Here is a 57,269-nt window from a genome sequence, read left to right as displayed (position 1 = left end):
GTTCTCCATGGGGAGGAGCGATGGGCGGCGTCCTCGCCGGGGACATTGCGCGGAAACCCTGAACGAAACTGTTTCGTTCACCTCGATGTCCAGAGTAACTCCCGCCTCTATCGAAACGTCACCGTTTTCGTTGTGGTCTGGCTCACTTCTTGTCCTCAGGCCTCTGCCGGCCTGTTCGAGCGGCACTTCATCAGCGGCTGGACGCGCGTACCGAAGGTCTCGATGCCTTCCAGGAAGTCGTCGAAGACCAGCATGATCCCCTTGGTGCCGTCGACCCCGGCGACCTCGTCGAGCATCCTCGCGACGGTCTCGTACGAGCCGACGAGCGTGCCCATGTTGAAGTTCACCGCCCCCTCGGGCAGCGAGATGGTCCGGGCGGTCGAGGAGTCGTCGGCGACCGTGTCCGTGGCCGATTCACCCGCCATGTACGCCAGCGCGGCGAGGTCGGCGTTGTCGTGGTAGTCCTGCCACTTCGCCCGGGCCGCCTCGTCGGTCTCGTCCGCGATGACCATGAAGAGGGAGAGCGCCCCGACGTCACGGGCGGTCGTGCGTGCCATGTCCACGAGCGCGGCCGTGGTGTCCGAGAGTGCGAGGGGAGTGTTCACGCCGCTGCCCAGGATGAAGTTGTACTCGGCGTGCTCGGCGGCGAACCTCATTCCCGTGCTGCTCTGGCCCGCGGCGACGATGTCGATGTGCCCGTCCGCCGGCCGCGGTGACAGCACGCAGTCGTCCATCTCGTAGAACTCGCCCTTGAAGTTGCTGACTCCCTCGCTCCACAGCTCCTTCATCACGGTGACGTACTCGACGGCGCGGGCGTAGCGGTTGCCGAAGTGCTCGTCGCCGGGCCACAGGCCCATCTGCGCGTACTCTCCGGGCGCCCAGCCCGTGACGATGTTGACGCCGAAGCGGCCGGGGGCGATCGAGTCGACCGTCACGGCCATGCGCGCGACGATTGCCGGGGGCAGTGCGAGGATCGGGGTGGAGGCGTACAGCTTGATCCGGTCGGTGACGGCGGCCAGGCCGGCCATCAGGGTGAACGACTCCAGGTTGTGGTCCCAGAACCCGGTCTCGCCGCCGAACCCCTTGAGCTTGATCATCGACAGGGCGAAGTCGAACCCGTGCTCCTCGGCCTTCTGCACCACCGCCTTGTTCAGCTCGAAGCTCGGCAGGTACTGCGGTGAGCTCTTCGATATGAGCCAGCCGTTGTTGCCGATCGGGATGAAGACGCCGATGTCCATGCCGCTCCTCGTGTGTCGCCGTGACCGGAGGACTGCCCGGGACGAAGGGGCGTTACACGGGGTGCGGGAGTGTCGAACCGGCCATCGTCACGACAGGCAACTCGGCCTGGAGCGGCAGGTGTTGAAGACCAGGTAAGGGAGGACGGCGGCGAAGGTGTGATTCCTGCGAAGGCCCGCATCCGGTGAGGCCAGAACGGTAAAATTTATCGTATGAATGCACGGCTGGCTCTGCTCAGCATGGTGGAACCAGGTGTCGCGGAGAGCGAGATCTTCCGGTTGGCACTCCAGCACGCGGTGGGCGAGCTCGGTGCCCTGGGAGGGATGATCCACCTTCGCGGCCCCATGTCCGCCCTGCGGCTGGTGTCCGCCGCCGGTCTCCCGCCGGGCCTCACCCGGGCCTGGGAGATCATCGACCAGGAGGGCCCGCTGGCCCCCGCCCGCGCCCTGCACCAGGGCAGCGGCGTCTGGGCACCGCGGGAACTCACGGCACACTCCGTGTCCGGCGAGGCCGCATGGCCGGGCAGCGGACTGGCGGCCGCCCCGCTGTCCAGCGGGGACCGCAGCATCGGGGCCCTCTCCGTCGTCACGGGCGAGGCGGGCGAGCCGACCTCGGAGCAGTGGGAGTTCCTGCGGGCCGTGATCGCCTGGACCGAGGAACGCATGGCCCAGGCGCCCCCGCCGGCCGGGCCCGCGCAGACCGAGTTCAGCGGCGAGCGCCTGCGGCAGGCCCTCAAGGAGGTCAGCGTCGGCTCCTGGGACTGGGACATCCGGACCGGCGACCTGATCTGGGACGAGGCCGCCCTGGAGCTCTACGGCACCAGACCGGCCGACTTCACCGGCAAGATCGAGAACTGGATGAGGACCGTCCACCCCGACGACCTCGCCCCGACGCTGGGTGCCGCGCAGCGGGCGATCCGCGACCACACGGTGTACGAGGCGGAGTACCGCGTACGCGGCCTGGACGGCACGTACGGCTGGACCCAGGCCCGTGGCAGGGCGACGTACGACGAACACGGCGAACCCCTCCGGATGATCGGTGTGGGCTGGGAGAGCAACGAGTCCCGGTCCGCCCGTGACGCCCTCAGCCGCGCTCTGCGCCATATGAGCGACGGCTTCCTGGCGTTCGACGACGAGTGGCGGATCACCTTCGCCAACCTTGAGGCGGAACGCACGCTGGGCCTCTCCGAGGAGGAGCTGTTCGGGCGTGTCCTGTGGGACCTGCCCTCCGCACAGCAGGTGCCCGGCATGGAGAGCCGCTTCCGCAAGGCCGCGGCCGAGGACAAGCCCGCCAGCTTCGACATGCGTATGCCGGACGGCGACCGCCGCTACCACCTGCGGCTGGTGCCCGGTCCCGACGGCCACACCCTCTACTTCAGCGACGTCACCGAGCGGCGGCGGCACGAGGAGGAACGCCAGGCCACCGAGCGGGTCGCCTCCGAACGCGCGGCCCAGATGGCGGAGTTGACGGCCGCCCTCGCGAAGGCGACGACGTCACGGGACGTGGTGGACGCGCTCGCCCCGCGGGTGCTGCCGCCGTTCGCCGCCGCCGGACTCCTGGTGCAGACGGTCGAGGGCGAGTTGCTGCACACCGTGGGAGCGGTCGGCTACCCCGACGACTTCCTCGCCGCCGTCGACCGCCGCTCGCGGCTGTCCGGCGACCCGGGCTGGGACGCGATCACGTCCGACACCCCGCTCTTCCTGTCCTCCGCGCAGGAACTCGCCGCGCGCTCACCGGGACAGGCCGAGCTGCCCGGGCGCGCGGGCAAACAGGCATGGGCGTTCCTGCCGCTGACGGCGTCCGGCGTCACCTTCGGCGTCTGCGTCGTGGCCTTCGACCGCCCGCGCCGCCTCACCGACGACGAACGCACCCTGCTGACCACGATCAGCGCCCTGGTCGCCCAGGCCCTGGAACGGGCGAGGCTCTACGACGCCGAACACATCCGATCCCGCGAACTCCAGCGCAGCCTGCTCCCCCGGGACCTGCCCACCCCGTCGGCATGCACGGCGGCGGCCCGCTACCTCCCCGCAGGACAGGGCATGGACGTGGGGGGCGACTGGTACGACATCATCCCGCTCTCCGGCGGTCAGGTGGCCCTGGTGGTCGGGGACGTGATGGGCCACGGCCTGCCGGAGGCGGCGACGATGGGCCGCCTGCGCACGGCGGTCCACACCCTCGCCGACCTCGAACTGCCGCCCGACGAGATCATGAGCCATCTCAACGACATCGTCGGCGGCATGGGCGAGGAGTCGTACGTCACCTGCCTGTACGCGCTGTACGACTCGACCACGCAGATCTGCTCCATCACCCGGGCGGGCCATCCCCCGCCGGCCGTGGTCCACCCCGACGGCAGGGTCCACTTTCCGGAACTGGCCCCCGACCCCCCGCTGGGCGCGGCCGAACCACCCTTCGAGACGGTCGAGTTGGCGGTGCCGGAGGGCAGCCTGCTGGTGCTCTACACCGACGGACTGGTGGAGTCGTCCACGCGTGAGATCGACGAGGGCATGGCGGACCTGGCCGGGCTGCTGCGCGCGGCGCACATCACGGACGTGGAGCCGGACGGGGAGCGCGATCGTCTGGAACGTCTCTGCGACACCCTCACGGCCGGTCTTCTCCCCGCGGAGCACCAGGCGGCCGACGACGCGGCGCTCCTCGTCGCCCGGCTGCACGCCCTGCCCGTCGAGAGGATGGCCTCCTGGTCGCTCCCCGAGGACCCCAGGGCGGCGGGGCAGGCCCGCCGCCACGTCCGTGAACAGCTCGCCGTCTGGGGCCTCGAAAGCCTGACCCCCACCACGGAACTCCTGGCCAGCGAACTGGTCGGCAACGTCGTACGCCACGCCAAGGGCCCCGTCAGCCTGCGCCTCCTGCACGACGACGAGCTGATCTGTGAGGTCTTCGACGGCAGCCTGACCATGCCCCGCATCCGCCGGGCGACGGAGACCGACGAGGGAGGCCGCGGCCTGCAGCTGATCACAGCACTCTCCCGACGCTGGGGCACGCGCTACACCGCGACCGGAAAGTGCATCTGGACCGAGCAGGCGCTCCTCGGCCCGGACAGCCGCAAGGACGAGCCGTCCGACGCCCTGGAGCTGATGCTCCCGAGCGTCGGGGAGTTCGACGGGGACCTGGACGCGCTCCCTTTCGGGGACCAGGAGCTGTAGGGGCCGGCAACTGTCAGGACGGGGCAGGAGCTTCAGGCCCTAGGCGGCGTCGCGCCACACCTTCACGTCCAGGGTGGCGTACGTCGTCCCGGACGAACCCCGGTACGTCACGAGCCCCACGTGTCCCGTCCCGCTGATGACGCACATCTGCTGACCGGCGGTCAGGTCCTTGATCCAGATGTAGCTCTTGTAGCCGGTCGCGGCCTGGCACGCCTCCACGCTTCCCGCCCGTCCAGTCGGCAGCAGGGCAAGGGAACTGCCGGAGGTCGTGCCGGGCGCGAGGACAGCGCCCGAGGAGTAGACGGCGTACGTCAGATCCTCGTCGGAGCTCCCGGTGTCCGCCTTGGGACGCACCGGGGTGTCCGCCAGATACAGGTCGTGGCTCGCGGTCATCCGGATCCCGGAGTACGTCACCGGGGCGGGGGCCGTGGGCGCCGTCGGTTCGCTGGACGCGGCCGGGGGAGCCGGGTTCGGAGCCTGTGTGGGTGTCGCGGGCCCCGAAGGGCCGGACGGCAGCGCGGACTTGGCGGGCTTCGGCTTCTTCGACGCCTTGGCCGACGGGGAGCCGGACGTCGACGAGGACTTCTCGGCCTTCGGAGGCGACTGTGACGCGGCCACCTCCGCGGCCCCGGTGTCGTCCTTGTCGTCGTCCCCCGGGGCGAGCAGCAACGCGGCGGCCGCCCCACCGGCGACGAGCACGACCGCGGCGGCCGACAGCATCCAGGGCCGGGCCCGGCGTGCCGCGCCGTTCGTGGTGACCGTGGAGGTCTGGGCGGCGGCCGGCTCCTGCGATTGGGGCCATGGAGGCGGTGTGTACGCACCCTGTGCGGCCGGACTCCCCATCACGAACGGTCCGGGCAGCGCGGCGTGGGACTGGGCGGCGTGAGGCTGTGCGGAATGGGGCTGTGCGGCATGGGACTGAGCCGGGTGGGACGGCGATGTGGGGGAGTAGGCCGCCGCGGGGCCGAAACTGCCGAAACCGCCGGAGCCGACGGGGCCGAAGCCGCCGCCGGAGCCCGGGGCCCCGAACCCGCCGGAACCCGCCGCCCCGAATTCGCCGGAGCCGTGAGCGCTCGGGGCCGCCTCCGCCCGGTCCTCCGCCTTGGCCTGGGCCTGGGCCTGATGGGCTCCTTCGGCCCGAGCCGCTATCCCCGCCGCCAGTTCGCCCGGCAGCCATGCCCCCGATGCGTACCGGGCCTCGTCACCGCGGTGCGCCTGGATCGTCTGAACGGAGCGGATGACCTCCTCGACGGAAGGCCGCTCGGCGGCGGGCTTGCGCAGACACCGCTCCACCAACTCCCTTATTTCTTCGGGAACTTGGCCGAGGTCGGGCTGCTCGTGCACCACCCGGTAGAGCACCGCGTGCGCGTCCCCGTCCCCGAAGGCGCCGCGGCCCGTCGAGGCGAACACGGCGGTCTGCCCCAGCGCGAACACGTCGGCCGAGGGGGCGGCCTCGCCGCCGAGCGCCTGCTCCGGTGCCATGTAGGCGACCGTGCCGAGGGCCATGCCGCTCTGCGTCACCGAGGTGGCGTCCGCCGCCCGTGCGACACCGAAGTCGATGACGCGCGGTCCGTCGTCGGCGAGCAGCACGTTCGACGGCTTGAGGTCCCGGTGCACGATGCCCTCGCGGTGCACCGCCTGCAGTGCCTCCGCGACACCGGCGATCAGCCGCAGCACGGTGTCGACGGGCAGCGGCCCGTGGTCGCGTATCGCGTCGGCGAGGGACGGACCCGGCACATAGGCGGTCGCACACCACGGGATCGAGCCCTCGGTGTCGCTGTCCACGACCGGGGCCGTGTAGAGCCCGTGCACTCGGCTCGCGGCTGCCACCTCGGCCTGGAACCGCTTGCGGAACTCGGCGTTCTCGGCCAGCTCCGGCCGGATCACCTTGACCGCGACGGCCCGCCCGCCCGGCGTGTGCGAGAGATAGACCCGCCCCATGCCGCCGGACCCGAGCCGGGCCACCAGCCGGTACCCGCCCACGACCCGCGGATCGCCGTCCTCCAGCGGCTGGAAACCTGCCGCGCCGGGCCCACCGTTGCTCAACACGCCCACTCCGCCCCAAGATCCGATCAGTGGCCCCATTGCATCACGGGTCCGGTCCCGGGATTTTCAGAGTCGCGGTATCGGGAGGGCGTACACCTTGTTGAAGTGCTGGGCGATCAGCGGGCCGTCGCTGTCGCAGGCGAGTTGCCAGTCGTTGATGCCGGCGTCCTGGCCGTCGGTGAAGTTCCAGAGCAGCTCGCCCCGCTGGGCGTCGATCGCGTAGAACCCGTCCCTGTTGCGGGCGGCCGTGACGAACACCGTGCCGCCGCCCGCGACGAGGGCGTTGGCCAGATCGAGCCGAGGGGTGCGGCGGAACCAGCGCCGGGTGCCGTCGACGGCGTCGAACGCCTGGACGCCGTGCGGGTTCCTGGTGGTGCAGTACACCGTGCCGGCCGCCGCGGCCACGGAGGCGAATCCGCCCTTCTCCTCCTTCACCCGCCAGCGCACCGCGCCGGACTCCACGTCCACGGCGATGAGTTCGCTGTCGACGGCGAAGACGGTTCGGCCCAGCACCACCGGGGCCGACCGGGCGTCGGAGTCGGAGTTCATGGGGCGGCGCCAGAGCACGCCTCCGGTACTCGCGGTGCCACGGGCCGTGAGGCGGTGCAGCCCGTCCATGTAGATGAAGCGGCGGGATGCCATGACGGGCTTCAGATCGAGGCCGATGTCCTCCTCGCTGATGGGGATGACATCGGCCCGGCGCGCCCGCAGATCCGTGTTGAGGACGACATTCGTGGAGGTGGCCGACCCCTGCGACCCGTCCGGGCTGCTGAACCGCAGACCCGAGATGGTGACCCGCTGGTCGTTGAACCCGCCCAGCAGCGTGTCGAAGCGGAAGTCCTCTCCGAAGTCCAGGGAGAACCGCTCGACGCCCGTGACCGGGTCGACGCCCAGCACGGTCGCGCCGGTGCCGAGGGCGACGACATCGCCCGAGACGAGGAGGGGCGGGGTGGGGGACTGGCTGATGCCCCGGTAGATCCAGCGGGGACGGGTGCCGTCGGCGAGGCCGAGGCAGAACAACGCGCCCGACTGCGACTTCAGCAGGGCCGTGTCCTTGTAGAAGACCGCCGGGGCCTCGACGAGCGGGTCGCCCCGGTAGACCCACAGCGGCTTCGGCGCCGGACCGGCCGGTTTCGGGGCGGACTCGGTCCGCTCCTTCGGCTCACCGAGCAGTGCGGCGACGCCGGAACCAACGGTGACGAGGCCGAGCGCAGCGGCCGCGAGGACCGTACGGCGGGAGGGGCGCGGCCGGGCCCGTCGCCGGGAGCGGTGGGCGACGGAGTCGGGCGGGTTCTCGGGCGGCGGGCCGGCCGTCGGCGCTTCGGGGAGGACGACACGGCTGGGGCTCGGGCGATCGGTGACCAGCTGCTGAGCGGCCACGCGCGGGTCGGTGCGGACACCGGCGGCGGCCGTGCGGCCGGTGGTGGCGCGGGCGGGCTCCCGCTCGACGACGTCCGCACTCGGACCTGGCCCGAGGTCCAGGTCCATGAGGTCGGCGGCCTGCCGGCTGATCGAGCCGGCCACGGGTTCCGGCAGCCAGCCCTCCCAGTCCAATGTGTCGGCGCCACCGGGTGCGCACGCCGCCGACACCCGGTCCGGAGTGGGCCGGGCCGTCGGGGACTTGTCGAGGCAGAGCTCGATGATCGTGTCCAGCGGATCCGGAACGCCCGTCAGATCCGGCGTACCGTGCACCACTTGGTACAGCAGGGTGGCTGTGGACGAGCCGTCGAAGGGCGCGTTCCCGGTGGCGGCGAAGGCGAGGACCGAACCGAGACAGAACACGTCCCCCTCCGGGCCCATCGGGTCACCCGTGGCGTGCTCGGGGCACATGTACCGCGGGGAGCCGAGCAGCACACCGGACAGGGTGAGTTCGTAGCCGTCGGTGGCCCGGACGATGCCGAAGTCGATGACCCGTGGGCCCTCGGCGGACAGCAGCACGTTGGACGGTTTGAGGTCGCGGTGCACCAGCCCCGCGGAGTGGACGGCGATCAGCGCCTCGGAGAGCCCGGCCCCGAGGGCAAGCACCGACCTTGGCGGCAGCGGTCCGTGCTCCTCGACCGCGTCGGCCAGCGTCGGGCCGAGGATGTGCGCGGTGGCGAACCAGGGGACGGGGCCGTCCGGATCGGCGTCCACGACGGTGGCCGTGTATCTGCCGCTCACCGCCCGGGCCGCGTCCACCTCGCGCCGGAAACGGATCCGGAAGTCCCTGTTCGCGGCCAGCTCCGGCCGGATGACCTTGACGGCCACGGTTCGCTGCTGATCGTCCCGGGCGAGGAAGACCTCCCCCATCCCTCCGGCGCCGAGTCGCGCGACAGGACGGTACGGTCCCAAGTGCTCCGGATCCGTGGGACGAAGTGGCTCCATTGCCCTCAGCTCGCCTGTTCATCGTCGAATGGACTTGGGGCGAGAGTAGGTGCTGGAGGGACAGTTGGTGTACGCAACCGAGTAACCTATGGCCATTACTTGACGTTTCAGATAGATACCGCCCGGACGGTCTTCCGGGCGGTCGGGACGGATGCGTACGGGACCGTCAAGCCCGTCCGCGGGCCTGCTGGGAGCGTCGCGCCAGCGAGTCGATGAGCACCGCGGCGAAGAGCACCCCGCCCGTGATGATGAACTGGACGGCCGTGGGGGTGTCCGTGAGCGCCATGCCCGAGGCGATCGACTGGATGATCAGCATGCCGAGCACCGCGGACCAGGTGGTGCCGCGTCCGCCGAACAGGCTGGTGCCGCCGATGACGGCCGCCGCGATGGCGTTGACCAGCAGGACGCCCGAGCCCGAACCCTGGCTCACCGACGTGATGCGCGAGGCCAGGAACAGTCCGCCGACCGCGGCCATGGTGCCCGAGACCGCGAGCACCGCGGTCTGCACCCGCATCACACTGAGGCTGGCGCGCCGGGCCGCCTCGACACTGCCGCCCAGTGCGTAGACCTGTCGCCCGTAGTGCGTACGGCGGAGAAGAAGGTCAAGGCCGGCCACGATCACGAGGAAGATCAGGAGCGCGAGCGGCAGCCCCTGGAAACGGTTGAGCAGATACGCGGCGGCGAACGCGACCACCGCGAGCACTCCCGTGCGCACCGCGATCCCCCGGAGTGAGCGGTGCGGAATCCCGACGGCCTTGCGCCGCCGCATGTCCCGGTAGGAGACCAGGAAGACCACGCCCGCGGCGACCGCCGCCAGACCGTAGGCCGCCGCGTCGTTGGTGAAGTAGTAGCTGGTCAGCTTGGCGACCAGCCCGTTCTCGTCGAGGTTGACGGTGCCGCTGGTGCCGAGGACGTAGAGCATCAGGCCGTTCCAGGTGAGCAGCCCGGCGAGGGTGACGACGAACGCCGGCACCCGGGTTCTGGCCACGGAGAAGCCCTGGACGGTTCCCGCCAGGGTTCCCGCGAGCACCGCGATGATGACGGCCAGCCACTCCGGCACGCCGTGGTTGACGTTCAGCACGGCGAAGGCCGCCGCCGCGAGACCGCTGATCGAGCCGACCGACAGATCGAGTTCGCCGAGCAGCAGTACGAAGACGATGCCGACCGCGATCAGACCCGTACCCACGATGTCCACGCTGAGGTTCGACAGGTTGCGGGGGGACAGGAAGTTCGAGTTGAGCGACTGAAAGGTGATCCAGACCGCGGCGAGGACGAGGACGACGGGGAGCGAGCCCAGTTCGCCGGCCCGCAGCCTGCGCCGGAGGAAGGCGATCCCCCTCTCCGCGGCACGGGCGACGGCCCGTCCGCGCCCGGCCCCCGCGCCGGGTGAGGTGGGTTCGGACCGTGTGGTGTCCGCGGTGTCGCGCATCCCTTTCACCACCCCGCCTCCTGGGAGGCCGTCCGGCGGGGCACGTTCTCCGTGGCGCCGGTGATGGAGGAGATGATCTGTTCCTGGGACGAGGTGTTCACGTCGAAGAAGCCGTTGTTGCGGCCCAGCCGCAGGACGGCCGCCCGGTCCGCGAGAGCCTTGATGTCGCCCATGTTGTGGCTGATCAGCAGGACCCCCAGACCACGGTCACGCAGCTGGTCGACGAGGTCCAGGACCTCGCCGGTCTGCTCGAATCCCAGCGCGGCGGTCGGTTCGTCCAGGAGGAGGACCCGCGGGTCGCCGAGCAGCGAACGAGCGATGGCGACCGTCTGCCGCTGACCGCTGGACAGTGAGAAGACGGGGGCGCGCAGATCGGGGATGCCCCGGGTCAGGCGGTCCAGCAGGCTTCTGGTGCGGCGCTCCATCTCCACCTCGTCGAGGAAGCCGAGCCTGCGGATCTCCTGCCCGAGGAACAGATTGCCCACGACGTCGAGGTTTCCGCACAGCGCGAGGTCCTGGTAGACGGCTGCGATGCCGAGGTCCCGGGCGTCGTGGGGACGCCTGATGTGGACCGCCCGGCCCTCCCACTCGATGGAGCCCTTGTCCGCGGGGGAGACCCCGGAGATCACCTTGACCAGGGTGGACTTGCCCGCCCCGTTGTCGCCCAGCAGGGCGACGACCTGTCCGGCGTGGATCTCCAGCTCGATGTCGTCGAGGACCTCGATGACGCCGAAGCGTTTGCAGACGCCGCGCAGTGCCAGCAAGGGGGGACCCGTCACGGAAACCATCTCCTTCCCGGGGGCGGGCCGGACCTGGTCGGAACCTGCTTGTCAGGTGAGTCCGGCCCTCTCGCAGGCGGCGCCGAGCTGGGGGGTGCAGATCTGCTCGACCGTGTACACGCCGTCCCTGACCAAGGTGTCCTTGATCGAGTCGACCGTCACGGATACCGGGGTGAGCAGGACGGCCGGAACCGTGTGCCCGCCGCGGGGCGTCACCTCGCCCTTGGCGACCTTGTCGAGGCTCTCGTGGCGGGCCGCGGCCACGGCCATGTCGGCCCCGGCGGAGGCCTCGGGTTCGAAGGGCTTGTAGACGGTCATGTACTGATCGCCGCCGACGATGCGCCGTACGGCTCCGAGCTCGGCGTCCTGCCCGGTGACCGGGGGCAGCGGGGCGACCTTGTTCGCCTTGAGGGAGGAGATGCAGCCGGCGGCGAGGCCGTCGTTGGCGGCATACACCCCGTCGATGTTCTCGACACCGAGGGCCGCGATCGCGGCGGACATGTTCATGTGCGCGGTCTCCGTCCTCCACTGGAGGGTGTCGTACGCCTCGCCGATCCTCACCCGCCCCTGGAGCACGGACAGGGCGCCCTTCTTGAACGACACCGCGTTGGGGTCGCTGGGATCGCCGTTCATCATGACGATCTGGTCGTCGGGCGCCCTGTTGCCCAGCGCCGTCAGCAGGGCCCTGCCCTGGAGTCGGCCGACCTCCTCGCCGTCGAAGGAGACATAGCCCGCGATCGGGCCCTCGGCGAGGCGGTCGTAGGCGATGACCGGGACGCCCGCCTCGTCGGCCTTCCTGACCGCGGGGCGCAGCGATCTGGCGTCCACGGCCACGAGGACGATGGCGTCGACGCCCTTGGTGAGCATCGAGTCCATCTGTTCCTGCTGGATGGCCACATCGCCCTTGGCATTGGCGTTCTCGACCGTGCAGTCGTCGCACAGCTCCGTGATCCTCTTCTGGAGCAGGGGCCGGTCCTGGGTTTCCCAGCGGGCCGTGGTGGAGTCCGGCAGCAGCACGCCGATGCTCGGCGCGTTCCCGGTGTCGGAGTTGTCCCCGGCGTCCTGCCCGCAGGCCTCAAGGGCAGCAACCGTCGAGACCACGGTCATGGCGATGGCCGCGCCCCGGATGCAGGCCTTCATGTGAAAGACCTCCCTTGTCCTTCACCTCGTGTGACGAGGGGCGCTCACGGTTGCCCGCGCCCGGCCCCGAGACGGTCAGGGGAACCGGGTGCGTCGCGGCGTCAAGGGCTGGCGTGTGACCGGCGTGGCAAGACGAACACGTCTTAACTGTGGCACCGGCCGTGGTGATCTGCGAACGCAGCGGCCCGGCTCCGCGGTCGGCCGCAGCGGTCCGGCTCCGGCGTCGGCCGCAGTGCTTCGGCTCTGGCGTCGGCGGCAGAGCTTCGGCTCCGGCCTCTGGATCTGTCGGGTTGGTCCTGATATGCGACTCTGGTAGGTGGGCGCCCGATCTCAAACCGGCGGCACCTGCCGCATGGACCGGAGGTAGGTCGCGGACATGCATCATGACGGCCGCGCCCTGGCCGGAGTCTCGGAGCCGCGGGAGTCCCGGGCCGGCGCCGACGACAACGGTTCACGGCCACCTCTGCCGAAGGCCGCCGCGAGCGACAGGTCCCTGACGTTCGCCGGAGTGGCGTTGGCAGCGGTCTATGTGCCCGATGCCGGGAACGGCGATCTCCGCCTGGTGGAGACGGCCGGACGCGCCACGTCCCGGTACCTGCCGCCGGAACGGCTGCCCCTGTCCGGTGACTCACCGGCGGCGCACGCCTTCCGCACCGAACGGCCGCTGTGGCTGGACCTCGCGGACCTCGCGGAACTCGCTCCCCGCCCGGGGGGCCGGGACTCCGAAGGCCAGATCTCCGGGGGCCGGCATTCCGAGGGGCGGCTTTCCGGGGGTGGGCTTTCCGAGGGTGGGCTTTCGGAGGGTGGGCTTTCCGAGGGTGTGCCGACGCCGCCGTCGGCACAGTCCGCGCGGGCGCAGCAGCCACAGGCTCCGCCGACAGAGGCACCCCTCGCCGCCCTGCCGCTCGGGGCGGAGGGCAGGCGGCTGGGCTGCCTGGTCGTCGTGGGGGCGTCCCCGGTCGGCTTCGAGGCCGAGCAGCGGCGCTTCCTGGAGCGGTACGCCGACGCGATCGCCGGAATGCTCCGGACCGACGCCGGCCGCCCCCCGCCGTCGTCGCTGCTGAGCCCCGCCCTGCGGAGTCTGGGCGTCGGCTCGTTCGTCCTGATGCCGGACACCGGTCTGATCGAGGCGGACGAGGCGCTCCTCGAACTGGTCGGCATCACGCCGGACGACTTCGACGGCAAGGTGGACACCCTGCTCGCGCACGCGCTCCCGGAGGACATGCACGCGCTGATCTCGGTACTGGAACCCTCCACGGAGGCGTTCGGCCGCCGGGAGCTGGAGTTCCGTGTCCGCCGTCCCACCGGTGGAATGCGCTGGCTGAGCCTGACCTGCCGGGTGGTGCCGAGCACCGACGACCGCCCGGAGCAGGTGCTGGGCATGGTGACGGCGACCTCGGTCCTGCGGCAGAGCGCCGACGACGTGTCCAGGATCCAGTGGCTGACCGCCGCACTGGACGACGCGACAACGGTCCATGACGTCGGCCGGGTCGTGGTCACCGCCCTGCGCGAGCCGCTCGGCGCCGACCGGGTGGCACTCGCCGAACTGCGGGACGACCGGCTCATGGTCACCGTGCTCGACCCGCCCCAGCCCGACGCCTGGCCGGAGACATGGCGTTCCGAGTGGCGTTCGGAGTGGCCCGACGCACCGGTCAGCGCCCTGCCCACCCTTCAACTGGCGCTGCGGGACGGCCGGATGAACCTGTGGTCCGCCGGTACGGCCCTCGAACCCGCACTCGCGGGCATCGGTGCCGGAGGTCTGGCCGTGCTGCCGCTTCCCGCCAAGGGCCGGGTCGCGGGCGTGTGCCTGGTCGGCTGGGACGAGCCCCACGACTTCGTCCCCGAGGAGCGGTCCCTGTTCACGGCCACCGCGGCACTGGTCGGACAGGCCCTCAACCGCGCGCACGCGCACGACGCCGAGCAGGAGCTCGCGACGATGCTGCAGCGCAGCCTGCTGCCCCGGCGCCTCCCGGAACTGCCCGGAGGGACGGCCGTCGCCCGCTATCTGCCCGCCCGGCGGGGGCTGCAGGTGGGCGGCGACTGGTACGACGTCATCGCCCTCTCCGAGGACCGGGTGGCGCTGGTCATCGGAGACGTACAGGGACACAGCGCCGGAGCCGCGACGATCATGGGCCAGATGCGTACCGCCGTCAGGGCCTACGCGGTCGAGGGCCACCCGCCCGACGTGGTCGTCTCACGCGCCAACCGGCTCCTCGTCGGCATGGAGACCGACCTCTTCGCCACCTGCTGCTACGCCGAACTGGACCTGGAGGAGGGCAACACCCTCTTCGTCCGGGCCGGGCACCTCGCACCGCTGATACGCCACCCCGACGGCAGGACCGAGGAGGTGCAGGTCGAGGGCGGGCTCCCGCTGGGCATTCTCGCGGAGGCCGAATTCCCCATGACCGCCGTCGCGTTGACCCCCGGCACGGTGCTCGCCCTGGTCACCGACGGGCTGGTCGAGGCGGCCGACCTGCCGCTGGACGAAGGCATGCGGCGCACACGCGGCGCCCTCGCCGCCGCCGATCCCGCGGATCCGGGACGGATGGCCGACGAACTGCTCGGCGGACTCGACCGCCGCGAGGACGACGTCGCGCTGTTGCTGCTGCGCTACGACGGTATGAAGTCCCGGCCGATCCGGGCCGGTTGGGCGGTGTGGCGGCTGCCCGACGCCGTCATGCACGCCCGCCGGTTCACCTCGCGCACGCTGCGCAAGTGGCGGGTCGAGGACGTGGCCGACGCGGTGCTGCTGGTCGTGTCCGAACTCGTCACCAACGCCCTGGTGCACACCCAGGGCCCGGTACGCGTCGATCTGATGCTCCGCGGGGACCGGCTCCGGGTCTGCGTGACCGACTCCTCGCCGCGCGCGCCCGCCAAGCCCGTGTCTGTGGACTGGGAGTCGACCGGCGGGCGGGGCCTGCTCCTGGTCGAGGCGATGTCGGAGTCCTTCGGTTCGATGCCGGTGGCCGACGGCAAGCAGGTGTGGAGCGAGATGGTCGTGCCGCCACACGAGCCGACTCCCGAGGATCCGGAGCCGGGTACGGACCCGGGTACGGGGACGGAACAAGGGGGTGTGCCATGAGAACCCGTACGCGGCAAGTCGTGGCGGTGCTCGTCGCCGGGCTCATGGCGATGTCCCTGGCCGCCTGCGGAGGAGACGACGTGGCCGACGCGGACGGCTTCACCGTCGGTCTGCTGCTCCCGAGCCGGGCGGTGCCCCGCTGGGAGCACTCCGACAAGCCCTTCATCGAGCAGCGCCTCAAGGAGCTGTGCCCCCGCTGCACCATGGAGTACGGCAACGCCGAGAACGACGCGGCGAGGCAGCGGCAACAGATGATGTCCATGATCACCAAAGGGGTCGAGGTCCTGATCCTCGACGCCGCCGACACCAGGGCCCTCCGCTCCTCGATCGAGGAGGCCCGCAAGGCGGACGTCCCGGTCGTCGCCTATGACCGGCTCGCCGAGGGCCCGGTCTCGGGCTATGTCACCGTCGACGGCGCCCAGGTCGGCAGGCTCCAGGGCGAGGCCCTCCTCAAGGCCATGGCGGACAGGGGGAACGGCGAGAACGTCGTCATGCTGAACGGCGATCCGACCAGCCCCAACGCGGCGTGGTACAAGCGGGGCACCCTGTCCGTCATCACGGGCAAGGTGACGATCAGCAGGTCGTACGACACCTTGGGCTGGAGCAAGGAGAACGCCCACACCAACATGTCCGCCGCCATCGCGGCCCTCGGCCCCGACCGGATCGACGGTGTCCTGGCGGCCAACGACTCCATCGCCGCCGGTGCCATCGCCGCCTTCAAGAGTGCCGGTGTCAGGAAGCTGCCTCCCATCACCGGCCAGGACGCGGACATCGAGGCCGTGCGGCGCATCCTCCGGGGCGAGCAGTACATGACGGTGTACAAGCCCTTCGCGGCCGAGGCCGACGCGGCCACCACCATGGCCGTCGCCCTGGCGCGCGGCGAGGATCTCGACGACGTCGCCAAGACGACGACCGACAGTCCGACCACCAAGGACATCCCGTCCGTCCTGCTCACTCCGAGCGCGGTGACGGTCGACACCATCGAGCAGACACTCGTCAAGGGCGGCGTGTACACCGTCGACAAGATCTGCACCGCGGAACTCCGGCGCGCGTGCGACAAGGCCGGGCTGACCGAGTAGCCGGGCCGACTGGCCCAGTAGCTGACTGACCCAGTATCGGATCAGCGAACGGGACGCCGCCTGGCACGCCTGGACCAGACGACGGCGGCAATGATCACGTCGGCCGCCAGGAGCATGATGCCGATGACCAGCAGGTAGCCCAGGCCGTCCGCCGCCACGCCGATGATCCCCAGGACGACGGCGGCGAGGACGACCAGCAGGAAGAGCACCATCGCCGGCAGACCTCCCTTCGAGTCGCTTCGAGCGGACTGATGCCTGAGCGGACTGCCGTCTCAACGGCGCGCGAGTTGCCGTTCGCCGTTGGCACCCGGCTGGTAGTCGATGCCGTAGTAGTGGAAGATCTCTTCCTCCTGCTCGGCGGGCAGAATGTCGTCCGTGCCGATCGAAGGAGCCTTCTTCACCAGGCTCTTGGCATACGAGACCTTGAGATAGCCCGGCCCGAGGGTCGTCTTGTCGAGGGGGACGAAGACCAGCCGCTGCCGGGTGGGCAGCCCGGTCCGGACGGTGGCCACGGCCGGTTCGTCGGTGGCGGTGTCCACGTAGACGGCTTCGAGCACGCCGATCCTGTGTCCCTTCGGATCGACGACGTCCTGGTTGCGCCATTCTCGGATGTCGGCTGCCTGGATCATGCCGTTTCCCCTCTGAGCGAGGCGCTTGCCGGTTGTACGTGAGCGTGCACCAGCCGCGACAATTTTACTACGGTCCGTGCTGGTCGGACATTCACAAGAGCCGTGCGCGGTTCCCCCACGCGCACCTGTTCGTCGGAGGCGGCCATCACACGGGAAGACCCCGGCCTGTTGTCCGTGGTGCGGCGGCCGGGGTCCTGGGCTGCGGGGCGCTGCGACGGTCAGGGCACGATCAGGCCCACCGGCTCACTTCCCCTGTGTGCGGGCCCATGACCAGGCACGTAGTCGTCCACGGCCCCGGCGATCACTCGTACCGCTGGTCGCGGCGCGACCGGCAACCCGCTCCGGGGCCGATGGCGCGGTTCCCCGCCCGGCCGGCAGGGAGCGGCTGAAGCGGAACGCCGCGATGCGCTCGTCGTGCTGGTTGTTGAGCCGGTGGATCAGGAACGCGCCCAGAGCCACCATCGCCAGGATCACCACTACGGTCACGAAGGTCTCCATGGCCGTCACACCTCCTTCGCCGGATGCGGCGTCGCTGTGTCCAGGCGCGCCGCCTCCGCCATCAGTTCGCTCGCTGTCGACGTGCGCAGTGGGTCGCTCGCGGCTTCCATCAGCCAGGCGGCCGAGACGGGATCCGTCTGTGGAGGGATCACCAGCAGGTCCCAGCGGCCCACCCGGTAGGAGAGCAGCAACATCTGGTGCGGGTCCTGCTGGGCCATGAACGAGCCCACCTTCACGACATGCCCCGCGACGGGCACCCTGCGTGGGACGGTCGGCCAGTGTCCGGGATTCACCGTGACCCTGGTGATCCGCCCCCACAGCGAATCGAGCGCGGTGGTCAGCGAGGGAAGTTCCGCCCCGAGGTCGCGGGAGCGGGGCCACCAGGCGCCATCCAGCAGAGCCGGTGCGGAACCGCTGGGAGCCAGCGACATGCGCAGAGACTGAGGAGAAGGCGGGTCTTCGAGTGTCGGCGCGTACGAAACGGTCGCATTCATGTTGCGAACCCTGCTCCGGAGCGGTCGGAACCGGCACCGGCGTAGTCAATCGCCGAAAACGACACGAGCATGAAGGCCGGTGCGCGAAATACTCTCGGTAACCCCAGCGTACTCCTCCGGCTACGTGTCGATGACGAGCCCCTTCGCCTCCAGTACGGCGGCGAGGTTGCTGACCTCGATGACGCTCTTTCCTGAGCGGTAGGCGGCGATGTAGGCGTCCTCGGCCTCGACCCGTTCCTGGGACTTGCGCACGACGTCCGCCACGTCGTCGCGTCGCACCACCACCACACCGTCGGCGTCGGCGCGCACGACATCGCCGGGATGGACGATCTCGCCGCCGATCAGCACCGGTTCGGCCATCGGCCCCACGGTCTCCTTGACCGTGCCCTTCATGCAGACGCTGTACGAGAAGACGGGGAAGCCGAGTTCGCGGAGTTCCCGCGTGTCCCGGACGCCGGTGTCGGTGACGAGGCCGCCCAGGCCCTTGGCGACACACGCGTTGGCCAGTACGTCGCCGAAGGAGCCCGCCTCGGCGTACTCGCCGGCCGAGACGACGATGACGTCACCGGGCCGCGCATGGGCGATGGCGACCTGCAGCATGATGTTGTCGCGGGGAGCGCAGCGCACGGTGAACGCGGGGCCGCACAGGGACATCGCGGGGTCGACCGGCTTGATGGTCGAGTCGAGGGCGCCGAGGCGGCCCTGTGCCTCGTGGATCGTGGCGGCGGAGTACTTGCTCAGCTGCTCGACCAGGTCCGGGTCGGGCCGGTCGAACTTCGTGTTGACGCGGATCATGACGCTCCTTCGGGTCTTCAGGAGGGGCGGGCAGGTCTTCAGGAGGGGTCGGCCGAGGGGTCGGCCGGGGACAGGTCCGCGCAGGCGCGGCCGATGCGCTCGCAGGCCTCGGTGAGGATGTCGGTGGAGGTCGCGAAGGAGATCCGGAAGTAGCCCGGTGATCCGTACGCGGCACCGTGGATGACCGCCACCTGCTGCGACTCCAGCAGATAGCGTGCGAAGTCCTCGTCAGAGCCGATCACTTCGCCCGCGGGCGTCCGCTTCCCCAGTACGCCCGTGCAGTTCACGAAGGCGTAGAAGCCGCCGCTGGGCGGGGTGCAGGACAGGCCGGGGATGTCCTCGACCAGCTTCACGGTCACGTCGCGGCGGCCGCGGTAGACGGCCACACAGTCGCGTACGAAGTCCTGGTCGCCGGTGAGGGCCGCGGCCGCGGCGGCCTGGCTGATCGACGACGGGCAGGACGAGATCTGCGACTGGAGGGTGTTGACGGCCGCCACCAGCGAGGCGGAGCCGGCGCCGTAGCCGATCCGCCAGCCGGTCATCGCGTAGGACTTGGAGACACCGTTGGTGAGGAACACCCGGTCGTTCAGGCGGGGTTCGACAGCGGCGAGGCTGGGGACCCGGCCAGGCTCGTACCAGATCTCGTCGTAGATCTCGTCGGTCAGCACCTGGACATGCGGATGCGCGAGCAACACGTCGGCCAGGGCGCGGAGTTCGTCGGCCGTGTACGCGGCTCCGGTGGGGTTGCCCGGGGCGTTGAGGATCACCCAGCGGGTCCGGTCGGTGATCGCCGACTCAAGCCGCCGCGGGGTCAGCTTGAAGCCCTCCGCCTCCGGACAGGGCACGACGACCGGTGTGCCGTCGTTGGCGAGGACCATGTCCGGATACGACACCCAGTAGGGCGCGGGCACGATCACCTCGTCACCCGTGTCCAGCGTGGCCATCAGCGCGAGGAAGATGACCTGCTTCGCCCCTCCGCCGACGGCGATCCGGTCGGCGGAGTAGCTCAGCCCGTGCCGCTGCTCCAGCTTCTGGGCGATGGCGGCCCGCAGTTGGGGGGTGCCGTTGACGGGGGTGTACTTGGTGTCGCCCCGCCGGATCGCCTCGACGGCGGCGGCCTTCACATGCTCGGGGGTGTCGAAGTCGGGCTCGCCGACGGTCAGGTCGAGGATGGCGAGCCCCTGTGCCTTCAGCTCGCGGACGCGCTGGGCGGCCGCGGTGCTCGGCGAGGGCTTGATGCGCTGAACGCGCAGGGCGGTGGCGGCAGTTGTGGAGGTCGTCATGTCAGTCGGTCCGCCTCTCGAAGTTGAGGCCACCCGGCACCTGGAACGTCGGCAGGATCTCGATGTGCCCGATGTTCACGTGGCGCGGCGAGTCGACGGCGAACTCGATGGCGTCCGCGATGTCCTCCGGCTTGAGCGACTCGTAGCCGTCGTAGAACTGCTTCTGGGCCTCCTCCATGTCGCCGAGAAGCCGACCGAAGATCTCCGTCTCCACCCGGCCGGGGCAGATCTCGGTGACACGGATCCGGCGGCCGTAGCCGTCGACGCGCAGCTGCCGGGAGAGGGTGTGCACGGCCGCCTTGGTGGCGTGGTAGACGGTGTTCCCGCCGAAGTTGTACACGCCGGCGATCGAGCTGATGTTGACGATGTGCCCGAGGTCGCGCTCGACCATCCCGGGCATGATCAGGCGCACGAGGTGCAGTACGGCCTGGAGGTTGACCGCGATCTGCTCGTCCACGGCGAACTCGTCGGCGGAGAGGATGTTCCCGGTGCGGGAGACCCCGGCGTTGTTGACCAGGACGTCGACCTCGATGCCCCGCAGGGTCTCGGTGAGGGCGGCGGTGTCGGTGATGTCGACGGCGTGCGGGGTGCAGCCCGTACGCCGGGCGAGGTCGTCGAGGCGCTCGGCGTTACGGGCGACGGCGTGGACCTGGAGCCCCTGCTTGGTCAGCCGCTCGACGACCACCGCGCCGATTCCGGTGGAGGCTCCTGTCACCAGGGCAGTGTTGTAGTCGGAAAAGGGCATGTGGATGCACTCCTAGAGATCCTGGAGAGAGGTGGGGGGTGAAAGAGGGTGGGGGGTGAGGACGATCGGCCGGGCTACGCGTCGCGCAGCGGCAGGTGTGCCCTGTCCTTGACCCGGGACACGGCGATGAGCGTGCCCAGTGAGGTGACGACCGCGTAGAAGGCAGGCATGTTGACGTTGCCCGTCTTGTCGATGAGGTAGGTCATCAGCAGGGGAGCGGTACCGCCGAAGAGGGCTGCCGAGACGTTGTAGCCGAGCCCGTAGGCGGAGTAGCGCACCCGGGTGGGGAAGAGCTCGACGAGCAGGACGTGGATGACACCGGTGTGACCGGCGAAGATGACCGCCATGATGCAGGCGCCCAGGATGGCGAGCGGGACACTGCCGGTGCCGATGAGCAGATAACAGGGCACGCCGGCGACGGCCATGGCGACAGCGGCGCCCGCGAGGACCTTCTTGCGGCCGATGCGGTCGGAGAGGCTGCCCATGTACGGGATGGCGATCGAGATGGCCACCAGGCTGGTCGCGGTGACGAGCAGGCCCTGCACCTTGCTGAAGTTCAGCTCGGTGTTCATGAAGGTCGGCATGTAGCTGAACAGGACGTAGTAGCCGGAGCCGTTCATGAGCGGGATGAACAGGGCGAGCAGCATGGCCCGGCGGTGCTCCGCCGAGGAGAAGGCCTCCTTGAGCGGGTTCTTGGACAGCCCGCCCTCTTCCTTGAGGCGGTTGAAGTTGGGCGTGTCACTGATCCGCTTGCGGATGTAGATGCCGGTGATGCCGAGTGGCACGGCGAGCAGGAACGGGATGCGCCAGCCCCACGACTCCATACGGTCCTGGCCGAGGCCGCTGGTCATGGCGGCGGCGATCAGCGTGCCGGTGAGCAGAGAGAGGAACGACGCGATCTGGGCGTAACTCGTGTAGAGGCCGCGCTTGCCCTCGGGGGCGTGTTCGGCGAGGAAGCTCATCGCGCCGGAAGCCTCGCCGCCGACCGAGAAACCCTGCGCGACACGCAGCAGGATCAGCAGGGCGGGGGCCGCGATGCCGATGCTGGCGTACGTCGGCAGGATGCCGATCGCCGCGGTCGCGACGCTGATCAGCATGATGACGAAGACGAGCATCCGCTGGCGGCCGATGCGGTCGCCGAGGTGGCCGCAGATGATCCCGCCGAGCGGGCGGAAGAAGAACGAGACGGCGTAGCCGAGGAAGACGAACTGGACGGCGGTCGCGTTGTCCGCGTTCGGGAAGAACACGACGGCCAGGGTGCCCGCCATGAAGCCGAAGATTCCGTTGTCGTAGAGCTCGGCGAAGATACCCACGCACCCGGCGAGGGTGACTTTTCGCGCGGTTTTCGGATCGACGGTGTTCGGCACCGGCTGAGCGGCCACGGTACTCATGACGTTCTCCTGTCTGCTGGCAGGTTACGGGGAGACGGGGACGGTGCGTGCGGGGCTTGAGGGGATGCGCAGGGCGTCGAAGACGGTGCGCACCCGGTTCTGGAGGGTGTGGACGGCGCTTCGCTGGGAGCGGTGGGCGGCCACCGCCTCGGCGACGGTCCTGCGCCGGAAGCGGACGGCCTGGCCCGGTCCTACCTGGCCGAGCGCGGACAGTCCTGTCGCGGTCACGACGGCCAGTACCGGATAGCCGGCGGTGACACCGCGGCCGCGGTGCAGGACGAGCAGCTCGTCGCCCGCGGGGACCTCGACGGCTCCGACGGGGACACCGCGCGAGAGCACCTCGCCGGTCGCCACGCGCCGGGGCACGTCACCGGCCATCCGCAGTCCGATGTGGTTGCTCTGCGCACTCACGGTGAACTCCGACCGGAACAGCCGGTCCGCCGTGTCACCGAACTCGGCGAGGTCGGGGCCCTCGGACACGTCGATCGTCCACGGCGACGGGATGCGGGTGGTGGGGAAGCGGGGCACCGGTGCCCGCAGCCGGAAGAGCGGGATGCGGTACTCCGGATGGTCGACGGGCGGGCAGTGCTGCCGGAGGCCGAGCTCGTCGCCGTCGCGCAGTCGGTGGCCGAAGCCGAGAATCGTGTCGGGGGCGCAACTGCCCTGCAGGGAAGGGGTGTTCACCGAGCCGAGCACGGCCAGGTAGACCCGGATGCCATGGCGGATACCGCTGATCCGGATCGTCTCGCCGGACCGTACGGAGAGGGGCTCCCACCGCGGTCGTACGACACCGTCGACGGTCAGGTCCGCGGGCGCGCCGGTCACCGCGACGAGGACGTCGGTCGACGGTGTGCAGCTGAAGTCCAGGGCGGTGATCTCCAGCAGCGGCGCGCCCTCGTCGTTGCCGCAGAGCACGTTGGCGACGCGGGCGGAGTGCTGGTCGAGCGCGCCGTTGACCGGCAGGCCGTATCGGGAGCGCCCGAACCGGCCCAGGTCCTGCACGGTCGCCATACCGGCCCGGAGGATGTTCAGGGTGTCAGCCATGCGACACCGCCAGGGAGCGGCCCGCGTGGTCGTCCCACTGCTCGGGCGTGATGGGTACGAAGCGAAAGGTGTCGCCGGGCCGGTACGCGGTCAGCGGGTCGGCGTCGAGGTCCTCCAGGACGCGCAGGGGCGTGCGGCCGAGCAGGGGCCAGCCGCCGGGCGACGGCATCGGGCAGATCACGGCCTGCCGCCCGGCCACCGCGACCGAGCCGGGCAGCACCCGGGTGCGGGGCGAGGACAGGCGCGGTACGGGCCGGGGGAACGCCGGGCCGTCCATCATCGGGGCGCCGGCCGGTGCGCCGAGACAGCGGACGGTGAGGTCCGCGGCGGAGTGCAGCTCCACGACCTCCCGCTCGCTCAGCCCCAACTGGTCGGCGACGACGGGAAGATCGGGGCCGAACTCGCCGCCGTAGACGACCGGGACGACGAAACGCCGGGCCGCGGGCGGCGTCACCGGACCCTCGCCGAGCCGGTCCGCCTCGTGCCGCAGCACCCGCCGTACCGTGTCGTGATCGGTGTCGACGCAGTCGAACTCGACGAGCAGCGAGTCGTAGGTGGGCACGATGCCGTGCACCCCGGCCGGTTCTACCGCGTCGAACGCGTCGGCCAGCGCGTGCACGATCCGCCAGGCACGCTCGGCATCCATGCCGACGGCCTTGGCCACGACGGCCGAGTCGCCGCAGTCCACGATCACGACGCTGCCGCGCGCGGTGTCGGCGCTGTCGACGATGCCCGTACCGCTGTCCATGTCAGGCGGCCTTTCCGTCGAGCACGTCGGCCAGAGCCGTGATCTCGACGTCGGCGGCGAGCAGGTCCTGGCGCACACGGTGGGCGAGGGAGATCGCGCCGGGGGTGTCGCCGTGCAGCAGCACGGTGTCGCAGTCGACGGGGATGTCACGCCCGCCGACGCTGCGTATGACGCCCTCGGTCACCATGCGGATCGTCCGCTCGGCGATCTCCTTCTCCTCGTCGATGACCGCGCCGGGTTCGCTCCGCGGCACCAGCGTGCCGTCGTCGCGATAGGCCCGGTCGGCGATCCCGACGATGCCCACCCGCAGGCCGCGGGCGCGTGCCGCGTCGGCGAGCTCGCCGTCCTGGGCCAGGACGATCAGCGACGGGTCGAGGGAGGCGACCGCGTCCGCGACGGCCGCCGCGTAGTCGGGCCGGGTCGCGACCAGGTTGCCCAGCCGGCCGTGCGGCGCCACATGCCGAAGACCGGTGCCGTTCGACACGGCGAACGCCTGGAGCGCGCCGACCTGGTAGAGCACGTCGGTGCGGACCTCGTCCGGTGTCACGTCCATCGCGCGGCGGCCGAACCCGACGAGATCGGGAAAGCTGGGATGCGCGCCCACGGCCACGCCGCGCTCCACGCAGTGGCGGACGGTGGCGTCCATGATCCGTGGATCGCCCGCGTGGAACCCGCAGGCGATGTTGGCCGATGTCAGCACATCGAGGAGGGCCTCGTCATCGCCCATCGTGTAGGCGCCGAACCCCTCGCCGAGGTCGGCCACGAGATCAACCCTGTGCGTCATGACATCCTCCGGACAGAAGAAGAAAACGGCGGCGCCGCATTGCCGTTCAGGCGCTCTTCGGGCGGGGTCTGCACGCCGCCTGAAAAGAGGAATTAACGGGGCCGACACATTTCCTGCGAGATACGCGAGCCGTTCGTTCGAGCGACCTCGAAATCGCGTTTCGGTGAACGTAGTCCGAACGCGAGGAGGCGGCAAATACCCGTTGTGCGTGACGTAATCACCGTTGGATATGACGTGGAGCACAACGCGCCAAGGGTCGTCCGGCGGCCCCGCGCCTACCATGAGGCTCCGTCCCCGCTGGAAGGCCGCACATGGACACCAGGCGTCTCTACTCGTTCGTGAAGATCGTGGATGCCGGGAGCATCACGCGCGCGGCGGACATCCTGCACATCGCGCAGCCCGCGCTCAGCCAGCAGCTCTCGGCGCTGGAGGCCCAGTTCAAGCAGCAGCTGCTGATCCGCAGCAAACGCGGTGTGGCCCCGACCGAGGCGGGCCGTGCGCTGTACCGGCACGCGCAGCTCATCCTGCGCCAGATCGACCTCGCCCACGCGGCGGTCGACATCTCCGGACGGGCGCCCGCGGGCAGCGTCTCGGTGGGCCTCGCCCCCTACAGCATGGGAGCGGCGCTCGCGCTGCCCCTGCTCAGGAGCGTGCGCGAGCGCTACCCCGACATCCTGCTGCACATCAACGAGAACTTCGGCGGAGTGATCAGCGAGGCGATCATGACCGGCCGGATGGACATGGCGTTCATCTACGGGGCCGGGCCGCTGCGGGGCGTGCAGTTCGAACCGCTGCGTACCGAGGACCTGTTCCTGATCGCCGCGCCGGGCGGGTCCGTGCCGCCAGGGGACGGCGACGTCTCCCTCGAAGAGCTGGCCGGCGTCCCGCTGCTGCTGCCCAGCCGCATCCACACCATCAGACAGGTCGTCGACGCCGCGTTCCAGCACGCCTCGCTCGAACCCAGGGTGGTCGGCGAGATCGAGTCGGTCCTGACCCTGATCAGCGCGGTGGGCGCCGACGTCGGCGCGACGGTCCTGCCCTGGTCCGCGGCGCGCGCGACCCTCGACGTACAAAATCTCGTGGTACGCCGGATCGTCAATCCGACGATCACGGTGAAACTCTCCCTGTGCACCTCCGACCATCAGCCGCTGTCGGAACCCGCGCACGCCGTGCACGACCTCTTCCATGAATTGATCACGGAATTCGGTGAGGACGCCGCCTTCGGGGATGCCGCGATGGAGTCTTCGAAGTCTTCGGATTAATGCATCCCGATTTTCGATGACGTCACGCAAATCGGCTATTTGTTGCTCCGGAATGTGCTGACTAGCGTCTTCACGAATCGAATCGAACTCAATCGACTTCACTGATTTCGTGAAACGCGGATCAAGCACGGGAGAAACAGATGAAGCAGCGTGTGCTCACCACCCGGGCCGCCCTCCCCGGCGGGGGAATCGCCCGCCTGGCGTCCCACGCCGAGGTCGTGGCGTGGCCGGGGACGAGCAAGCCCGAACCGCGCGATCTGGCCGAACTGGCGAAGGGCGCGAGCGCGATCCTGGCCCTGGGCAACGACCGGGTCGACGCCGCCCTGCTGGACGCGGCCGGGCCCGCGTTGCAGGTCGTCGCGCTGGCGAGCATGGGCTACGACGCGGTCGACCGGGACGCGGCGGCCGAACGCGGAGTCGTGGTCACCCACACCCCCGGCGTTCTCGCCGAGACCACCGCCGACCTCACCTTCGCGCTCATCCTCATGGCCCGCAGGCGACTCGGCGCCGCCCGTGACTCCCTGGCCGCCGGTCAGTGGGGGCTGTTCCGGATGGACGACTACCTGGGACTGGACGTGCACGGTGCCACGCTCGGCCTGATCGGCTACGGCCAGATCGGACGGGCCGTGGCGCGCCGCTCCCAGGGCTTCGGAATGCGGGTCCTGCACCACGACCCGTACGCACCCGACGACGCCCTCTCCACAGCGGTGGACCTGCCCACGCTGCTCGCCGAGGCCGACGTCGTCTCGCTGCACGTCCCCCTCACCCCGCAGACGCGTCACCTCATCGGCGCCGCCGAACTGGCGGCCATGAAGCCCACCGCCACCCTCGTCAGCACCTCGCGCGGTGGAGTCGTGGACGAGGACGCACTGCTGCGGGCCCTGCGCGACGGGAGCATCCACTCGGCGGGCCTGGACGTGTTCGAGCGCGAACCCATGGGCCAGGAACTCTCCCCGCTGGTCGCCGAGCCCCACGCGGTCACGCTTCCGCACATCGGTTCCGCCACCGAGGCCACGCGGGCGGCGATGGTTGACCTCGCCGTGGACAACATTCAGGACGTGCTCGCCGGAGGCCCGGCGCGCACACCGATCCCGGGCGGTGCGGCCACTCCGGGACAGGACAGGGCCCCGGGACAGGACAAGGCCCCGCGCCCGGTGAGTGGGCGCGGGGCCAGGTGACGCGGGTCGGAACTCGGCCCGTGCGGGGGTCGGAACGCGGCCCGCGAGTGGGTCAGAGCGCGGCGGCCGCGCTGTGCAGGTTCTTGGCCGCCAGCGCGAGTCCCTCGGTCTGGGAGTAGGCCGCGTCCTCGTGCTCGATGTTCACGGCCATGTCCGGGTCGATCTCCGCGAGGGCACGCAGGAACTCGGTCCAGAAGGGGACGTCGTTGCCGTTGCCGACGGCGACGAACTTCCACGCCGGGTTCTCCGGCCAGGCGTTGCACCAGAACCCGTAGCCGGTGGGCACCTTGCCCGGCGCGTCGGCGGGCACGCGAGTGAACGACGTGTCCAGTACGCCACGGATGTCGGCGCCGGCGCAGAGCGTCGCGTCCTTCGCGGCGGCGTGGAACACCAGCGGGCCCAGCCACTTGATGGAGGCGACGATGTCCATGCCCTGCCACATCAGGTGGGAGGGATCCATCTCCGCGCCGACGTTCGTCAGATCGCCCGCGTCGACCAGCCGCTTGAGGGTGACGGGGGAGAACACCACGTTGTGCGGGTGCATCTCGATGGCGACCCGGACGTCGTTCTCCCGGGCCAGCGCGTCGATCTCCTTCCAGAACTCGACGGCCACGCCCCACTGGTAGTCCAGGACGTCCATGTAGACGCCGTCCCACGGGTTCACGACCCAGGACGGGTACTTGGCGTCGGGGTCGGAGCCCGGTGTGCCGGACATCGTGACGACGTGCTTCACACCGAGCAGGCCCGCGAGCCGGATGGTGCGGCGCAGATCGTCGGCGTGCTTGGGCCCGACGCCCGGGAGCGGGTTGAGCGGATTGCCGTTGCAGTTGAGCCCGGTCAGTTCCAGCCCACGCTCGGCGAAGGCCGCCAGATACTCCTCGCGCGCCTTGGCCGAGGACAGCAGCAGGTCGACAGGGCAGTGCGGGGACGGGATGAAGCCACCGGTGTTGACCTCCACCGAGGTCAGCCCGTTCTCCCTGAGTATGTCGAGGGCCTCGGGGAGGGTGCGGTCGTGCAGACAGGCGGTGTAGGCGCCGAGCTTGAGAGCCATGTGTCTGTTCCTTCTGTGCGGGAGGGGTCAGGCGGCGGGCGGAACCGTGACGGCGGCACCGCCGTTGCTGGAGGACTCGACGACTGCCCGGATGATCTCCATGGTCCGCAGCGCGTCGGCGAAGGTGGCGCAGGCCGGCCTCGGGTCGGCGGCGCACGCGAGCTGGTCGAGGAAGGCACGGGCCTGGTACGTGAAGTTGTCGGCGTTGCTGGCGCCCACACCCGGCGCCTCCATCGGGACCCCGCCCGCGAAGTATGGCATCTGCGGACCGGCGATGATCTGCCGGGCACCGCGCGTACGGGCCTCGGGCTGGGCGTCGTCGAAGAGGTACTCGGCGGGCCGGTGCTGGTCGAACGCGGCCCGGCCACCGAGGCCCAGGACGTCGAAGGCGAGCCCGTTGGGCAGACCGAAGCCGGTGCGGGTCACCGAGAAGGTGCCGACCAGCCCCGACTCGAAGCGGGCGGTGAACGATGCGGTGTCCTCGTTCTCGACCTCACCGAACTCGTCGGAGACCGGAGCGGCGTTGTGCCCGACGACCGCGCCCAGCGGCAGCGGCCGCTTGGCGATCTGCGTCGACAGCGAGGCACCGGAGACCGAGGTGATGGGACCGGCGACGTACTCGGCTACGTCGATGACGTGCGAGCCGACGTCACCGAGCGCACCGGAACCGGGGCCGCCCTTGAACCGCCAGGTCAGCGGGCCCTTCGGGTCGGTCGCGTAGTCGCACCAGTACCGGCCGCTGAACAGCGAGAGATCGCCCAGCTCGGCGCGCCGGACATGCTCGCGGATCGCCGCGATGCCGGGGGACCGCCGGAAGGTGTACCCGACAGCGGTCACCACCTCGGCGGTGCGCTCCAACTCGGCCATCGCACGGGCGTCCTCCAACGACCCGGCCAGCGGCTTCTCGCACAGCACGTGCTTGCCCGCGGCGACCAGCGCCTCCGCGATCGGGCGGTGCAGGGCGTTGCCCACGACGATGCTCACCGCGTCGATCGTCGGGTCCTCGACGACGGCCTCCCAGCTCGGGAGCGCCTTCTCGTACCCGTAGCGGCGGGCGGCGTCCTCGGCGAGTTCGGTGTTGGCGTCGGCGATGGCGGCAAGGCGGACCGGCGGCAGGCCGGCACCGAAGACCGTGTTGACGTTGCGGTAGCCGGCGGCATGGCTGCGGCCGGCCATGCCGGCTCCGATCACCGCGACGGAGATGGGTTCGGCGGACGTGGTCATGGCGGGGCCTTTCAAAAGGAAGGGACGTGTCAGCGGGAAGGGACGTGTCAGCGGGAAGGGACGTGCCAGCGGGAACGGACGTGCCAGCGGGAACGGACGTGCCAGACGGCGGGGACGGGGCAAGGGGAGGGCGTGGGAAGGGCGAACCGTCAGCTGGAAGTGGGGAAGTTGAAGCCTGCGGTCACCTGCTGTGCGGGCTGCGGCCAGCGCGTGGTGACGACCTTGGGCCGCGTGTAGAAGCGGATGCCCTCGGGGCCGTGGATGGGGGAGTCCCCGATGAGGGAGTCCTTCCAGCCGCCGAAGGAGTAGTACGACATCGGCACGGGCACCGGCACGTTGACGCCGATCATCCCGACCTTGACGTTGCGCTGGAAGCGGCGCGCGGCCTCGCCGGAGCCGGTGAACAGGGCGGTGCCGTTGCCGTACGGGTTGTCGTTGATGACGCCGATCGCCTCGTCGAGGGTGTCGACCCGGACGACGGCGAGAACCGGTCCGAACAGCTCTTCCTTGTAGGCGTCCATCTCTGTCGTGACGTGGTCGAGGAGGGACGGGCCGGTGAAGAAGCCGCTCTCGTGACCGTCGATCTTCAGGCCGCGACCGTCGACGACGACTGTGGCACCCTGCGTGGCGGCGGTGCCGACGGCGTTCTCGACGCGCTCCTGCGATGCCTTGGTGACCAGCGGACCCATCTCGATGCCGGGAACGTCACCGGGACCGACCTTCACCTCCCCGGCCTTGCGCTCCAGGATCTCGACCAGATCGTCGGCCGCGTCACCGACCGCGACGGCGACCGACACAGCCATGCACCGCTCACCGGCGGATCCGTACGCGCCCGCCGTGATGTGGTTCGCGGCGAACTCCAGGTCGGCGTCGGGCAGGACGACGGCGTGGTTCTTGGCTCCGCCGAGCGCCTGGACACGCTTGCCGTGCGAAGTGGCCGTCTCGTGGACGTACCTGGCGATCGGCGTCGAACCCACGAACGAGACGGCCTCGATACCGGAGTGTGTGAGGATCGCGTCGACCGCTTCCTTGCCGCCGTGTACGACGTTGAAGACGCCGTCGGGCAGTCCGGCCCGCTTGTAGAGCTCGGCGACGAAGTTCGCGGCTGAGGGGTCGCGCTCGCTGGGCTTGAGGATGAAGGTGTTGCCGGTCGCGATGGCCATCGGGTGCATCCAAAGAGGCACCATGGCAGGGAAGTTGAACGGCGTGATGCCCGCGACGACCCCCAGCGGCTGACGGAAGTTGTGCACGTCCACACCGCGCGAGACCTGGTCGGAGAAGGACCCTTTGAGGACGTCGCCGAGTCCGCAGGCGAACTCCACGACCTCCCGGCCGCGCGTGATCTCGCCGCGCGCGTCGTCGACCGTCTTCCCGTGCTCGGCGGAGATGATCCGGCCCAGCTCCTCCTCGTGCTCCACGAGGAGTTGCCGGAAGGCGAACATCACCTGGGTGCGCCGGGTGAGCGACGACTCGGACCAGGTCTCGAAGGCGGCGGTGGCGGCTGTGACGGCCGCGTCCACGTCGGCGGCGGAGGCCAGGGCGACCCGGGCCTGTTCCTGGCCGGTGGCCGGGTTGAACACGGGGGCCGTCTCCGGGCTGGTCCCGGCGGCGGGGGAGCCGTTGATCCAGTGCTCGATGGTCTTCACGGTGCGGGTTTCCTTTGCGGGGACGGGACTTACAGGTAGTGGCGCTGGGCCTGCTTGCGGGCGGTGTACGTCTCGTACGCGTCACGGGTGGAGTCCAGGGCGGAGGCCTGGCTCACCGGCACGTCCCACCAGCCGTGGCCGGGCGGGTTCGGCCCGTACAGGTCGGTCTCGACGTGCACGACCGTGGTGCGGGTGGCCGCCTTCGCCTTCTCCATCGCGGCACGGAACCCGTCGACGGAGGTGGCGTGCAGGACGTCCGCGCCGAGCGAGGAGGCGTTGGCGGCGAGGTCGACGGGGAGTACGTCACCGTCGAGCAAGCCCGAATCGCCGTTGCGGAAGCGGTACTTGGTGCCGAACCGCTGTGAGCCCAGCGCCTCCGACAGCGAACCGATGGAGGCGAAGCCATGGTTCTGGACGAGGACGATGATGACCTTCAGGCCCTCGGAGACCATGGTCACGATCTCCTGAGCCATCATCAGATACGAGCCGTCACCGACGAGTACGACGACCTCGCGCGAAGGGTCGGCCATCCTCGCACCGACGCCGGCGGCGACCTCGTATCCCATGCAGGAGTACGCGTACTCGACGTGGTAGGCCTTCGGATCCCGCGCCCGCCACAGCTGTTGCAGGTCGCCGGGCATGGAACCGGCGGCGTTGATGACGACGTCACGGTCGCCCAGGACGTTGTTGAGCGCGCCGAGTATCTGGGTCTGGGCGGGCAGTTCACCGGTGTGCCGGTCGGCCGCGAAGCACTCCTCCTCGATCTCCCTTGTGCGGGCGATGAGTTGGCGTGTGCGGTCGCGGTACTCGGGGGCGACCTCCCAGTCCGTCAGCGCGCCCGCGAGAGCCTGGATGCCGAGCCGGGCGTCGGCCACCAGCGGTTCCGCCGAGTGCTTGACGGCGTCCAGGCGTGCCACGTTGAGGTTGACGAACGTGACGTCCGGGTTGCCGAAGACGGTGTGGCTGGCGGTCGTGAAGTCGCTGTACCGGGTGCCGATACCGAGGACGACGTCCGCCTCGCGTGCCAGCTCGTTCGCCGCGTACGAGCCGGTCGAGCCGATGCCGCCGACCGCGTACGGGTGGTCCCAGGGCACCGCGCCCTTGCCGGCGTGGGTGTCCGCCACCGGAATGCCGGTGGCCTCGGCGAAGGCGCGCAGCTGGGTCTCGGCGCCGGAGTAGACGGCACCGCCGCCGGCCACGATCAGCGGCCTGCGGGCACCGCGCAAGAGGCGCGCGGCCCGCTCGACGGCGGCGGCCTCCGGCACCGGGCGGCCCACATGCCAGACCCGGCGCCGGAAGAAGGAGACGGGCCAGTCGTACGCCTCGGCCTGGACGTCCTGGGGCAGCGAGAGCGTGACGGCTCCGGTCTCGACCGGGTCGGTGAGCACCCGCATCGCGGCCAGTGCGGCCGGGATCAGCTGCTCGGGCCGGGAGATCCGGTCGAAGTACTTGGACACGGCCCTGAAGGTGTCGTTGACCGTGACGTCTCCGCCGCGGGTGTCCTCCAGCTGCTGGAGGACGGGGTCGGCGGCGCGGGTCGCGAACATGTCGCTGGGCAGCAGCAGGACGGGGATCCGGTTGGTCGTCGCCAGGGCCGCGCCGGTGATCATGTTGGTCGAGCCGGGTCCGGTGGAGGCGGTGCAGGCGAAGGTGGCCAGCCGGTCGCGCATCTTCGCGTACGCCACCGACGCGTGCACCATGCCCTGCTCGTTGCGGGCCAAGTAGTAGGGCAGGTCGGCCTCTTGGGTGACCGAGGCCTGAAGGAGCGCCTGGCCCAGACCGGCCACGTTGCCGTGCCCGAAGATGCCCCAGACCCCGGGGATCAGCCGCTGCTCCTGGCCGTCCCGCTCGCTGTACTGGTTCGCCAGGAAGCGCACGAGGGCCTGTGCGGTGGTGAGCCTGATCGTTTCCATCACTCGGTCTCCTTGGCCCCGAACGGCAGCCGGGAGTCGGTCGGCCGGGACTCCCAGGTGCCGCGGACCCACCCGTGGGCGGGGTCGTCGCAGATCAGCCAGGCGCGGTCCTGTCCGGGGCCCGCCATGACGTTGAGGTAGTAGAGGTCGTAGCCGGGTGCGGCGATCGACGGGCCGTGCCAGCCGTGCGGGATCAGGACGGTGTCGCCGGTACGGACCTCGGCGAGCACGTCGATCGGCCGCTCCGGGGTGCCGTACACCCGCTGGTAGGCGAAGCCGTCCTCGCCCGCGACCTGGAAGTAGTAGATCTCCTCCAGCTCGGACTCGACCGGGTTGCCGCTGTCGTCCGTGCGGACCTCGTCGTGCTTGTGCGGTGGGTACGAGGACCAGTTGCCGCCCGGGGTGAGCACCTCGCACACGAGCAGCTGCTCGGCGTCGAACGTGCCCGGCAGGCAGTAGTTGTTGACCTGGCGGGAGCACGCACCGGCGCCGCGCAGCTCGACGGGCACGTCCTCCTTGCGCCCGTACCGAGCCGAGTGACCTCCCCGCTCGGTACGGGCGGAGGGCAGCGCGAACAGACCTCCCTGCGCGCTGCTGATCAGGGCCTCCGACTCACGCGGCAGATACGCGAAGTCGGTGGCCGAGGCGAACACGCCTGTCCGACCGGCGAGTTCGAAGGCCCTGCCGTCCGTGGTGACGGTGCAGGAGCCCGTCAGCGGCAGGACCAGGAACTCGGAGTCCCCGGTGGACAGGGCGTGCGCCTGGCCCGGCCTCAGGGTCAGGATCCTGAGGCCGGAGTATCCCCAGCCCGCCGACTCGGGCGTGACCACGAGGTCGTACGGACCGTCGGCCGAAGTCCCGTGGGGGAGGTGGTACTTGCTCGTGTCGCTCACAGCAGGCTCACCGCCCGGTCCACCGCGCCGGCCACGTCGCCGTCCGAGGGATAGAGCAGGGAGCGGCCCACCACCAGGCCCTGCGCGGTGGGCTGCTTGAGGGCCTTGCCCCAGGAGGCGAAGGCCGCGTCCGGGTCGGTGACCTCGCCGCCCAGCAGGAGCGCCGGCAGGGTGGAGGCGGCCAGAACGCGCTCCATGTCCTCCACGACCGGCAGCTTCAGCCAGGTGTAGGCGGTGCGGCGGCCGAGCCCCGAGGCGATGGTGACCGACTTGACGACGGCATCGGTGGAGAGGTCGTTGCGGACCCTGCCGTCCTGCCAGGTCGAGAGGAACGGCTCGACCAGCGCGGTGAGTTGACGGTCATTCAGCTCGTCTATGGCCCGGGCGGTGTTCTCCAGGACAGACGGTGTCGCCGGGTCCTGGAGGGCGATGCGGGTGAGCATCTTGCCGCCGTCGAATCGCATCGCGGCGATCGTCTCGGCGTCGTAGCCGGTGAAGCGGTCGTCGATCTCGAAGACCGACCCGGCGAGCCCGGCCCGGTTCATCGAGCCGAAGACACTCTTGCCGTCGAGTACGCCGAGCAGCAGCAGGTCGTCCAGGATGTCCGCGGTGGCCAGCACACCGGTCACGCCGGGCCGTTCCAGGGCGACGCACAGGCGGTCCAGCAGCTTGAAGCGGTCGGCCATGGCGGTGGGGTCGCCGCCGACACCGTTGGCGCCGCGCGCGGGATGGTCCGCCGCGATGATCATCGCCTTGCCGTGCTCGCCCAGCAGCGAGGTGGCCCGTACGCGTCGCGCGGCGGCCGCCGCGACGGCACCGGGATCACCGACCCGGGCCTCCACGATCCGGCTCACGTTGTCAGACAGCACGTCGTCACACCTCTCGCTGAGGGTCGTCGAGGGAGCCGGGCGAACCGGGGGAGCCGGACGGGGAAGGGGAGGGGACAGGGGAACCGGAGGCGGCTGCGCGGAGCTTCGCCTCCACCTCGGCCTCGGTCGGCATGGCATCGGAGCAGGACAGCCGGCCCGCGACGATGGCGCCGGCGGCGTTGGCGAAGGCGACGGTGCGGCGGGTGTCCCAGCCGGACAGCAGACCGTGGCAGAGCGCGCCGCCGAAGGCGTCACCGGCGCCGAGGCCGTTGACGACGTCCACCGGAACCGGCGGGATCTCGGCGGTCGAGCCGTCCCGGTTCATGGCGAGCACACCCTTGGGCCCCTGCTTCACCACGGAGAGTTCGACCCCGGCGGCGAGCAGCGCCTTCGCCGCCGCGTACGGCTCGCGCTCACCGGTGGCGACCTCGCACTCGTCGAGGTTGCCGACCGCGACGGTGGTGTGCCGCAGGGCCTCGGCGTAGTACGTACGGGCCGCCGCCGGGTCCTTCCAGAACATCGGCCGCCAGTCGAGGTCGAAGACCGTCGTCCCCGCCTTCGCCCGGTGTGCCAGGGCGGCGAGGGTGGCCGAGCGGCTCGGGTTCTCGCTCAGCCCGGTTCCGGTGATCCAGAAGACGCGGGCGTCGCGCACTGACGCGAGGTCGAGCTCGTCGGAGCGGATGTCCAGGTCGGGGGCCTTCGGGAGGCGGTAGAAGTAGAGCGGGAAGTCGTCCGGCGGGAAGATCTCGCAGAAGGTCACCGGGGTCGGCGCGATGTCCGACGTACTGACGAAGCGGGTGTCGACGCCGTAGCCGTCCAGGGCGGTGCGGACGAAGTCCCCGAACGGGTCGCGGCCTGTCTTGGTGATCACGGCCGCGGAGTGCCCGTAACGGGCGGCGGCGACGGCGACGTTGGTCGGGCTGCCGCCCAGGTACTTGCCGAACGAGGTGACCTCGGCCAGTCCCACGCCCGTCTGGAGCGGATACACATCCACTCCGACGCGGCCCATGGTCAGCACTTCCAACGGCATAACGCGGTTTCCCTTCGCTCCGGAGACCCCCGGGGACGGTGGACTTAAAGCGCTTTAAAAGCGCCTACAGCGGAGAACGATGCCTTCGCTTAAATGTCCTGTCAATAGGTTGTTACTACGGGATTTCGCCTGGCGGCTCGGGCCTGATCCGCAGGTCAGGCCCGAGCAGGGAGGGGGCACGCGTACGGCATCGGGCATGCCCGGGTGCCGCCGGACGCCCGAGGGGCGTGAGTGCCGGGGTGCCCGGACCCGTCAGGGGACCCGCCGGCGTCCGGCTGGGAACTGTCGGTGCTTGTCAGGACCCGGCGGTCAGGTATCCGTCGATCTTCTCGCGCATGAACCGCGAGGACTCGTGGGCGCGTTCCTCCCACGCGAACACGCAGGCGGTCAGCGTGCCGTCGAAGTTGTTCGCCTTCAGCTCCCGGAAGAGCTCGCCGAAGTCGACCTCGCCCTGCCCGATGTCCAGGTGCTGGTGGATCCGCGCGGGTGTGCCGGGCGGATTGAGGATGTACCGGTTGCCGGATGACGCCGTGTGGTCGAACGCGTCGGCGAGGTGAACATGGGTCAGCAGGTCCCCGGCGTACTGGATGATGCCGGGCGCGTCGTTGCCGATGTGGAAGGTGTGCGGGGCGCAGTACAGGAACGTGACGTTGGGGTGGTTGATGCCCCGGATCAGGTTGACCGCGTCGTAGCCGTTCTCGATGAAGTCGTCCGGGTGCGGTTCCAGGGCCAGGTGGATGCCCTCGCGCTCGAAGACCGGGAGGAGTTCGTCGAGGCTCTTCCAGAACTGCGCCTCGCTGCGGTCGGCCTGCTCCGGGCGGCCGTTGAACTCGGAGATTGTGCTGTCCACACCGAGGTCGGCGGCGATCTGGATGGACCGCTTCCAGTACCGTACGGCGGCCTGTCGGTCGTCCTCGTCCGGCCCGGACCAGCGGAACAGGGGCAGCATCGAGGAGATGCCTACGCCCGCCGCGTCCAGGGCCTTGCGGAACTTCCGTACGGTCGCGTCGTCGACACGGGGATGCCGGAAGAACGGAATGAAGTCCTCGCGGGGTGAGAGCTCGATCCACTCATAGCCCAACTCGGCTACCACGGCCGGTAGTTCGAGCAGCGGGGTGTCGCGGATCATGTACGGATCGAGGGCGATCTTCATGAGGGAATGCCTTCGGGTCGGTGGGGGACGGTTGAGCGTTGGGTCGGGGCGCACTGGGCGGCCAGTGCGCGGTGGTTCTCGGTGTGGTTGTCCGCGGTGCAGTGGTTCTCGCGCCGGGGACGGCAGCCGGTGCGTTCGCCGCTGTCAGCCTTTTCCTTCGGCAGAGGCAGAGGCAGAGGCAGAGGCAGAGGCAGAGGCAGAGGCGGCGGTGGCTGCGGTGGTGGGTGTCTTGAGGTCTGCCGCTTCGGGGAGTTCTTCGACATCCACGCCGCGGACCTGGGCCAACTCGTGCTTCAGCGCGGCGAGTTCGGCGCCGCCTGCCATGTGGTTGGTGAGTTCTTCGAGGCTGACGTCGGCGCGGGCGGCGGAGAGTTCCATGGTGCCCAGGCGCAGGACGCTGAAGTGGTCGCCGACCATGTAGGCGTGGTGGGGGTTGTGGGTGATGAAGATGACGCCCAGGCCGCGGTCCCGGGCCGCGGCGATGTACTTCAGCACCACGCCGGACTGTTTGACGCCGAGGGCTGCGGTGGGTTCGTCGAGGATGAGGACGCGGGCGCCGAAGTAGACGGCGCGGGCGATGGCCACCGACTGGCGCTGGCCGCCGGAGAGGGTGCCGATGGGCTGGTCGAGGTCGTCCAGGATGATGCCCATGTTGCGCAGTTCCTGGTCCGCCGTCGCCTTCATCTTCGCGATGTCCAGGCGGCGGATGGGCCAGGGGCCTTTGGTCATCTCGGAGCCGAGGAAGAAGTTCCGCCATACCGGCATGAGGGGGACGGTGGCGAGGTCCTGGTAGACGGTGGCGATGCCCTTGTCCAACGCTTCGCGCGGGTTGCTGAGCTGTACCGGGTGGCCGTCGATGAGGAACTGGCCTTCGGTGTGCTGGTGCAGGCCGGAGATGATTTTGATCAGGGTGGACTTGCCGGCGCCGTTGTCGCCGAGCACGCAGGTGACCTGGCTGGGGTGGACGGCCAGGTCGACGCTGTGCAGGGCACGGACGTTGCCGTATGCCTTGCCGGCGCCGCGCAGTTCGACGGTGGGTGTGCCGTTCGCGGGCGCGGTGTTCCTGGGGGCCGTCCCGTTGGACGAGACCGGTCCGTCGGCGGTGATGGGGTTGGTGGTCATGAGGGTTACCTCCGGGTGGCCTGGCGGCGGACCCACAGATTGACGAGGGCGGCGAGCAGGAGCATGACGCCGAGGAAGGCCTTGAACCAGTCGGGGTTCCAGTTGGCGTAGACGATGCCCTGGGAGACCATGCCGAAGATGAACGCGCCGATGACCGGGCCGATCGCGGAGCCGTAGCCGCCGGTGAGCAGGCAGCCGCCGATGACCGCGGCGATGATGTACAGGAACTCGTTGCCGACGCCCTCGCCGGACTGGACGGTGTTGAACGAGAACAGGATGTGCATCCCGACGAACCAGGCACCCGCGCCGACGCCCATGAACAGGGCGATCTTGGTGAAGGTGACCGGGACGCCGACCGCACGCGCGGATTCCTTGTTGCCGCCGGTGGCGAAGATCCAGTTGCCGAACTTGGTGCGCAGCAGCAGCCAGGTCGCGGCCGCCGCGAACACGAACCAGTAGAAGACGGTGATCTTGACGTCGACGCCGCCGATGCTGATCTCGGACGCGAAGACCTTCTTGGCCTGGTCGAAGCCGTCCATGTCACTGATCGAGTCGGTCGCGACGTTCCCGGTGAAGATCTTCGTGATCGCGAGGTTGCCGCCCTGCAGGATCAGAAACGTGCCCAGCGTGATCAGGAACGACGGCAGACCTGTCCTGACCAGCAAGTAGCCGTTGAAGGCGCCAATGGCCAGCGACACCGCCAACGCGACGATCACGCCAACCCATACGTTCATTGACAGTTGGAAGCTCCACATGCTGGCCGTCAGTGCCGAGGTCGTCACGGCCACACCGGCGGAGAGGTCGAACTCCCCGCCGATCATCAGCAGCGCCACCGGCAGGGCCATGATGCCCATCACCGACGATTCGTAGAGCACGTTGGCCAGCGAACCGGCCTCGCGGAACGGCGAGGCGACCGCGAAGAAGAAGATGTACACGGCGATCGCCGCGATGAGCGCGCCGATCTCGGGGCGGGCCGCCAGCCTGCGGGTCAGGGAGCGTTCCGAGGTCCGGCCGTCCTTCGGAGCGGCCGGCGGAGCCGGCGACGAGGAACCCGTCGCCGGTGCCGTTGCCTGGGACATGGAAATCACCGAGTGCCCTTCGCTGCGAACTTCGCGATGGCCTCGACATTGGACTTGTCGACGAACGCCGGACCGGTCAGCACCGGCTCCTGGCCACCGCCACTGAAGTTGCCGTTGGTCTTGTAGAGCCACAGCGAGTCCACGGACAAGTAGCCCTGCAGGTAAGGCTGTTGGTCGACGGCGAACTCGACGTCACCGCCCTTGATGGCGCTGACCATCTCCTTGTTGAGGTCGAAGGTCGCCACCTTGGCCTTGCTGCCCGACTCGGAGACCGACTGCACGGCGGTCAGCGCGAACGGAGCGCCGAGCGTGACCACGGTGTCGATCGACGTGTCCTGCTTGAGCTTGGCGCTGATCGTCGACTTCACGGCCGGCATGTTCGTGCCGTTCACGTACAGGTTCGTGGTCTTGCCCTTGAACGTCTTCTTCACACCCGCGCAGCGCTGCTCCAGGCCGACGTGACCCTGGACCTGGATGACACAGATGTTGTTCTTGGCGCCGGTCTCGTTGAGCTTCTCGCCGAACGCCTCACCGGCGACCAGCTCGTCCTGGCCGAAGAACTCCAGGAGGCCCTGGTCCTTCCACTGGTCCATGCCGGAGTTGAGGCCGACGACCGGGATGCCCGCCTTGCGCGCCTTGGCGATGACGTCCTTCATGGCGTCCGGCTTGGCCAGGGTGACCGCGATGCCGTCGACCTTCTGGTCGATCGCGTTCTGGACGAGGCTGGCCTGCGTCGACGCGTTCTCGTTGTTGGAGTAGATGAGCTTGACGTTGTCCTTGGCCGCGGCGGCCTGGGCGCCCTTGCGGATGATGTCCCAGAACGTGTCCCCGGGAGGCGCGTGAGTGACCATTGCGATGGTCATGCGGGGAGTGTCGGCCTTGCCGACAGCCGCGTCGCCCGAACCCTCCTCGGCCTTCTTGCCACCGGAGCTGCTGGAACAGCCGGCGAGGACCAGAGCGGCCGCGGCGGCCACGGCCACTGCGGGGACGATTCTGCGGGAGCGGGGAAGGGATGTGCGGTTCATGGTTCGTGCACCTCACTGTGCATCTGGTCGGGAAAGTGGAGCCGCGGCTGCTGGTTGGGCCGGGGTGGTCGCGAGCGCCTCGGTCAGGTTCGCGGTACAGGTGGGGAGAGCGGGCTGAACCCGGTTCGGCGGGTCCCTGAGGTGCCTGGTGGCGCCTGAGGTCCGACCGTTTCCGGACGCAGGCCCTCGATCCGGTCGACCTCGCGGTCCCCGGACTCGACCTTCACGACCCTGTCGGGTGGAGAGCGTGCGGAGGCTTCGGGAACGTTGTTCGTAAGGCGTTGCCGCGCCCGGTACCGGCATGCGGGGAGCGGTGGCGGCGGACCGTGCCGTGGACGAGCGCCTTGTGGGCGTCGGCGGCGGCCGGGCGCCTCTCGGGCGCCCCGGTGTCATGCACGGCCGGGGCCGTTCGACAGCCGCCCGGGCGGGTGCGGTCGGCCATGCCGGCGTCGATGACACCGATTCCGATCGACTGCTTCCTCACTGAAGGCTCCTCTCCGGCGCGCGAGGCGCTGTGGCAGGGGAGTCGGAGAGCGCGATCCGTGGGGTGCCGCGCTCCCGAGCTGACTACGTTGGAACAACAGGACAATTTAAAGCGCTTTAAGTCCTGGTACTATCGGCTCGTTTCGTGAGCGTGTCAAGGGTGTTGCGCGGGGAGATTGCTCAGGGAGGTATCAGTGGATGACGTCGATTCCGCGCGTGACCGGAACGGCACGGGCAAGCGTCCCCGGCTGGAGGACGTGGCCGCCAGGGTGGGGCTTTCGACGGCGTCGGTGTCCCTCGTCCTGCGCGGTGTGTCCGGCCCCAGCGAGCGGACGCGACAGCGGGTCCTGAAGGCCGCCGCCGATCTCGGCTATCAGGTGGACCGCACCGCGAGCCTGCTGGCCAGCAGACGCACCCGGCTGCTCGGCGTCATGGTGGACGTCCACCGTCCCTTCCACGCCGAACTGGTCGAGCACCTGCACACGGCCGCCGAGGCGGTCGGCTACGACCTCGTTCTCAGCACCCAGACCCGTACCCGCGACGAGCACACCGCCGTCGAGACGCTGCTGGCCTTCCGTAGCGAGGCCATGATCCTCCTCGGCCCGACCGTCCCCGCCGACACCCTCGCCGCCCTCGACCGCAAGTCCCCCGTCATCGCCGTCGGCCGCCGGATCGCCGACGCCGCCCTGGATGTCGTACGTACGGCGGACGACGACGGAGTGGGCCAGATCGTGGACCATCTGGTGGGCCTCGGACACCGTGCGATCGCGTACGTCGACGGCGGCAAGGGTGTCATCGCCACCGACCGGCGCCGGGGCTACCGCACCGCCATGCGTCGCCACGGCCTGGACGCGAACATACGGGTCCTGCACGGTGACCACACCGAGGCGGCGGGCGAGCGCGCGGCCCGCAAGCTCCTCGACGGCGATGCCCTGCCAACCGCTGTCGTGACCTACAACGACCAGTCCGCCATCGGTGTGCTGGCAGCCCTCGCCCGAGCCGGTGTCGCTGTCCCGGGTGAGGTGTCCGTGGCCGGCTACGACGACGACACACTCTCCCGACTGAGCTGCTTCAACCTGACCACCGTCAGCCAGAACGCCGAGGAGCAGGCGCGGCACGCGGTCGCCGCCGCCGTCGAACGCCTCGACCACGGCCGCACCGAGCCCCGCGAGGTCGTACTCCCTCCGCAACTTGTCATTCGCGGCACGACGGCCGAGCCCGCGTGACCGAGCCCACGTGACGGAGCCCGCCGGACCAACCTCGCCTGACTGACTTGGCCTGACCGACTCCGCCTGCTCCGGCCCCACGGCACAGCCGGTCACCGTGCGCCGTGCGCCGAAATCCCGTCGCGACACATGCGGCGGGTTGTTAGCCTGGATGCATGAGTTACGTCCTCTACCTCTGACCGGGCCCCAGGCTCCGCTCCTCACACCACAGCTGAGGCGCCGGGAGCCGTGATGTCGCCCGCGGTCCCGCCCTGTTCCGGGCCTGGCCGTTCGTCAGATCGAAGGCGCGCTTCCACCCCCTCCACAACACAGGGGTGACGTGTGCCTCCTTCCGGAGGAAGAACAACGTGACCACTCTCAACCTGCCTGCCCGCGATCGGGCCCAACTGACCTGCACGGGCGTCCGCGTCGACCGCGGTGGCCGCACCGTCCTGCACCAGGTCGACATGAAGGTCGCCCCGGGATCGCGCTGGGGCGTCGTCGGCGAGAACGGACGCGGCAAGTCGACCCTGCTGCATGTACTCGCCGGCACCCTGGCACCCGACGAGGGGACCGTGCACCGCGTGGGCACGCTGGCCCTGGCCGAGCAGGAGATGCCGGCCGAGGACGAGCGTACGGTCGGCGACATCGTCGACGAGCACCTCGCCGATGCCCGCGCCGCCCTCCGGCAGCTGGACACCGCAGCGACGGACCTCGCCGAAGCGCGGCCCGGTGCCGAACAGGACTACGCCGAGGCCCTGGAAGCGGCGCAGGCACTGGACGCCTGGGACGCCGACCGCCGGGTCGATGTCGCCCTCGCGGGGCTCGGCGCAGTCAGCGACCGCACCCGTCTCCTCGCCACCCTCTCCGTCGGACAGCGCTACCGGATCCGGCTGGCCTGTCTACTGGGCGCCGAGTACGATCTCCTGCTGCTTGACGAGCCGACCAACCACCTCGACCTGGCGGGTCTTGAGTACCTCACCGCCAGGCTGCGCGCCCACTCCGGCGGTGTCGTCGTGGTCAGCCACGACCGGGCGCTCCTGTCGGACGTGGCCACCACGATCCTCGACCTCGATCCCACCCGCGACGGCAGCCCGCGCGTCTACGGCGGCGGGTACACCGGCTACCGCGAGGGCCGCGAGGCCGAACTGGCCCGGTGGGAGGCGGAGTTCGAACTGCAGCAGACCGAACACGCCCGCCTCAAGCAGGCGCTGTCCGAATCGCAGAACCGGCTGATCAGCGGCTGGCGCCCGGACAAGGGCACCGGCAAGCACGCGCGGGCCACCCGCGCCGGTGCGCTGGTCCGCTCCGTCCACCGGCGTCAGGACGACCTGGAGCAGCACAAGGTCACCGCACCCGTCCCGCCGCAGCGCTTCCGTCTGCCCGAACTGCCCGCTCGGCCGGGCGTCGTCCTGCTGCGCGCGGAGGAGGTGACCGTCGACGGGCGGCTGCACCGACCGACCGGCCTGACGGTGGCATCCGGCGACCGGCTGGCGGTCACCGGGCCGAACGGGGCGGGCAAGTCCACGCTCCTGTCCGTCCTGGCCGGGCAACTCACCCCCACCACAGGCAGGTTGCACCGCTCGCGCAAACTGCGTCTGCACCTGCTCGGACAGGAGTCGCCGCGAGCGACGCACCGGCGGGCCCACGACCTCTACCACCAGCACACCGCGCGACTGGTCAGCACCGGTGTCCTCAAGGAGGGCGAGGTGACAGGGCTCGGCGCGCTGGGCCTGCTCAGCTCACGCGATGCCAACAAGGCCGTGGCCGAGCTGTCCATGGGACAGCAGCGCCGTCTCGACCTGGCCCTGGCTCTCGCCGCCCGCCCGCACGTCCTTCTGCTGGACGAGCCCACCAACCACCTGTCCATCGCCTTGGTCGACGAACTCACCGACGCTCTCCACACCACCGAAGCGGCCGTCGTCCTGGCCACCCACGACCGTCAGATGCAACGCGACATCCACACCTGGCCGCACCTGCCACTGACGCTTCCCCGTCCTTGTTGACGGTGAGCGTGTAGAAGCCGCCGGTGCCGCCGCTGCACATCCCGCACCGGCCGTCGCCACGGCGCAGACCGGGTTCCGCGACCGGTCTGCGCCGACTTCCTCGGTGGTGCGTCAGTGGTGCGTTGGTGGTACGCGGGTGGTACGTCAGACGCGGTCGGCCGCGATCAGCAGGTACTGGAAGCTGCCGTTCTTGTACGCGGTGAGGAACGTGTCCTCGATGCCCGTGACCAGGTGGTCGGCCTGCTTGCGGAGTTCCCAGTAGGGGAGGGCGTCGGCGGTCAGGTCCTGTACATGGACGGGCACCAGCCGGTTCCGGGCCATCGCGCGGAAGTACTCCGACCGTGGGTGGATGTCGCAGATGTAGTGGGCGTTGATGAGGGACACCTCGCGGGAGGCCCGTCCGTAGGCGTCGTTGTAGCAGCCGGTGATCGTCACATAGCGTCCGCCGCGGCGCAGCAACCGGGCGTGCTCGGCGAAGAGCAGGTCCAGTTCCACGTACATGGTGGACTCGTTGTTCCAGGACGCCGCGTACGCGCCCGACCGGAAGCCGGTGTCCAGCATGTTCCGGTGGTGATAGGCGACCTTGTCGTCGATACCCCGCTTGCGGGCCTGAGCGTTGGCGAACTCGGCCTGCTTGGCCGAGATGGTGACTCCGTCGGCATGGCAGTCGTACCGCAGGTTGGCCACCACGCTGCCGCCGCCGCGTCCACAGCCGGCGTCGAAGACGCGGTCGGTGGGGGCGAGGGGGCCGAGGTGGGAGGAGAGGAGCACGGCCTGTTCCTGCTCCAGACGGTGGAGTTCGGCGGTGAGCCGCTGCCTGCGCAGGTCGGGGTCGGTCTCGTCGAGCACGGACCGGTCGGCGGCGCCGATGCCGTAGTGATGGTGGTAGAGGTCGTCGATCCTGCCCAGTTCGAGGTTGACCGGGTTCTCCTCGGCGTTCCAGTAGTCCGCGACGCGGGTCTGGTACGTGGACTGGGTGGGCACCGGGGCTGCAGTGGTGCGTGCGTGGGGGGCGGTGGTCAACGGTGACTCCTCGTGATGGTGCGTGTGACGATGTGTCAGTTCCGCGTGCTTCACCAGTAGTTGGGCAGGTGGTAGCGGTGGGTGTTGGTGGCATGCCACTCGTGGTTGCCGGCCACCCAGTCGGACAGTCCCTGTGCGTACCGCTCGATCAGGGGTGAGGTGGCGGACAGGAGCGCCGACTCCTCCTCGAACGCCGCCATGATCCTGTTGTGGATCTCGACCGCCTTGAGATAGGCGGCCTTCAGACCGCGCCGCTCGTTCGCGGCGATGACCTGGGGCAGATTCAGATGGGTCGGATCGCTGGCCAGCTCCTTGGTGAAGGAGTACAGGTCGTTGACGATCGTGGTGGCGTTGCACGCGAGGGCGGTGATCCGCTGGATCTCGGGCCGCGCGTACACGGCCTCGGGCAGTTCGTAGCCGTCCACGGCGTCGACGATCGACAGACAGGGCCGGAAGTTGTTGAACTGCCGCATCACCAGGTACTCCCACACCTTGGGTACGTACCGGATCTCCGACCAGGCGGCCTCGCCGAGGTAGCCGAGGTGCAGTCGGGCGATGTCGTGCACGAACCTGTCGGTCTGACTGGGCGTGGCGAAGACGGCGTAGTCCCGCAGCGCGAAGTGATACGAGCGCAGCGGCCCGTCGGCCCGTACGCCGCGGCGCCACTCCTCCTCCAGCTCGGGAGTGCCGTGGTAGGGATCGAGTGCCGCCTGGGCCATGATCAGCCGGCCGCCCAGCCCACGTGGTGAGCCGCCCTTGCCCTCGTCCACCTCGCAGTAGAGGTTGTCGACGAGGTTCTCGGCGAGGAGCAACTTGCCTGCCGAGGTGAGGCGTTCGAGGTCGGCCGCGCCGGGATGCTGCAGGACGACGGCCCGGCCGAACTGGAAGCCCGAGAAGTCCCCCGTCCACGCCGCCGGAAACAGGTCCAGCCCGTGTGCCCACTCCTCCAGCCTGCGGTCGACCTCGGCGGCCTTGGCCGGGTCGGCGGGGGCGACGGGCCGGTACCGCAGCCCGGGGATCGCCCCGCCCCGCCGGGGCTTGCGGGCGAGGCTCGGCGGACCGGGCAGCCGCGACGGCGAACCGGAGTCCGACGGTGTGCTCATTCCGCGGTCCGCCCGACCTGGACGTTCTCCAGGATCCCCGCGGCATCGGGCACGAGGATGGCCATCGAGTAGTAGGCGGTGACGAGGTAACTCATGATCGCGGTGGAGTCGATGCCCATGAACCGCACGTTCAGTGCGGGCTCGAACTCCTCGGGAATGCCGGTCTGGTGCAGCCCGACGACCCCCTGGTCCTTCTCTCCGGTGCGCAGCGCGATGATGCTGCTGGTGTGCTGAGGACTGATCGGGATCTTGCCGCACGGAAAGAACGGAACACCCCGCCAGGAGGGCACCTCATGGCCCTCGACGTTCACCGTGCCGGGCACCAGGCCGCGCCGGTTGCACTGCCTGAAGAAGGCGGAGATCGCCTTCGGATGGGCCAGGAACAGCCGGGTCTTGCGGCGCATCGACAGCAGCTCGTCGAGGTCGTCCGGTGTGGGGGCACCGGAGTAGGTGCTGACGCGCTGTCCGTAGTCCACGTTGTGCAGCAGACCGAACTCGCGGTTGTTGACCAGCTCCCACTCCTGACGCTCGCGGATCTCCTGGACGGTCAGGCGCAGTTGCTGCTCGGTCTGGTCCATCGGGTGGTTGTAGAGGTCGGCGACCCTGGTGTGGACGCGCAGCACGGTCTGGGTGAGGGAGAGTTCGTACTCGCGCGGGACGAGGTCGTAGTCGACGAAGCCGCCGGCGAGGACCGGCTCGCCCACATGGCCCGCCTGTACGGGGACATCGGCCTCGCCCTTGCGGTTCATGGGTTTGCTCTGCTGCTGTGCGAACGCGTCCAACTGGGCGGCGAGGGACGGGGTGCGGTCCACGAACTGCCTCAGGGTGTCCCAGTTGAGGGCGAGGACAACGCCCGCGGTCTCGGCCCGCACCGAGCTGAGCCACAGGGGGTCGGCCTGGCCGATCGCCTCGTCCCCCATCCCGTCGCCGTCCGTGATGACGCCGGTGACCTCCTCCTCGCCGTACTTTCCGGTGGTGTAGCGGGTGAACCGGCCGTGGACGACCAGGTAGGCCTCCGTGACGGGCTGCCCGGCATCGAAGATGATCTGGCCGGCGCGCACCTCCCGCACCCGGAACCGGGAGGAGATCTCCTGGAGGGCCGCGGTGTCGGAGTAGCCGCGCAGGGCGGGGAGTTCGGTCAGGGTCTGGGGGATGACCTTGATGTCGTCGGCGCCGTTCTGCTCGAACTGCACCCGGCCCCGGCCGACACGGAGCTGGAGTCGCCGGTTCACCCGGTAGGTGCCGCCCTTGATGTCCACCCACGGCAGCATCTTGAGTAGCCATCGCGAGGTGATGGCCTGCATCTGCGGTTCGGACTTGGTGGTGGTGGCGAGCTGACGCGCCGCCTGGGTGCTGAGGCTGGTGAAGCGTTGCTCGTCGGTGGGCCCGGCGGCGCTTTCGGGCGAGCTTTCCGGGGCAGACACATTTCCTCCCAAGGCATGAGCGGACGTGAGGGGACGCGCACGAACATGGCTGAACAGGGTGGTGTCGGGGACATCGGGACTCGGGATGGGCGCGGACGGCTCAGACCTGACCCTCGGTCAGGGAGGCCGGGTGGGGGAACGCCCGGACGGCACCCTCGTGATGGTCCGGGGAACTTGGCAGCACGCGCTGCATGTCAAAGCCAAACAGCCACGGCCGCCACTCGGGAACCGCGCGCAAGGGGCGTGTTCACGCCCCGACGACGCCACTCCACGGCTCGAAGCAGCGCCTCGACGAGCGCGCACTCCCACGCCGGTCGAGTGCCCCCTCCCACCGGCGCGAAGGGCGCACGAACGCCTCGGAGCCCTGCAGAGGCTCCGAGGCGTTCGTGGGGTCGTGCCCTCGTCGTGGTGGGCCAGGCCAGGTTCAGGCCAGGTTCAGGCCAGGTTCAGGCGAGTCGAGGGTCGACATGGATCTTGGGCCCGGGCCCGGCGTCGGCCGGGCGGATACCGGCCAGGACATCACCGACCTGATCCAGGCCGACGGTCGCGGCGACGAGGGGGCTGGGGTCGACGGATCCGTCGGCGTAGGCGCGGATGGTGGCGTCGAGGCCGGGGGAGGCGGACAGGATGCCGACCGCCGTGACGTCCTTGAGCGCGAGGGTGCGGGTGTCGATCCGGCTCGGCTCACCGGCCAGTCCCACGAACACGACACGGCCGGCCGGCTCGACCAACTCCAAGGCCAGGCCGGGCAGTCGGACGGCGTTGGAGGCGTCGATCACCGCGTCGAACGGCAGGTCCGGGACGGAGTCCTCCGTCCAGACATGTGCGAAACCCAGCGTGCGGGCGAAGGCGAGAGACTCTTCCGTGCGGCCCATCAGATGCACCTCCGCACCGGCGGCTCGGGCGAACATGGCGACCAGCAGCCCGATGGTCCCCGGGCCCAGCACCAACGCCCGGTCACCGGGCCCCAGTTCGGCGGCCTGAGCGGCGCGCAGGGCGTTGCCGCCCGGCTCCACCAGCGCGCCGAGTACGGGACCGACGGAGTCGGGTAGAGCGTGCAACGAGGAGGCCGGTACCGCGAGTTGCTCCGCCAGAGCGCCCGGCCGCTGCCCGCGTATGCCGACCTCCTGCCGCTGCTCGCACACATGCTGGTGACCCCGGCGGCAACGGCGGCAGAGACCGCAGCCGAGCATGGTGTCGCCCATGACCCGCCTGCCGATCCAGGAGGGATCGACGCCGTCGCCGACCGCCGCCACGCGACCGGCCCACTCGTGGCCGATCCGCGTCGGGTAGGTGGAGTGGCCCTGGTGGAGGTAGGCCATCGCGCCGGTGAAGAACTCGACGTCGGTGCCGCACACACCGACCCGCTCGACATCGACGACGACCTCGCCGGGAACGGCCACCGGCGCCGGTACCTCCTGGACCGCGTACTTCCCGGGGCCGGTCAGTACGAAGGCGCGTATGAGGTGCACGATGTCAGTCTCCAATGGCGGGACGGCGAGGCTGGGGGGAGATGAGGGATCACTGGAGTCGGCTCGGACCATCGGCCCCGGTGGGTTGGTCACCGGTGCGGCTCTCCCAGCGGCCCGAGTACGGCACGGATCTCGTCGAGGGCGCCGACCAGGGTCTCCAGGGGTGTCCGGTAGGCCAGTGCGCTGATGCTCAGAGCGCCGGAGGGGGTTGTCGGCGAGGTCGCGTACACGGGCAGCGAGAGGCAGTTGACACCGGTCTCGTTCTCCTGGTCGTCGAGGCCGTAGCCGCGCTCGCGGGTGATCCGCAGTTCGCCGTGCAGGGCGGTGGCCGTGCACAGGGTCCGTGGAGTGCGGCGTGCCAGGGGTGTTGAGCCGATCCATGCCTCGACGTCGTCGAGTGTGCCCAACTGCTGGGCGAGCAGCAGCTTTCCGACGGCGGTGGTGTGCGCTGGGTTGCGGCCGCCCACCGTCGAGGTCAGGCGGACGGCTCCGGTGGGCGGGTCGACCTTGGCGCGGTAGACGACCTCGCGTCCGTCGAGGACCGCGTAGTGCGAGGTCTCGCCGAACCGGTGGGCCAGTGCTTCGAGCGCGGGACGGATGCGTACGTGCTCGGGGCGGGCCTCGTGGTGGGCGAAGGCCATCCGGAGGAACTCGTCGCCGAGCACATAACGCCCGCGGACGTCCTGGCTGGCCAGACCGGCCCGGCGCAGGGCACCGAGCGCCCGGTGCACCGTCGGCTTGGGACTGCCGATCACCCGCGTCAGCTCCTCAAGACCCACCCCGTCGGGATACCGGGCGAGTTCCCTGAGGACGGCCAGCACCCGGTCCGATCCCACAAGTCGGCTGCTGTCGGTGCCTGTTGAGCCGTCCGCGCCGAGGTCTGTCGATCCTTCGAACGCCTGCGTATGCTTCATGGCGTTCCAAAGATTAGACCTCTGTGTCGATTATTGGAAGGAGCTCCATGGTGACGCTCCGCAGCGCCCAGTGGTACGCGGGCCAGGACCGCAACGCCTACATCCACCGGGCGTGGATGCGCCGCGGTGTGCCCGGTGATGCCTTCGCCGGCCGCCCGCAGATCGCCATCGCCAACACCGCCTCGGACCTGACCCCCTGCAACGCGCACTTGAACGAGGTGGCGGCCTCGGTCCGCAACGGCGTCTACGAGGCCGGCGGCATCCCGCTCGACCTGCCCGTGGTGTCGCTGGGCGAGACACAGGTGCGGCCCACGGCGATGCTCTGGCGCAACATGGCGGCGATGGCCACGGAGGAGATGCTGCGGGCCAACCCCATCGACGGCGTCGTCCTGTTGGGAGGATGCGACAAGACGATCCCGTCGCTGCTGATGGCCGCCGCCTCGGTGGACCTGCCCGCCGTCGTCGTGCCCGGCGGCCCGATGCTCACCGGCACCTTCCGCGGTACGCCGCTGGGCTGCGGCACGGACGTATGGCGGCTGTCGGAGGAGGTCAGGGCGGGCACGCTCTCCCAGGAGCAGTTCACCCGCTCCGAGTCGGCGATGATCCGCAGCCGCGGGCACTGCAACACCATGGGAACGGCCTCCACCATGGCGTTGGTGGCCGAGGCGCTCGGCACGGTCGTGCCGGGTGTGGCCGGCACTCCCGCCCCCGACAGCCGACTGCTGGAGGCCGCGCACGGCACGGGCCGGCTGGCGGTGGACATGGTCGCCGCCGACCGACGGCCGGGGACCTTCCTGACCAAGGCGTCCTTCCACAACGCCATCGTCGCGCTGGCCGCGATCGGCGGCTCGACCAACGCGGTCGTCCATCTCCTGGCGATCGCGGGGCGGTTGGGGATCGACCTGTCGCTCGACGACTTCGACCGCGTCGGCTCCCGGGTGCCGGTCCTGGTCGACCTCCAGCCGGCGGGGCGCTTCCTCATGGAGGACTTCCACCGCGCCGGAGGCCTGTCCGCAGTCCTGCGCGAGGTACGCGACCTGCTCGACCCGGAGGCGCTCACGGTCACCGGCGAACGGCTGGTGGACCATCTCGACGACGCGCCGATCTGGGACGGCGAGGTCATCCGCACCCGCGCCGAGCCGCTGGTCGCCGAGGGCGGCATCGCCGTGCTCCGCGGCAACCTCGCTCCGGACGGGGCGCTCATCAAGCCCGCCGCGGCCTCCGCGCACCTGCTGCGCCATCGCGGCCGGGCGGTCGTCTTCGACTCGATCGAGGACTTCCACGCCCGCATCGACGACCCGGATCTCGACGTCGACGCCGACTCGGTACTCGTACTGCGCGGCTGCGGCCCCAAGGGCTACCCGGGCATGCCCGAGGTGGCGAACATGCCGCTCCCGAAGAAGCTCCTCGAACAGGGCGTCCGCGACATGGTCCGCGTCTGCGACGGCCGCATGAGCGGCACGGCGTACGGCACCGTCGTCCTGCACGTGGCCCCGGAGGCCGCAGCCGGCGGCCCGCTCGCCCTCGCTCGTACGGGGGACATCATCAGCCTCGACGTCCCGGCCCGCCGCATCGACCTCGACGTACCGGCCGACGAACTGGCCCGCAGGACCCCCACCAAGGCCACCGTCACGGGTTTCGCGAGCCCTCGGCGCGGCTGGGAACGCCTCTACGTCGACCACGTCCTGCAGGCCGACACTGGCGCGGACCTGGACTTCCTCGTCGGCTCCAGCGGCTCGGAGGTGAGCCGCGAATCGCACTGACCGCCGTCCGCACGGCCCGACCACCAGCCCGCCGGATCGGCCGCCCCGAGGAAGCGGCCGAACTCGTGGCGTTCCTGTCCTCCGACCGGGGCAGCTTCTCCACGGGAGCCATCTACGACATCAGCGGCGGAACGGCGACCTACTGACAGCCGAGAACCTCGGAACCCCCACCCGTCCTCACTCAGGGTCCTGATCGGCCAAGGACTCGAAGTAGGCCTGTTGCGAGGGGTAGTAGTCGTCGAAGTCCGGCGCCGGAGTGCCGTCGCGCGAGGCGACGAGCATGTCGAGGTAGTACTCCCAGCCCGGTCCGATGTCGCCGACTCCCTTCGTGGTCGCGAGGTGATGGACGAACTCCAGCTCCGTCGTCCCGGCCGACTCGGACAGCCGCAGCTCCATGCGCCAGTCGCCCGCTTCGTCGGACGTGGAGACGGCAAGGTGCCGAGGCGGCTCGCACGTGTCGATGCGCACCTCGGTCCACGCCTCGCCTTCTTCGAACGCCATCCGGACCCGGATGGTACGACCCGGCGCCGCGTCCCCTTCCCAGGGGCCGAACCACCGCGCCGTGCGCTCCGATTCGGTGACGCTCGCCCAGACGTCGTCGATGGGTGCCCGGAAGGTACGGGTCAGGATCAGGTCGGTGCCGTCGGCGGTGGGCCTGAGCCGGCCGCTGGGTACTGGTTTCATGCGGTGTCCTCCGTAGGTTCTCCACGTTCTCCAAGTGCTGCCCTGCGACGCATGGACCTCTCACGGCGGGTGCGACGAACCTCTGTCTCAAGGGCATCCAGGCGCTGATCCCAGCCGCCCGGCGAGCGAACCAGAGCAACCCACTCGGCGACCTCCGCCAAGGGCGCCGCATCGAGCCGGTAGATCCGCCGCCTCCCCACCAACTCGTCCCGAACCAGCCCGCACTCCCGCAACACCCGCAGATGCCGACTGACCGCCGGCCGACTGATGGTGAAGCACCGTGCAATCTCCCCCACCGTGAGCGCGGCCCCACGCAACATGACCAGAATGTCCCTACGCACGGGATCGGCTATCGCGTGAGCCACGGCATCCATGCCAGAAAGCGTAACCCTTCAGTTACGGGTTTGCTTCCAGCGTGCGCGCCTCGGACGACTGCTCCGGGGCGCCACCGCTGCCCCGGCGCCCCTTCGCGGTCTACTCGACTGCCTTCGTGGCACCGCGGCTTCTTGGCATCATGAGTCCGGTGAATGCGACTGATGCTTCAGGCAGGGTTGACCAGCTTCTCCGTGCGCGGCTGACCAGCCTGCTGGAGGGTGTTCGTCCCTGGGACGAGCTGGAGCGTGTTCATCTTGCCGAGGCCGTGGGCTGGATCGCCGGTGGAGCTCCGCTCTGTCGGGTGCGGAAACCCGATGTCCCGGACGTTCATCTGGTCAGCTACTTCGTGGTCCTGGACGAGGAGCGCGGTGAGCTCCTGCTGGTCGCCCACCGGAAGGCCGGTCTTTGGCTTCCCAGTGGTGGTCATGTCGAGCCGATGGAGGACCCGTGGGACACGGTGGTGCGTGAGTGCCGTGAGGAACTGCGCATCGAGGCCGTCCCGTCGGCGGTGGCCGGTGGTGAGCCGTTCTTCCTGACCATCACGCAAACCCGCGGGCAGGGACGGCACACTGACGTGTCGCTCTGGTACGTCCTGCAGGCAGAGGCCGACAGTGTCGTCACCTTCGACGAGGGTGAATTCTCGGCGATCAAGTGGCTGTCCCTGGCGCAGGTCCTCGCCGGGCCGGAGGACACTCTCGACCCCCACAAGCACAGGTTCACCCGCAAGCTCATGGCCGCCTGTGACTGCTTTTGAGCTGTCGTACGGGGAGGCGAAGTGCGATGGCGGAACGTCCGTTGAGTGGATCAGTCGATGATCGCCGTGGCTTCCACCTCGACCAGGAGGTCGGGTGCGGCCAGGGCGGCGACTCCCACCCCGGTGAGCGGTGCGGCAGGGGTGACTCCCAGCTTCGCGGCGGCGCGGGCGAGGCCCTCCGCGTACAGGGGCATCTTGTCGGGGGTCCAGTCGACGAGGTAGACGGTCAGTTTCACGACGTCGTCGAAGGAGGCGCCGACCTCGGCCAGGGCCGTGCCGACGTTGAGGTAACACTGCTCGACCTGGGCGGCGAAGTCACCCTCGCCGACCGTGACCCCGTCGGCGTCCCAGGCGACCTGCCCGGCGAGGAAGACCATCCTCGACCCCGTGGCGACCGACACCTGCCGGTAGAGGTCCACCTTCGCCAGTCCTTCGGGGTTCACCAGAGTGATGGCCATGCTGACTCCTTGCTCAGAGCCCACGCGCTGAGGGCTCGTTTCCGTCGAACCACGGTTCCCGTGGTCTCTTGTGGTTACTGGGAAACCGTAGGAGAGTGTGCGCTGACATGGAAGAACGCACTTTTCAGTGACTGGGGAACCTTATGGTGACCAAGCAGTACAGCGACTCGCCCGACGGCGCGGACCTGAGGCGCGCGGACTCTCTGGGGCGGGAGATCTTCTCGGACGTCGCCAACAAATGGGCCCTCCTGATCATCGAGTCCCTCGGTGAGCGCACCTTGCGTTTCAGCGAGCTGCGGGACGAGGTCGAGGGCATCAGCCACAAGATGCTCACGCAGAACCTGCGCATGCTGGAGCGCAACGGCCTGGTCGACCGGAAGGTGCACCCCACCGTGCCCCCGCGGGTCGAGTACACCCTCACCGAGCCGGGCCAGGGCCTCCGGGCGACGGTGGACGGAATGTGTGAATGGACCCACCGGCACTTCGGTCACATCGAGGCCTCCCGCCGCAGCTTCGACGGTTGACCCCAACTGCCTTGCCTGTCAGGAACTGTCTTGCCTGTCAGGCAATTTGACGGTCCGGCATTGGCTCTGGCGGCAGGAATCACCTACTCTCGAAAATACCTACGGGGGTATCACGTGGAGATCGTGAGGAGTCCTTCATGCCATCCATGTCCTCCGCCCGCCGTTCCGTTCGCAGGCGTCACCAGGTGCTGATCGTCGGAGGCGGAACCGCCGGTATCACGGTCGCCGCCCGCTTACGTCGAGCCGGTGTCAGCGACGTCGCGGTGCTCGAACCGGCGAGCACCCACTGGTACCAGCCGCTGTGGACCCTGGTCGGCGGCGGTCAGGCCCCGCTGGACATCACCCGCCGCCCCGAAGCCTCCGTGATGCCCAGGCGGGTGTGCTGGATCCGCGAGGCCGCCGCATCCGTCGACCCCGAGGCGCGGACGGTCACCACCACCGAGCACCGCACCATCGGGTACGACCACCTGGTGCTGGCTCCCGGTCTCCAGCTGGACTGGGACGCGGTCCCCGGCCTGGACACCGCTGTCGGACACGGGGCTGTCTCCAGCAACTACTCCTTCGAGCATGCCCCGTACACCTGGGAACTGATTCGTGGCCTGCGCTCGGGCACCGCGGTCTTCACCCAGCCCGGCGGACCGGTCAAGTGCGGCGGCGCCCCGCAGAAGATCGCCTACCTGGCCGCCGACCACTGGCGCAGGCAGGGAGTTCTGGACCGTATCCGAGTGGTCCTCATCCTGCCCACGGACTCCATGTTCGGCGTACCGGTGTGGCGCCGGGCCCTGGAGCGCGTCGCCGAGCGCTACGGCATCGAGGTGCGACTGAGCTCGGAGATGACGGCTCTCGACGGCACTGCCCGCCGACTGACCGTGACCGATCACTCCACGGGAGACCAGGAGACCCTCGGCTTCGATCTGCTCCACGCCGTCCCGCCGCAGAGTGCCCCCGACTGGGTCAAGCGCGGTCCGCTCGCCGATCCCACGAGTCCGTACGGCTATGTGGAGGTCGACAAGTACACCCTCCAACACCCGCGCCACCGCAATGTCTTCGCCCTGGGTGACGTCGCGAACCTGCCCACCTCCAAGACCGGTGCCGCAATCCGCAAGCAGGCGCCCGTCGTGGTCGCCAACCTGCTGGCCGAGGCCAAGGGTGAGTGCGGTGAACTGCGCCGCTACGACGGCTACACCTCCTGCCCGTTGGTCACGGCCCGCGACAGGATGCTGCTCGCCGAGTTCGACTACGACCAGCGCTCCGCCCCCAGCATCCCCCTGGTCGACACCACCAAGGAGCGCCGGGACATGTGGCTGCTCAAGCGCTACGGCCTGCCGGCCCTGTACTGGCACGGGATGCTCAAAGGCCTTGCGTAGAAGGCCGGGTGTTCCGAGCCCCGCCCAGCCGCTACATGAAACTCGCAACACGAGACCCGCTCCAGGAAACCCACCGCTCGCACCTGTGGGATAAGTGAACTGGTGTACGTACCAGGCCAGTTGGGACGTACGTTGTGCGGTGAACCATCCATGCCTCGGCCGAGAGACGGGCTGCACTCATGACCGACCACGCGACGACGCCCGGACCCGAGGCGCATCAGGAGATCGACACCTCGGTGCCGCACTCGGCGCGGATCTGGAACTACTGGCTGGGCGGCAAGGACAACTACCCCGTGGACAAGGAGGCCGGCGACGCGTACACCGCCGTCTTCCCCGGCATCGTGACCATTGCCCGCAGCAGTCGCGCCTTTCTGCGCCGCAACATCACGTACCTGGTCGCCGAGGCGGGCATCCGGCAGTTCCTGGACGTCGGAACCGGCCTGCCGACCGCCGACAACACCCATGAGGTCGCCCAGCGCATCGCGCCGGAGTCCAGGATCGTCTACGTCGACAACGACCCGCTGGTCATCGCCCACGCCCGCGACCTGCTCCACTCCACGCCGGAGGGGGCGACCGCCTTCGTCGACGCCGACGTACTGGACCCGGAGCGCATCCTGGCGGCCGCCGCCGGGACGCTGGACCTCACCCGCCCCACCGCGCTCGTCCTCAGCAACATCCTGGGTCACGTCGCCGACCACGACCAGGCGTGCTCCATCGTGACCCGCCTCATGGACGCGCTGCCCTCCGGCAGCCACCTCTCCATCAACGACGGTTCGCGGGGGATCGACCCGGTCTTCGAGCAGGCCCAGGACGCCTACAACGAGAGTGGGGCCATCCCGTACAACCTGCGCACCGTCGACGAGATCACGGCGTACTTCGACGGCCTGGAGCTCATGGAGCCCGGGGTCGTCTCGGTCCCCCTCTGGCGCCCGGACCCCGCCTCCGCCGTCCCGGAACCCGTCGGCGAGCACGGCGGACTCGCCCGCAAGCCGTGACCGCCGGCCGTACGGGCGTGCCTCAGGGGCCGAAGTGCTCCATACGTGCCTGGGCGGGCGGGTAGGGGGAGGAAGAGGTCGTGCCGACGGACCAGTACTCGCCGGTGCCGGGGATCCGGGCGAGAGCGTTGGGCACGACCGGCGTCGTCGAGAGCGGTCCGCGTTCGCTCACCCAGGCCGTGCCGTCCCAGCGCAGATAGTGCGCCCGCGTCTGGTCCCAGAAGTCCCAGCCGGCGATACGGTCCGGCCGCCCCTGGTCGTCGCTGGTGATGCCGCTGAGCAGGCCGACGGTGAACGGCGGGGTGACATAGCTCCAAGTGGTGCCGTCCCAGTGCCGCAGGACGCAGCTCGGAGGCTTTCCGGGCGGCCCGCCGACTCCGTAGTCGTAGCCGGTGAGCCAGACGTCGTTGTCGGCGCAGGCGAGAAGCCCGGTGACACCGAAGCGGAACCCTGTGGGCGGCGGCAGTTCGGTCCACGCTCCGTCCCAGCGAGCGACGACACCGGTTCCGTACACCCATATCTCGCCATCCGGTGTGCGGTGGACGCC

At 69.9% G+C, this 57,269-nt stretch carries 49 protein-coding genes and 1 pseudogene (1 of these 50 cut by a window edge); 12 read left to right on the top strand and 38 right to left on the bottom strand.

The features are described 5' to 3' along the window. Positions 1-155 precede the first annotated feature (155 nt). On the bottom strand, positions 156-1,238 hold the full coding sequence (gene rutA / locus ACFWXQ_RS00735; protein WP_383952426.1) for a pyrimidine utilization protein A: 1,083 nt from the start codon (positions 1,236-1,238) through the stop codon (positions 156-158). 210 nt (positions 1,239-1,448) lie between these two features. On the opposite strand from rutA, the gene ACFWXQ_RS00730 reads away from it, so the two are divergent. After that, complete coding sequence (locus ACFWXQ_RS00730; RefSeq protein WP_383952424.1) at positions 1,449-4,397, top strand: SpoIIE family protein phosphatase; 2,949 nt, start codon at positions 1,449-1,451, stop codon at positions 4,395-4,397. Positions 4,398-4,436: 39 nt separating this feature from the next. Here the strand turns inward: ACFWXQ_RS00730 and ACFWXQ_RS00725 are convergent, their stop codons facing one another. The 5 genes from ACFWXQ_RS00725 to ACFWXQ_RS00705 form a co-directional block, all read right to left on the bottom strand. Continuing rightward, positions 4,437-6,446 (bottom strand): serine/threonine-protein kinase, encoded by a 2,010-nt coding sequence (locus ACFWXQ_RS00725; RefSeq protein ID WP_383952422.1) that lies wholly within the window; start codon positions 6,444-6,446, stop codon positions 4,437-4,439. A 63-nt stretch (positions 6,447-6,509) separates the two neighbouring features. Then, positions 6,510-8,732: a PQQ-binding-like beta-propeller repeat protein gene (locus tag ACFWXQ_RS00720; protein WP_383952420.1), complete on the bottom strand. Its 2,223-nt coding sequence runs from the start codon at positions 8,730-8,732 to the stop codon at positions 6,510-6,512. A gap of 241 nt (positions 8,733-8,973) precedes the next feature. Then, the gene (locus ACFWXQ_RS00715; protein WP_384082965.1) at positions 8,974-10,236 is read right to left on the bottom strand and encodes a sugar ABC transporter permease; all 1,263 of its coding nucleotides are present in this window, start codon (positions 10,234-10,236) and stop codon (positions 8,974-8,976) included. 5 nt (positions 10,237-10,241) lie between these two features. After that, positions 10,242-11,024 carry an ATP-binding cassette domain-containing protein gene (locus tag ACFWXQ_RS00710; protein WP_383957072.1) on the bottom strand — a complete coding sequence of 261 codons (783 nt, stop codon included), beginning with the start codon at positions 11,022-11,024 and terminating at the stop codon, positions 10,242-10,244. A gap of 42 nt (positions 11,025-11,066) precedes the next feature. Then, positions 11,067-12,155, bottom strand: coding sequence for a sugar ABC transporter substrate-binding protein (locus ACFWXQ_RS00705; RefSeq protein ID WP_383957075.1), 1,089 nt, complete (start codon positions 12,153-12,155; stop codon positions 11,067-11,069). Positions 12,156-12,531: 376 nt separating this feature from the next. Between ACFWXQ_RS00705 and ACFWXQ_RS00700 the strand changes: the two genes are divergently transcribed. Both ACFWXQ_RS00700 and ACFWXQ_RS00695 read left to right on the top strand, forming a co-directional pair. Continuing rightward, complete coding sequence (locus tag ACFWXQ_RS00700; protein ID WP_386267215.1) at positions 12,532-15,237, top strand: SpoIIE family protein phosphatase; 2,706 nt, start codon at positions 12,532-12,534, stop codon at positions 15,235-15,237. Next, a complete protein-coding gene (locus tag ACFWXQ_RS00695) occupies positions 15,234-16,316 on the top strand; it encodes a sugar ABC transporter substrate-binding protein (protein ID WP_383956109.1) in 1,083 nt (360 codons plus the stop codon). Before ACFWXQ_RS00700 ends, ACFWXQ_RS00695 begins: the two co-directional genes overlap by 4 nt. A gap of 41 nt (positions 16,317-16,357) precedes the next feature. Here the strand turns inward: ACFWXQ_RS00695 and ACFWXQ_RS00690 are convergent, their stop codons facing one another. From ACFWXQ_RS00690 to ACFWXQ_RS00640, 11 genes and pseudogenes are all read right to left on the bottom strand, one after another. Continuing rightward, positions 16,358-16,528 carry a hypothetical protein gene (locus tag ACFWXQ_RS00690; protein WP_383956111.1) on the bottom strand — a complete coding sequence of 57 codons (171 nt, stop codon included), beginning with the start codon at positions 16,526-16,528 and terminating at the stop codon, positions 16,358-16,360. Positions 16,529-16,588: 60 nt separating this feature from the next. Further along, the gene (locus ACFWXQ_RS00685) at positions 16,589-16,945 is read right to left on the bottom strand and encodes a PRC-barrel domain-containing protein (protein ID WP_383956114.1); all 357 of its coding nucleotides are present in this window, start codon (positions 16,943-16,945) and stop codon (positions 16,589-16,591) included. A 243-nt stretch (positions 16,946-17,188) separates the two neighbouring features. Further along, positions 17,189-17,443 carry a hypothetical protein gene (locus ACFWXQ_RS00680; RefSeq protein WP_383956117.1) on the bottom strand — a complete coding sequence of 85 codons (255 nt, stop codon included), beginning with the start codon at positions 17,441-17,443 and terminating at the stop codon, positions 17,189-17,191. A gap of 41 nt (positions 17,444-17,484) precedes the next feature. Continuing rightward, positions 17,485-17,937 (bottom strand): annotated as a pseudogene (locus ACFWXQ_RS00675) (DUF5994 family protein); the annotation flags it as partial. Between the two features lie 120 nt (positions 17,938-18,057). Beyond that, positions 18,058-18,732: a 4-carboxy-4-hydroxy-2-oxoadipate aldolase/oxaloacetate decarboxylase gene (locus ACFWXQ_RS00670; protein WP_383956120.1), complete on the bottom strand. Its 675-nt coding sequence runs from the start codon at positions 18,730-18,732 to the stop codon at positions 18,058-18,060. Positions 18,733-18,770: 38 nt separating this feature from the next. Beyond that, positions 18,771-20,015: an aspartate transaminase gene (locus ACFWXQ_RS00665; RefSeq protein ID WP_386267212.1), complete on the bottom strand. Its 1,245-nt coding sequence runs from the start codon at positions 20,013-20,015 to the stop codon at positions 18,771-18,773. A gap of 1 nt (position 20,016) precedes the next feature. Then, positions 20,017-20,760 (bottom strand): SDR family oxidoreductase, encoded by a 744-nt coding sequence (locus ACFWXQ_RS00660; RefSeq protein ID WP_383953652.1) that lies wholly within the window; start codon positions 20,758-20,760, stop codon positions 20,017-20,019. A gap of 74 nt (positions 20,761-20,834) precedes the next feature. Further along, on the bottom strand, positions 20,835-22,151 hold the full coding sequence (locus ACFWXQ_RS00655) for an MFS transporter (protein ID WP_383953654.1): 1,317 nt from the start codon (positions 22,149-22,151) through the stop codon (positions 20,835-20,837). 24 nt (positions 22,152-22,175) lie between these two features. Further along, positions 22,176-23,195, bottom strand: a complete 1,020-nt coding sequence (locus ACFWXQ_RS00650) for a biotin-dependent carboxyltransferase family protein (protein ID WP_383953656.1) — start codon at positions 23,193-23,195, stop codon at positions 22,176-22,178. Further along, a complete protein-coding gene (locus ACFWXQ_RS00645) occupies positions 23,188-23,943 on the bottom strand; it encodes an allophanate hydrolase subunit 1 (protein ID WP_383953658.1) in 756 nt (251 codons plus the stop codon). The genes ACFWXQ_RS00650 and ACFWXQ_RS00645 overlap by 8 nt, the downstream gene beginning before the upstream one ends. Before the next feature lies 1 nt (position 23,944). Beyond that, a complete protein-coding gene (locus ACFWXQ_RS00640) occupies positions 23,945-24,727 on the bottom strand; it encodes a LamB/YcsF family protein (RefSeq protein ID WP_383953660.1) in 783 nt (260 codons plus the stop codon). A 311-nt stretch (positions 24,728-25,038) separates the two neighbouring features. On the opposite strand from ACFWXQ_RS00640, the gene nac reads away from it, so the two are divergent. After that, the gene (nac, locus tag ACFWXQ_RS00635; protein ID WP_383953663.1) at positions 25,039-25,989 is read left to right on the top strand and encodes a nitrogen assimilation transcriptional regulator NAC; all 951 of its coding nucleotides are present in this window, start codon (positions 25,039-25,041) and stop codon (positions 25,987-25,989) included. Between the two features lie 140 nt (positions 25,990-26,129). Beyond that, entirely contained in the window at positions 26,130-27,167 is a 1,038-nt protein-coding gene (locus tag ACFWXQ_RS00630; RefSeq protein ID WP_383953665.1) for a 2-hydroxyacid dehydrogenase, read from the top strand. 52 nt (positions 27,168-27,219) lie between these two features. On the opposite strand, the gene ACFWXQ_RS00625 is transcribed toward ACFWXQ_RS00630, so the two are convergent. The 12 genes from ACFWXQ_RS00625 to ACFWXQ_RS00570 all read right to left on the bottom strand — a co-directional run bounded on the left by ACFWXQ_RS00625 (position 27,220) and on the right by ACFWXQ_RS00570 (position 40,656). Beyond that, entirely contained in the window at positions 27,220-28,218 is a 999-nt protein-coding gene (locus ACFWXQ_RS00625) for a sugar phosphate isomerase/epimerase family protein (protein ID WP_383953667.1), read from the bottom strand. Between the two features lie 27 nt (positions 28,219-28,245). After that, positions 28,246-29,442 (bottom strand): Gfo/Idh/MocA family protein, encoded by a 1,197-nt coding sequence (locus tag ACFWXQ_RS00620; RefSeq protein WP_383953669.1) that lies wholly within the window; start codon positions 29,440-29,442, stop codon positions 28,246-28,248. Positions 29,443-29,591: 149 nt separating this feature from the next. Continuing rightward, entirely contained in the window at positions 29,592-31,088 is a 1,497-nt protein-coding gene (locus tag ACFWXQ_RS00615) for a CoA-acylating methylmalonate-semialdehyde dehydrogenase (protein ID WP_383953671.1), read from the bottom strand. A gap of 29 nt (positions 31,089-31,117) precedes the next feature. After that, the gene (gene iolD / locus ACFWXQ_RS00610) at positions 31,118-33,001 is read right to left on the bottom strand and encodes a 3D-(3,5/4)-trihydroxycyclohexane-1,2-dione acylhydrolase (decyclizing) (RefSeq protein WP_386267208.1); all 1,884 of its coding nucleotides are present in this window, start codon (positions 32,999-33,001) and stop codon (positions 31,118-31,120) included. After that, the gene (gene iolB, locus ACFWXQ_RS00605) at positions 33,001-33,894 is read right to left on the bottom strand and encodes a 5-deoxy-glucuronate isomerase (RefSeq protein ID WP_383957421.1); all 894 of its coding nucleotides are present in this window, start codon (positions 33,892-33,894) and stop codon (positions 33,001-33,003) included. Before iolB ends, iolD begins: the two co-directional genes overlap by 1 nt. Next, the gene (locus ACFWXQ_RS00600) at positions 33,891-34,763 is read right to left on the bottom strand and encodes an aldolase (RefSeq protein ID WP_386267207.1); all 873 of its coding nucleotides are present in this window, start codon (positions 34,761-34,763) and stop codon (positions 33,891-33,893) included. Before ACFWXQ_RS00600 ends, iolB begins: the two co-directional genes overlap by 4 nt. A gap of 4 nt (positions 34,764-34,767) precedes the next feature. Next, complete coding sequence (gene iolC, locus ACFWXQ_RS00595; protein WP_383957435.1) at positions 34,768-35,793, bottom strand: 5-dehydro-2-deoxygluconokinase; 1,026 nt, start codon at positions 35,791-35,793, stop codon at positions 34,768-34,770. 295 nt (positions 35,794-36,088) lie between these two features. Continuing rightward, the gene (locus ACFWXQ_RS00590) at positions 36,089-36,946 is read right to left on the bottom strand and encodes a sugar phosphate isomerase/epimerase family protein (protein WP_383957469.1); all 858 of its coding nucleotides are present in this window, start codon (positions 36,944-36,946) and stop codon (positions 36,089-36,091) included. A 144-nt stretch (positions 36,947-37,090) separates the two neighbouring features. After that, positions 37,091-38,068: an ATP-binding cassette domain-containing protein gene (locus tag ACFWXQ_RS00585; protein ID WP_386267205.1), complete on the bottom strand. Its 978-nt coding sequence runs from the start codon at positions 38,066-38,068 to the stop codon at positions 37,091-37,093. A 5-nt stretch (positions 38,069-38,073) separates the two neighbouring features. Further along, positions 38,074-39,147, bottom strand: coding sequence for an ABC transporter permease (locus ACFWXQ_RS00580; RefSeq protein ID WP_386267203.1), 1,074 nt, complete (start codon positions 39,145-39,147; stop codon positions 38,074-38,076). A gap of 5 nt (positions 39,148-39,152) precedes the next feature. Continuing rightward, a complete protein-coding gene (locus ACFWXQ_RS00575) occupies positions 39,153-40,172 on the bottom strand; it encodes a sugar ABC transporter substrate-binding protein (RefSeq protein WP_383948142.1) in 1,020 nt (339 codons plus the stop codon). A gap of 223 nt (positions 40,173-40,395) precedes the next feature. Beyond that, positions 40,396-40,656 (bottom strand): hypothetical protein, encoded by a 261-nt coding sequence (locus ACFWXQ_RS00570; protein WP_383948145.1) that lies wholly within the window; start codon positions 40,654-40,656, stop codon positions 40,396-40,398. Between the two features lie 193 nt (positions 40,657-40,849). On the opposite strand from ACFWXQ_RS00570, the gene ACFWXQ_RS00565 reads away from it, so the two are divergent. Both ACFWXQ_RS00565 and ACFWXQ_RS00560 read left to right on the top strand, forming a co-directional pair. After that, a complete protein-coding gene (locus ACFWXQ_RS00565; RefSeq protein WP_383948148.1) occupies positions 40,850-41,881 on the top strand; it encodes a LacI family DNA-binding transcriptional regulator in 1,032 nt (343 codons plus the stop codon). A 347-nt stretch (positions 41,882-42,228) separates the two neighbouring features. Further along, positions 42,229-43,866, top strand: a complete 1,638-nt coding sequence (locus tag ACFWXQ_RS00560; protein WP_383948151.1) for an ABC-F family ATP-binding cassette domain-containing protein — start codon at positions 42,229-42,231, stop codon at positions 43,864-43,866. Positions 43,867-44,010: 144 nt separating this feature from the next. Here ACFWXQ_RS00560 and ACFWXQ_RS00555 read toward each other — a convergent pair whose 3' ends face one another. The 5 genes from ACFWXQ_RS00555 to ACFWXQ_RS00535 form a co-directional block, all read right to left on the bottom strand. Next, entirely contained in the window at positions 44,011-44,889 is an 879-nt protein-coding gene (locus ACFWXQ_RS00555; RefSeq protein WP_383948154.1) for a geranyl diphosphate 2-C-methyltransferase, read from the bottom strand. 50 nt (positions 44,890-44,939) lie between these two features. Further along, positions 44,940-45,992 (bottom strand): family 2 encapsulin nanocompartment cargo protein terpene cyclase, encoded by a 1,053-nt coding sequence (locus tag ACFWXQ_RS00550; RefSeq protein ID WP_383948157.1) that lies wholly within the window; start codon positions 45,990-45,992, stop codon positions 44,940-44,942. After that, positions 45,989-47,416, bottom strand: coding sequence for a family 2B encapsulin nanocompartment shell protein (locus tag ACFWXQ_RS00545; RefSeq protein WP_383948160.1), 1,428 nt, complete (start codon positions 47,414-47,416; stop codon positions 45,989-45,991). Before ACFWXQ_RS00545 ends, ACFWXQ_RS00550 begins: the two co-directional genes overlap by 4 nt. Before the next feature lie 446 nt (positions 47,417-47,862). Further along, positions 47,863-48,888, bottom strand: a complete 1,026-nt coding sequence (locus tag ACFWXQ_RS00540) for a zinc-binding dehydrogenase (RefSeq protein WP_383948163.1) — start codon at positions 48,886-48,888, stop codon at positions 47,863-47,865. An 89-nt stretch (positions 48,889-48,977) separates the two neighbouring features. Beyond that, on the bottom strand, positions 48,978-49,802 hold the full coding sequence (locus tag ACFWXQ_RS00535) for an IclR family transcriptional regulator (RefSeq protein WP_383948166.1): 825 nt from the start codon (positions 49,800-49,802) through the stop codon (positions 48,978-48,980). A 47-nt stretch (positions 49,803-49,849) separates the two neighbouring features. Here ACFWXQ_RS00535 and ACFWXQ_RS00530 point away from each other — a divergent pair, with 47 nt between their 5' ends. Next, entirely contained in the window at positions 49,850-51,565 is a 1,716-nt protein-coding gene (locus ACFWXQ_RS00530) for a dihydroxy-acid dehydratase (protein ID WP_383948168.1), read from the top strand. A gap of 177 nt (positions 51,566-51,742) precedes the next feature. Here ACFWXQ_RS00530 and ACFWXQ_RS00525 read toward each other — a convergent pair whose 3' ends face one another. Next, positions 51,743-52,249, bottom strand: coding sequence for an SRPBCC family protein (locus tag ACFWXQ_RS00525; RefSeq protein ID WP_383948171.1), 507 nt, complete (start codon positions 52,247-52,249; stop codon positions 51,743-51,745). Continuing rightward, positions 52,246-52,569: an ArsR/SmtB family transcription factor gene (locus tag ACFWXQ_RS00520; protein WP_386267489.1), complete on the bottom strand. Its 324-nt coding sequence runs from the start codon at positions 52,567-52,569 to the stop codon at positions 52,246-52,248. Before ACFWXQ_RS00520 ends, ACFWXQ_RS00525 begins: the two co-directional genes overlap by 4 nt. Before the next feature lie 203 nt (positions 52,570-52,772). On the opposite strand from ACFWXQ_RS00520, the gene ACFWXQ_RS00515 reads away from it, so the two are divergent. After that, positions 52,773-53,378 carry an NUDIX domain-containing protein gene (locus ACFWXQ_RS00515; protein ID WP_383948177.1) on the top strand — a complete coding sequence of 202 codons (606 nt, stop codon included), beginning with the start codon at positions 52,773-52,775 and terminating at the stop codon, positions 53,376-53,378. Between the two features lie 50 nt (positions 53,379-53,428). Here ACFWXQ_RS00515 and ACFWXQ_RS00510 read toward each other — a convergent pair whose 3' ends face one another. Next, positions 53,429-53,836: a RidA family protein gene (locus tag ACFWXQ_RS00510; RefSeq protein WP_383948180.1), complete on the bottom strand. Its 408-nt coding sequence runs from the start codon at positions 53,834-53,836 to the stop codon at positions 53,429-53,431. Positions 53,837-53,979: 143 nt separating this feature from the next. Between ACFWXQ_RS00510 and ACFWXQ_RS00505 the strand changes: the two genes are divergently transcribed. From ACFWXQ_RS00505 to ACFWXQ_RS00495, 3 genes are all read left to right on the top strand, one after another. After that, positions 53,980-54,360 carry a winged helix-turn-helix transcriptional regulator gene (locus ACFWXQ_RS00505; protein ID WP_383948183.1) on the top strand — a complete coding sequence of 127 codons (381 nt, stop codon included), beginning with the start codon at positions 53,980-53,982 and terminating at the stop codon, positions 54,358-54,360. A 137-nt stretch (positions 54,361-54,497) separates the two neighbouring features. After that, a complete protein-coding gene (locus tag ACFWXQ_RS00500) occupies positions 54,498-55,727 on the top strand; it encodes an FAD-dependent oxidoreductase (protein WP_383948186.1) in 1,230 nt (409 codons plus the stop codon). 179 nt (positions 55,728-55,906) lie between these two features. Further along, complete coding sequence (locus ACFWXQ_RS00495; RefSeq protein WP_383948189.1) at positions 55,907-56,722, top strand: SAM-dependent methyltransferase; 816 nt, start codon at positions 55,907-55,909, stop codon at positions 56,720-56,722. Positions 56,723-56,744: 22 nt separating this feature from the next. Here ACFWXQ_RS00495 and ACFWXQ_RS00490 read toward each other — a convergent pair whose 3' ends face one another. Then, a protein-coding gene (locus ACFWXQ_RS00490; RefSeq protein ID WP_383948191.1) for a hypothetical protein crosses the window boundary here: on the bottom strand, positions 56,745-57,269 show its 3' end. Its footprint extends 594 nt past the window's final position; only the last 525 of its 1,119 coding nucleotides appear in the window; its start codon lies beyond the right edge, outside the window — the gene reads right to left on this strand; it ends in the stop codon at positions 56,745-56,747.

The organism is Streptomyces sp. NPDC058697 (assembly GCF_042715345.1).
Taxonomy (GTDB): domain Bacteria; phylum Actinomycetota; class Actinomycetes; order Streptomycetales; family Streptomycetaceae; genus Streptomyces; species Streptomyces liliifuscus.
The sequence above is the reverse complement of the archived record's forward strand: the minus strand, read 5'-3'. Positions and strand labels throughout refer to the sequence as shown.

Coding starts and splice junctions, on each gene's coding strand:
- rutA (WP_383952426.1), bottom strand. CDS start 1,238: ATGGACATCGGCGTCTTCATCCCGATCGGCAACAACGGCTGGCTCATA.
- ACFWXQ_RS00730 (WP_383952424.1), top strand. CDS start 1,449: ATGAATGCACGGCTGGCTCTGCTCAGCATGGTGGAACCAGGTGTCGCG.
- ACFWXQ_RS00720 (WP_383952420.1), bottom strand. CDS start 8,732: ATGGGGGAGGTCTTCCTCGCCCGGGACGATCAGCAGCGAACCGTGGCC.
- ACFWXQ_RS00715 (WP_384082965.1), bottom strand. CDS start 10,236: ATGCGCGACACCGCGGACACCACACGGTCCGAACCCACCTCACCCGGC.
- ACFWXQ_RS00710 (WP_383957072.1), bottom strand. CDS start 11,024: ATGGTTTCCGTGACGGGTCCCCCCTTGCTGGCACTGCGCGGCGTCTGC.
- ACFWXQ_RS00705 (WP_383957075.1), bottom strand. CDS start 12,155: ATGAAGGCCTGCATCCGGGGCGCGGCCATCGCCATGACCGTGGTCTCG.
- ACFWXQ_RS00700 (WP_386267215.1), top strand. CDS start 12,532: ATGCATCATGACGGCCGCGCCCTGGCCGGAGTCTCGGAGCCGCGGGAG.
- ACFWXQ_RS00695 (WP_383956109.1), top strand. CDS start 15,234: ATGAGAACCCGTACGCGGCAAGTCGTGGCGGTGCTCGTCGCCGGGCTC.
- ACFWXQ_RS00690 (WP_383956111.1), bottom strand. CDS start 16,528: ATGGTGCTCTTCCTGCTGGTCGTCCTCGCCGCCGTCGTCCTGGGGATC.
- ACFWXQ_RS00685 (WP_383956114.1), bottom strand. CDS start 16,945: ATGATCCAGGCAGCCGACATCCGAGAATGGCGCAACCAGGACGTCGTC.
- ACFWXQ_RS00680 (WP_383956117.1), bottom strand. CDS start 17,443: ATGGAGACCTTCGTGACCGTAGTGGTGATCCTGGCGATGGTGGCTCTG.
- ACFWXQ_RS00670 (WP_383956120.1), bottom strand. CDS start 18,732: ATGATCCGCGTCAACACGAAGTTCGACCGGCCCGACCCGGACCTGGTC.
- ACFWXQ_RS00665 (WP_386267212.1), bottom strand. CDS start 20,015: ATGACGACCTCCACAACTGCCGCCACCGCCCTGCGCGTTCAGCGCATC.
- ACFWXQ_RS00660 (WP_383953652.1), bottom strand. CDS start 20,760: ATGCCCTTTTCCGACTACAACACTGCCCTGGTGACAGGAGCCTCCACC.
- ACFWXQ_RS00655 (WP_383953654.1), bottom strand. CDS start 22,151: ATGAGTACCGTGGCCGCTCAGCCGGTGCCGAACACCGTCGATCCGAAA.
- ACFWXQ_RS00650 (WP_383953656.1), bottom strand. CDS start 23,195: ATGGCTGACACCCTGAACATCCTCCGGGCCGGTATGGCGACCGTGCAG.
- ACFWXQ_RS00645 (WP_383953658.1), bottom strand. CDS start 23,943: ATGGACAGCGGTACGGGCATCGTCGACAGCGCCGACACCGCGCGCGGC.
- ACFWXQ_RS00640 (WP_383953660.1), bottom strand. CDS start 24,727: ATGACGCACAGGGTTGATCTCGTGGCCGACCTCGGCGAGGGGTTCGGC.
- nac (WP_383953663.1), top strand. CDS start 25,039: ATGGACACCAGGCGTCTCTACTCGTTCGTGAAGATCGTGGATGCCGGG.
- ACFWXQ_RS00630 (WP_383953665.1), top strand. CDS start 26,130: ATGAAGCAGCGTGTGCTCACCACCCGGGCCGCCCTCCCCGGCGGGGGA.
- ACFWXQ_RS00625 (WP_383953667.1), bottom strand. CDS start 28,218: ATGGCTCTCAAGCTCGGCGCCTACACCGCCTGTCTGCACGACCGCACC.
- ACFWXQ_RS00620 (WP_383953669.1), bottom strand. CDS start 29,442: ATGACCACGTCCGCCGAACCCATCTCCGTCGCGGTGATCGGAGCCGGC.
- iolD (WP_386267208.1), bottom strand. CDS start 33,001: ATGGAAACGATCAGGCTCACCACCGCACAGGCCCTCGTGCGCTTCCTG.
- iolC (WP_383957435.1), bottom strand. CDS start 35,793: ATGCCGTTGGAAGTGCTGACCATGGGCCGCGTCGGAGTGGATGTGTAT.
- ACFWXQ_RS00590 (WP_383957469.1), bottom strand. CDS start 36,946: ATGAAGATCGCCCTCGATCCGTACATGATCCGCGACACCCCGCTGCTC.
- ACFWXQ_RS00585 (WP_386267205.1), bottom strand. CDS start 38,068: ATGACCACCAACCCCATCACCGCCGACGGACCGGTCTCGTCCAACGGG.
- ACFWXQ_RS00580 (WP_386267203.1), bottom strand. CDS start 39,147: ATGTCCCAGGCAACGGCACCGGCGACGGGTTCCTCGTCGCCGGCTCCG.
- ACFWXQ_RS00575 (WP_383948142.1), bottom strand. CDS start 40,172: ATGAACCGCACATCCCTTCCCCGCTCCCGCAGAATCGTCCCCGCAGTG.
- ACFWXQ_RS00550 (WP_383948157.1), bottom strand. CDS start 45,992: ATGAGCACACCGTCGGACTCCGGTTCGCCGTCGCGGCTGCCCGGTCCG.
- ACFWXQ_RS00535 (WP_383948166.1), bottom strand. CDS start 49,802: ATGAAGCATACGCAGGCGTTCGAAGGATCGACAGACCTCGGCGCGGAC.
- ACFWXQ_RS00530 (WP_383948168.1), top strand. CDS start 49,850: ATGGTGACGCTCCGCAGCGCCCAGTGGTACGCGGGCCAGGACCGCAAC.
- ACFWXQ_RS00525 (WP_383948171.1), bottom strand. CDS start 52,249: ATGAAACCAGTACCCAGCGGCCGGCTCAGGCCCACCGCCGACGGCACC.
- ACFWXQ_RS00520 (WP_386267489.1), bottom strand. CDS start 52,569: ATGTTGCGTGGGGCCGCGCTCACGGTGGGGGAGATTGCACGGTGCTTC.
- ACFWXQ_RS00510 (WP_383948180.1), bottom strand. CDS start 53,836: ATGGCCATCACTCTGGTGAACCCCGAAGGACTGGCGAAGGTGGACCTC.
- ACFWXQ_RS00505 (WP_383948183.1), top strand. CDS start 53,980: ATGGTGACCAAGCAGTACAGCGACTCGCCCGACGGCGCGGACCTGAGG.
- ACFWXQ_RS00500 (WP_383948186.1), top strand. CDS start 54,498: ATGCCATCCATGTCCTCCGCCCGCCGTTCCGTTCGCAGGCGTCACCAG.
- ACFWXQ_RS00495 (WP_383948189.1), top strand. CDS start 55,907: ATGACCGACCACGCGACGACGCCCGGACCCGAGGCGCATCAGGAGATC.